This is a genomic window from Streptomyces sp. NPDC005423, from assembly GCF_040606415.1.
Taxonomy (GTDB): domain Bacteria; phylum Actinomycetota; class Actinomycetes; order Streptomycetales; family Streptomycetaceae; genus Streptomyces.
The window spans coordinates 1-57,671 of sequence record NZ_JBEXET010000016.1 but is presented as its reverse complement, the minus strand read 5'-3'; the positions used below and the strand labels follow the sequence as shown (position 1 = coordinate 57,671).

At 71.8% G+C, this 57,671-nt stretch carries 50 protein-coding genes (1 of these 50 running past the window's edge); 36 read left to right on the top strand and 14 right to left on the bottom strand.

Annotated elements, in window-relative coordinates; all coding sequences use genetic code 11:
- The 5 genes from ABZT12_RS18795 to ABZT12_RS18775 all read left to right on the top strand — a co-directional run.
- On the top strand, positions 1-123 hold the 3' portion of the coding sequence (locus ABZT12_RS18795) for a hypothetical protein (protein WP_356385194.1). The gene continues 1,392 nt to the left of window position 1, outside the view; the window shows 123 of its 1,515 coding nt (coding positions 1,393-1,515); its start codon lies off the left edge, out of view; its stop codon occupies positions 121-123.
- Positions 124-441: 318 nt separating this feature from the next.
- Positions 442-909 (top strand): cupin domain-containing protein, encoded by a 468-nt coding sequence (locus ABZT12_RS18790; protein WP_356385191.1) that lies wholly within the window; start codon positions 442-444, stop codon positions 907-909.
- A gap of 67 nt (positions 910-976) precedes the next feature.
- Complete coding sequence (locus tag ABZT12_RS18785) at positions 977-1,906, top strand: alpha/beta hydrolase (protein ID WP_356385188.1); 930 nt, start codon at positions 977-979, stop codon at positions 1,904-1,906.
- A 63-nt stretch (positions 1,907-1,969) separates the two neighbouring features.
- Positions 1,970-2,848: a helix-turn-helix transcriptional regulator gene (locus tag ABZT12_RS18780; RefSeq protein ID WP_356385185.1), complete on the top strand. Its 879-nt coding sequence runs from the start codon at positions 1,970-1,972 to the stop codon at positions 2,846-2,848.
- 206 nt (positions 2,849-3,054) lie between these two features.
- On the top strand, positions 3,055-4,452 hold the full coding sequence (locus ABZT12_RS18775) for a condensation domain-containing protein (RefSeq protein ID WP_356385182.1): 1,398 nt from the start codon (positions 3,055-3,057) through the stop codon (positions 4,450-4,452).
- A gap of 22 nt (positions 4,453-4,474) precedes the next feature.
- On the opposite strand, the gene ABZT12_RS18770 is transcribed toward ABZT12_RS18775, so the two are convergent.
- From ABZT12_RS18770 to ABZT12_RS18760, 3 genes are all read right to left on the bottom strand, one after another.
- Positions 4,475-6,082: a cation acetate symporter gene (locus tag ABZT12_RS18770; RefSeq protein WP_356385179.1), complete on the bottom strand. Its 1,608-nt coding sequence runs from the start codon at positions 6,080-6,082 to the stop codon at positions 4,475-4,477.
- Positions 6,079-6,564: a DUF485 domain-containing protein gene (locus ABZT12_RS18765; protein ID WP_356385176.1), complete on the bottom strand. Its 486-nt coding sequence runs from the start codon at positions 6,562-6,564 to the stop codon at positions 6,079-6,081. Before ABZT12_RS18765 ends, ABZT12_RS18770 begins: the two co-directional genes overlap by 4 nt.
- 345 nt (positions 6,565-6,909) lie before the next feature.
- The gene (locus ABZT12_RS18760; protein WP_356385173.1) at positions 6,910-8,130 is read right to left on the bottom strand and encodes a low temperature requirement protein A; all 1,221 of its coding nucleotides are present in this window, start codon (positions 8,128-8,130) and stop codon (positions 6,910-6,912) included.
- A 133-nt stretch (positions 8,131-8,263) separates the two neighbouring features.
- On the opposite strand from ABZT12_RS18760, the gene ABZT12_RS18755 reads away from it, so the two are divergent.
- The 3 genes from ABZT12_RS18755 (at position 8,264) to ABZT12_RS18745 (ending at position 11,982) form a co-directional block, all read left to right on the top strand.
- The gene (locus tag ABZT12_RS18755; RefSeq protein ID WP_356385170.1) at positions 8,264-8,974 is read left to right on the top strand and encodes a DinB family protein; all 711 of its coding nucleotides are present in this window, start codon (positions 8,264-8,266) and stop codon (positions 8,972-8,974) included.
- Positions 8,975-9,144: 170 nt separating this feature from the next.
- Positions 9,145-11,295, top strand: coding sequence for an RNA polymerase recycling motor ATPase HelR (gene helR / locus ABZT12_RS18750; protein ID WP_356385167.1), 2,151 nt, complete (start codon positions 9,145-9,147; stop codon positions 11,293-11,295).
- A 126-nt stretch (positions 11,296-11,421) separates the two neighbouring features.
- Positions 11,422-11,982, top strand: a complete 561-nt coding sequence (locus ABZT12_RS18745; RefSeq protein WP_356385164.1) for a hypothetical protein — start codon at positions 11,422-11,424, stop codon at positions 11,980-11,982.
- A 200-nt stretch (positions 11,983-12,182) separates the two neighbouring features.
- On the opposite strand, the gene ABZT12_RS18740 is transcribed toward ABZT12_RS18745, so the two are convergent.
- Entirely contained in the window at positions 12,183-13,229 is a 1,047-nt protein-coding gene (locus ABZT12_RS18740; protein ID WP_356385161.1) for a cyclase family protein, read from the bottom strand.
- Positions 13,230-13,479: 250 nt separating this feature from the next.
- Here ABZT12_RS18740 and ABZT12_RS18735 point away from each other — a divergent pair, with 250 nt between their 5' ends.
- The 5 genes from ABZT12_RS18735 to ABZT12_RS18715 all read left to right on the top strand — a co-directional run bounded on the left by ABZT12_RS18735 (position 13,480) and on the right by ABZT12_RS18715 (position 18,899).
- Entirely contained in the window at positions 13,480-14,421 is a 942-nt protein-coding gene (locus tag ABZT12_RS18735) for an SDR family NAD(P)-dependent oxidoreductase (RefSeq protein ID WP_356385157.1), read from the top strand.
- A gap of 597 nt (positions 14,422-15,018) precedes the next feature.
- Positions 15,019-17,448, top strand: coding sequence for a nitrate- and nitrite sensing domain-containing protein (locus ABZT12_RS18730; RefSeq protein WP_356385154.1), 2,430 nt, complete (start codon positions 15,019-15,021; stop codon positions 17,446-17,448).
- A gap of 44 nt (positions 17,449-17,492) precedes the next feature.
- Positions 17,493-17,930: a roadblock/LC7 domain-containing protein gene (locus ABZT12_RS18725; protein ID WP_356385151.1), complete on the top strand. Its 438-nt coding sequence runs from the start codon at positions 17,493-17,495 to the stop codon at positions 17,928-17,930.
- Positions 17,927-18,301 carry a DUF742 domain-containing protein gene (locus ABZT12_RS18720; RefSeq protein WP_356385148.1) on the top strand — a complete coding sequence of 125 codons (375 nt, stop codon included), beginning with the start codon at positions 17,927-17,929 and terminating at the stop codon, positions 18,299-18,301. The genes ABZT12_RS18725 and ABZT12_RS18720 overlap by 4 nt, the downstream gene beginning before the upstream one ends.
- Positions 18,282-18,899, top strand: coding sequence for an ATP/GTP-binding protein (locus ABZT12_RS18715; protein ID WP_356385145.1), 618 nt, complete (start codon positions 18,282-18,284; stop codon positions 18,897-18,899). The genes ABZT12_RS18720 and ABZT12_RS18715 overlap by 20 nt, the downstream gene beginning before the upstream one ends.
- Positions 18,900-19,012: 113 nt before the next feature.
- Here ABZT12_RS18715 and ABZT12_RS18710 read toward each other — a convergent pair whose 3' ends face one another.
- From ABZT12_RS18710 to ABZT12_RS18700, 3 genes are all read right to left on the bottom strand, one after another.
- The gene (locus ABZT12_RS18710; RefSeq protein ID WP_356385143.1) at positions 19,013-20,470 is read right to left on the bottom strand and encodes an MFS transporter; all 1,458 of its coding nucleotides are present in this window, start codon (positions 20,468-20,470) and stop codon (positions 19,013-19,015) included.
- 402 nt (positions 20,471-20,872) lie between these two features.
- Complete coding sequence (locus ABZT12_RS18705) at positions 20,873-21,643, bottom strand: SDR family oxidoreductase (protein ID WP_356385140.1); 771 nt, start codon at positions 21,641-21,643, stop codon at positions 20,873-20,875.
- Positions 21,640-23,178 carry a long-chain fatty acid--CoA ligase gene (locus ABZT12_RS18700; protein ID WP_356385137.1) on the bottom strand — a complete coding sequence of 513 codons (1,539 nt, stop codon included), beginning with the start codon at positions 23,176-23,178 and terminating at the stop codon, positions 21,640-21,642. The genes ABZT12_RS18705 and ABZT12_RS18700 overlap by 4 nt, the downstream gene beginning before the upstream one ends.
- A gap of 216 nt (positions 23,179-23,394) precedes the next feature.
- On the opposite strand from ABZT12_RS18700, the gene ABZT12_RS18695 reads away from it, so the two are divergent.
- The 5 genes from ABZT12_RS18695 (at position 23,395) to ABZT12_RS18675 (ending at position 29,308) form a co-directional block, all read left to right on the top strand.
- Complete coding sequence (locus tag ABZT12_RS18695) at positions 23,395-24,237, top strand: enoyl-CoA hydratase/isomerase family protein (RefSeq protein ID WP_356385134.1); 843 nt, start codon at positions 23,395-23,397, stop codon at positions 24,235-24,237.
- On the top strand, positions 24,234-25,292 hold the full coding sequence (locus ABZT12_RS18690) for an alcohol dehydrogenase catalytic domain-containing protein (RefSeq protein ID WP_356385131.1): 1,059 nt from the start codon (positions 24,234-24,236) through the stop codon (positions 25,290-25,292). The genes ABZT12_RS18695 and ABZT12_RS18690 overlap by 4 nt, the downstream gene beginning before the upstream one ends.
- A gap of 1 nt (position 25,293) precedes the next feature.
- Complete coding sequence (locus ABZT12_RS18685) at positions 25,294-26,448, top strand: acyl-CoA dehydrogenase family protein (RefSeq protein WP_356385128.1); 1,155 nt, start codon at positions 25,294-25,296, stop codon at positions 26,446-26,448.
- A 118-nt stretch (positions 26,449-26,566) separates the two neighbouring features.
- Entirely contained in the window at positions 26,567-28,537 is a 1,971-nt protein-coding gene (locus ABZT12_RS18680) for a dehydrogenase E1 component subunit alpha/beta (protein ID WP_356385125.1), read from the top strand.
- A gap of 87 nt (positions 28,538-28,624) precedes the next feature.
- Entirely contained in the window at positions 28,625-29,308 is a 684-nt protein-coding gene (locus tag ABZT12_RS18675) for a TetR/AcrR family transcriptional regulator (RefSeq protein WP_356385122.1), read from the top strand.
- 60 nt (positions 29,309-29,368) lie between these two features.
- Here the strand turns inward: ABZT12_RS18675 and ABZT12_RS18670 are convergent, their stop codons facing one another.
- Complete coding sequence (locus ABZT12_RS18670; protein WP_356385119.1) at positions 29,369-31,057, bottom strand: NAD(P)/FAD-dependent oxidoreductase; 1,689 nt, start codon at positions 31,055-31,057, stop codon at positions 29,369-29,371.
- 254 nt (positions 31,058-31,311) lie between these two features.
- Here ABZT12_RS18670 and ABZT12_RS18665 point away from each other — a divergent pair, with 254 nt between their 5' ends.
- The 9 genes from ABZT12_RS18665 to ABZT12_RS18625 all read left to right on the top strand — a co-directional run bounded on the left by ABZT12_RS18665 (position 31,312) and on the right by ABZT12_RS18625 (position 40,514).
- Positions 31,312-31,704 carry a carboxymuconolactone decarboxylase family protein gene (locus ABZT12_RS18665; protein ID WP_356385116.1) on the top strand — a complete coding sequence of 131 codons (393 nt, stop codon included), beginning with the start codon at positions 31,312-31,314 and terminating at the stop codon, positions 31,702-31,704.
- A 49-nt stretch (positions 31,705-31,753) separates the two neighbouring features.
- Positions 31,754-32,494, top strand: coding sequence for an SDR family NAD(P)-dependent oxidoreductase (locus ABZT12_RS18660; protein WP_356385113.1), 741 nt, complete (start codon positions 31,754-31,756; stop codon positions 32,492-32,494).
- Positions 32,495-32,592: 98 nt separating this feature from the next.
- Positions 32,593-33,798, top strand: a complete 1,206-nt coding sequence (locus ABZT12_RS18655; RefSeq protein WP_356385111.1) for an FAD-dependent oxidoreductase — start codon at positions 32,593-32,595, stop codon at positions 33,796-33,798.
- A gap of 62 nt (positions 33,799-33,860) precedes the next feature.
- Entirely contained in the window at positions 33,861-35,102 is a 1,242-nt protein-coding gene (locus tag ABZT12_RS18650) for a cytochrome P450 (RefSeq protein ID WP_356385108.1), read from the top strand.
- Between the two features lie 121 nt (positions 35,103-35,223).
- Positions 35,224-35,463 carry a hypothetical protein gene (locus ABZT12_RS18645; protein WP_356385105.1) on the top strand — a complete coding sequence of 80 codons (240 nt, stop codon included), beginning with the start codon at positions 35,224-35,226 and terminating at the stop codon, positions 35,461-35,463.
- Positions 35,463-35,840 (top strand): toxin Doc, encoded by a 378-nt coding sequence (locus ABZT12_RS18640; protein ID WP_356385102.1) that lies wholly within the window; start codon positions 35,463-35,465, stop codon positions 35,838-35,840. Before ABZT12_RS18645 ends, ABZT12_RS18640 begins: the two co-directional genes overlap by 1 nt.
- A gap of 196 nt (positions 35,841-36,036) precedes the next feature.
- Positions 36,037-37,980 (top strand): protein kinase, encoded by a 1,944-nt coding sequence (locus tag ABZT12_RS18635; protein ID WP_356385099.1) that lies wholly within the window; start codon positions 36,037-36,039, stop codon positions 37,978-37,980.
- 133 nt (positions 37,981-38,113) lie between these two features.
- On the top strand, positions 38,114-39,235 hold the full coding sequence (locus ABZT12_RS18630; protein ID WP_356385471.1) for a M20 family metallopeptidase: 1,122 nt from the start codon (positions 38,114-38,116) through the stop codon (positions 39,233-39,235).
- Positions 39,236-39,419: 184 nt separating this feature from the next.
- Positions 39,420-40,514 carry an acyltransferase gene (locus tag ABZT12_RS18625; RefSeq protein ID WP_356385096.1) on the top strand — a complete coding sequence of 365 codons (1,095 nt, stop codon included), beginning with the start codon at positions 39,420-39,422 and terminating at the stop codon, positions 40,512-40,514.
- Between the two features lie 78 nt (positions 40,515-40,592).
- Here ABZT12_RS18625 and ABZT12_RS18620 read toward each other — a convergent pair whose 3' ends face one another.
- On the bottom strand, positions 40,593-41,420 hold the full coding sequence (locus ABZT12_RS18620) for a DUF1684 domain-containing protein (RefSeq protein WP_356385093.1): 828 nt from the start codon (positions 41,418-41,420) through the stop codon (positions 40,593-40,595).
- A gap of 280 nt (positions 41,421-41,700) precedes the next feature.
- Between ABZT12_RS18620 and ABZT12_RS18615 the strand changes: the two genes are divergently transcribed.
- Positions 41,701-43,284 carry an FMN-binding glutamate synthase family protein gene (locus ABZT12_RS18615; protein ID WP_356385090.1) on the top strand — a complete coding sequence of 528 codons (1,584 nt, stop codon included), beginning with the start codon at positions 41,701-41,703 and terminating at the stop codon, positions 43,282-43,284.
- Positions 43,285-43,297: 13 nt separating this feature from the next.
- Positions 43,298-45,055: a thiamine pyrophosphate-dependent enzyme gene (locus tag ABZT12_RS18610; protein WP_356385087.1), complete on the top strand. Its 1,758-nt coding sequence runs from the start codon at positions 43,298-43,300 to the stop codon at positions 45,053-45,055.
- A 58-nt stretch (positions 45,056-45,113) separates the two neighbouring features.
- On the opposite strand, the gene ABZT12_RS18605 is transcribed toward ABZT12_RS18610, so the two are convergent.
- Together ABZT12_RS18605 and ABZT12_RS18600 are read right to left on the bottom strand one after the other, a co-directional pair.
- Complete coding sequence (locus ABZT12_RS18605; RefSeq protein ID WP_356385084.1) at positions 45,114-45,602, bottom strand: flavin reductase family protein; 489 nt, start codon at positions 45,600-45,602, stop codon at positions 45,114-45,116.
- Between the two features lie 141 nt (positions 45,603-45,743).
- Positions 45,744-46,991 (bottom strand): MFS transporter, encoded by a 1,248-nt coding sequence (locus ABZT12_RS18600; protein ID WP_356385081.1) that lies wholly within the window; start codon positions 46,989-46,991, stop codon positions 45,744-45,746.
- 129 nt (positions 46,992-47,120) lie between these two features.
- Here ABZT12_RS18600 and ABZT12_RS18595 point away from each other — a divergent pair, with 129 nt between their 5' ends.
- The 6 genes from ABZT12_RS18595 (at position 47,121) to ABZT12_RS18570 (ending at position 53,493) form a co-directional block, all read left to right on the top strand.
- On the top strand, positions 47,121-48,065 hold the full coding sequence (locus ABZT12_RS18595; protein WP_356385078.1) for a LysR family transcriptional regulator: 945 nt from the start codon (positions 47,121-47,123) through the stop codon (positions 48,063-48,065).
- Between the two features lie 297 nt (positions 48,066-48,362).
- Positions 48,363-49,589, top strand: coding sequence for a fused response regulator/phosphatase (locus ABZT12_RS18590; RefSeq protein ID WP_356385075.1), 1,227 nt, complete (start codon positions 48,363-48,365; stop codon positions 49,587-49,589).
- An 83-nt stretch (positions 49,590-49,672) separates the two neighbouring features.
- Positions 49,673-51,310: a CHASE3 domain-containing protein gene (locus ABZT12_RS18585; protein ID WP_356385072.1), complete on the top strand. Its 1,638-nt coding sequence runs from the start codon at positions 49,673-49,675 to the stop codon at positions 51,308-51,310.
- 1 nt (position 51,311) lies between these two features.
- Positions 51,312-51,761, top strand: coding sequence for a response regulator (locus tag ABZT12_RS18580; protein WP_356385069.1), 450 nt, complete (start codon positions 51,312-51,314; stop codon positions 51,759-51,761).
- Between the two features lie 166 nt (positions 51,762-51,927).
- Entirely contained in the window at positions 51,928-52,866 is a 939-nt protein-coding gene (locus ABZT12_RS18575; protein ID WP_356385066.1) for a YihY/virulence factor BrkB family protein, read from the top strand.
- A gap of 138 nt (positions 52,867-53,004) precedes the next feature.
- Positions 53,005-53,493, top strand: a complete 489-nt coding sequence (locus tag ABZT12_RS18570) for a MarR family transcriptional regulator (RefSeq protein ID WP_356385063.1) — start codon at positions 53,005-53,007, stop codon at positions 53,491-53,493.
- Between the two features lie 33 nt (positions 53,494-53,526).
- On the opposite strand, the gene ABZT12_RS18565 is transcribed toward ABZT12_RS18570, so the two are convergent.
- Entirely contained in the window at positions 53,527-54,705 is a 1,179-nt protein-coding gene (locus ABZT12_RS18565) for a PP2C family protein-serine/threonine phosphatase (protein WP_356385060.1), read from the bottom strand.
- Between the two features lie 108 nt (positions 54,706-54,813).
- Positions 54,814-55,965 carry a PP2C family protein-serine/threonine phosphatase gene (locus ABZT12_RS18560; RefSeq protein WP_356385468.1) on the bottom strand — a complete coding sequence of 384 codons (1,152 nt, stop codon included), beginning with the start codon at positions 55,963-55,965 and terminating at the stop codon, positions 54,814-54,816.
- A gap of 175 nt (positions 55,966-56,140) precedes the next feature.
- Here ABZT12_RS18560 and ABZT12_RS18555 point away from each other — a divergent pair, with 175 nt between their 5' ends.
- On the top strand, positions 56,141-56,626 hold the full coding sequence (locus tag ABZT12_RS18555) for a MarR family transcriptional regulator (RefSeq protein ID WP_356385057.1): 486 nt from the start codon (positions 56,141-56,143) through the stop codon (positions 56,624-56,626).
- Between the two features lie 240 nt (positions 56,627-56,866).
- On the opposite strand, the gene ABZT12_RS18550 is transcribed toward ABZT12_RS18555, so the two are convergent.
- Positions 56,867-57,439 (bottom strand): DNA starvation/stationary phase protection protein, encoded by a 573-nt coding sequence (locus ABZT12_RS18550; RefSeq protein WP_356385054.1) that lies wholly within the window; start codon positions 57,437-57,439, stop codon positions 56,867-56,869.
- Positions 57,440-57,671 lie beyond the last annotated feature (232 nt).

The following is a 57,671-nucleotide window of genomic DNA, read 5'->3' as shown; positions in this document are numbered from 1 at the left end:
TACTTCGTGCACCGGCCCGACAGCAGCACCGACACCCCGGCTTCGGACACGGCCAAGCTCAGACCCGGCTACATCTACACCGAGTGCGCCTACACGACCAGCGCACTCGGCACCGGCTACTGAGAACACCGCCGGGCGCCGGCCGGCCCCACCAGGCCGCCGGCCGCCCGTGCGATCACGACCCCCGTCGCTGGTCGGCCTGTTCACCCGGCCGGAGACGGCTCCGGCGCGGTCGGTCTCCCGGACCGCGCGGAGGAACAGCGCACAGGCGGCGAAGACAGCAGAGCATGCCGCAACTCCCCCGTGCCGCGCCTGCGTTGCCGGCCCGCCGGCCGGCCGGGGGAGTGGTACCGCTGTTCCTACCCAGATGACTGGCGACCTCCGGGGGGTCGCGGGGATCATCGACTCGTCGATGGGTTCCCCGGCCGAACGGACACCGCCATGACCATGGCCTATCTGGCCCAGCCAGAACAGCAGCAGAAACTCGAATGGCTGGACGGCGGCCGGTTCGCCGTGCTCCTGGACAGCGCGGCCACCGGCGGACAGCTGACCGTCGGACGGTTCACCGTCAGCAAGGGCGAGGCACCCCCGTACCACAAGCACACGCGTGAGGACGAGATCTTCATGCTGATCAAGGGCAGTGCCCTGCTGTGGTGCGACGACGAGGAGAGGGAACTGTCGGAGGGCGGGATCGTGTTCCTCCCGCGCGACGTCCCGCACGGCTACCGGATCACCTCCGACAACGCCGACCTGCTGATGATCGCCACGCCGGGAGGTATCGAGGGCATGTTCCGGCACGCCGGACGCGACCTGTCGACACCCCGCCCCGAAGGCTTCGAGATCTCGAAGGACCTCATGGCCGAGGCCGCCGACCTCTACGGCCAGGTCGTCGTCGGACCGCCGCGCTGACCGCTGTCCCACCGCCGGCCCCGTCCCACCCCGCCGCACCACCTCGGACCACGAAAGAGGCACAGCCATGTCCCGGCAACAGCGCCAGGCACTCGACGAACTGCTGCGGCACGGCCCGCTCGACCTCGGAGGCGACGTCGCCGAGGCACGCGCCGTCTTCCACGGCATGATGACCTCCCTTCCGCTGCCCCCCGATGTCACCACCGGCGAGAGCGAGTTGGGCGGTGTTCCGGTCGTCACCGTGGAGACCCCGGACACCGATCCCGAACGCGTCCTGCTGTACCTGCACGGCGGCGCCTACGCCATCGGTTCGGCCGCGGACGCGGCGGGCCTGGCCGGTGACGTCTCGCGCCGTACCGGTGCCCGTGCCGTCTGTGTCGACTACCGGCTCGCCCCCGAACACCCCTACCCGGCCGCCCTCGATGACGCGCTCGCCGTCTACCGCGCCCTGCTCGACGAGGGCGTACCCAGCTCCGCCGTCGCCTTCGTCGGCGAGTCGGCGGGCGGGGGTCTCGCCGTCGCGACGCTGGTCGCCGCCCGGGACGCGGGCCTGCCCCAGCCCGCTTCGACCGCGCTGTTCTCCCCCTGGACCGACCTGACGGTGTCCGGCGACAGCGCCGTCACGAAGGCCGCCGTCGACCCGGCGCTGACCCCGGCGGGACTGCGCGACCGCGCCCGTGACTACCTGCGTGACACGGACCCCACCACGCCGTACGCCAGCCCCGTCCACGCCGACCTCACCGGACTCGCGCCGCTGCTCGTCCAGGCCGGCTCGCACGAGATCCTCCTCGACGACGCCGTACGGCTGGCAGCGCGCGCCGCCGCCCACGACGTACGGGTGGAACTCCAGGTGTGGCCCGAAGTCCCGCACGTCTTCCAGGCGTTCGCGGCACTGCTCGACGAGGGCGACACCGCGCTGCGGGACGCCGCCGCCTTCATCCGCGGACACTGGGACGCTCCCGGCGAGAAGCCCGAGCGGAGCGAGTCGGCCGGGTAAAGACTCCGTAGTGCGCGAGGGCCGGGCCTTGTGATCCGCGAGAAGTGGACCACGATGATCTCCATGGCGACGACGAACCACTTCGGCAGCGCTCTGCGGGGGTGGCGTGAGCGTGTGTCACCCGGGGACTGCGGGGTGGAGACGGACGGGGACCGGCGCATCCCCGGTCTGCGCCGCGAGGAACTGGCCCGGCTCGCCGGCCTCTCGGTGGACTACGTGGTCAGGCTGGAGCAGGGCCGGGCCCGTAACCCCTCGGCGCAGGTCGTCACCGCCCTGGCCCGGGCGCTGCGCCTCGATCCGTCCGAACGCGACCATCTCTTCCGCTGCGCCCAGCTCGCACCGCCCGCCGCCGGGAACGTCTCGCTGCGCGTCCCCACGAGGGTGCGCCGCCTGGTGGACCAGTTGGGAGGAAGCCCGACCGCCGTCTTCGCCGCCGACTGGACCCTCGTGGCCTGGAACGAGATGTGGTGCGCCGCGGTCGGGCATCCCGGGACCTACGGCTGGGCCGGCGGGAACCTCGTGGCGGGGATGTTCCGCGCGGACGGTGACCGGCGGCTGGAGCCGATCGGCGCATGGCCCGTCCGGTCCTGCAAGGGCGACGCGGCCGAGGAGGAGGACCTCGTCGCCGACCTGCGGCTGACGGCGGCCGCCTACCCTCACGACACCCGCCTCGCCTCGTTCGTCGACCGTATGCTGAGCGCCAGTCCGCGCTTCGCCCGCCTCTGGCTGACCGGCGGCGCCCGCACCAATGTCGGCGACCGCAAGACCATCGAACATCCCCGGCTGGGTGGCATCGCCCTCGACCTCGATGTCGTGCTGGCGGCGGGCAGCGACCTCCGGATCGTCACGTACACGGCCGAGCCCGACTCCGTCGACGCGGAGAAACTCGACGTCCTGCGGGCCGGCTGCCGCTCGACCCGACAGCGGACGGGCCGGCCCTGACCGAGCTGTCCGGCTTCCGTCCGGGCGTCCCGCGGCCAAGGGCGCGAAGGGGAACAGAGGGGCGATCACCGGCCGCCGCGTTGCTTTCGGAATATCCGATCGTTGTTCTCCCCGTGCAGTGAGCGGTGCCCGAGAGGCATGGAGGCGTGGATCGACATGGTGCCCGGCGGCCTCCCGTGGGCAGGTGAACGGAGAGCGCTGTGCGCATGACCGACCTTCAGCGGTGCGAGATCCGGCCCGGACGGCTGGTGGAGTGGACGTTGCACCCGGCGGCGGTGAGCGCGGCACGGCGGTTGCCGGACGACGGCCGGCCGCCCGCGTACGTCCAGGAGTCGCACATCCGCACCGCACGGACCGTGCGCCAGGACGGACTCTTCGTACCGACCTGGCTCGGTACCGCCTTCGACATCCCCGGCCGGGTCGAACTCGACGTGCTACAAGGCGCGTTGCGTACCTGGATGCTGCGGCACGAGACGCTGCGCAGCGGGTTCCGGTGGGAGGGCGAGGAGATGCGCCGGTTCACCCTCGACACCGGCGCCGTGGTCCTGCACCGCGAGGACGTGGGGGAGTTCACCGACGCGGTCACCCTGACCCGGTACATGCAGGACCGGTTCGACGTCGCCGCGGACGCGCTCGCCTGGCCCAACTTCCTTTTCACGGCGGTCGTCCGGGACGACGGCACGAGCGTCTACCTGGCGTTCGACCACAGCAACGTGGACGCCTACTCCATCCATCGCATCGCCGGGGAGATCCACGAGCTCTACGCGGCGGGCCTGGCCGGCCGGACCGTGGAGACGGCGTCCGTCGCCAGCTACATCGACTTCTGCGCCGGCGAACGCACCGACGCCGACCTGATGGACGACACACACGCCGTCGTGGCCCGCTGGCGGGAGTTCATCGCCCGGTGCGACGGCAGGCTGCCGAATTTCCCCGTCGACCTCGGCCTCGACCCCCAAGGACCGCTGCCCGAACAGAAGTTCCTCCAGGAGATGCTCGTCGACGAGAGGGACGCGGCGGCCTTCGAGGCGTACTGCCGCCCCTACGGCGGCAGTCTCGTCGGCGTCCTCGCCGCCGTCGCCCTCGCCGTCCGCGAGATCAGCGGCCTCGGCGTGTACCGCACCGTCGTACCGTTCCACACCCGGGTGAAGTCCCGGTGGGCCGACTCGGTCGGCTGGTACGTGGGCGGCGCGCCGATCGAGATCCCGGTGCAGGACGCGCGGGACTTCGACGACGCCCTGCGCATGGTCCGCGCCACACTCCGCGAGAACAAGCACCTCTCCCGCATGCCCATCGCCCGCGTCCTGCGCCTCCTGGGCACCGACTTCCGCCCCACCTCCCCCGACCTCTACTCGATCGTCTCCTACGTCGACTCGCGCGCCCTGCCCGGCTCCGAACGCTGGCATGAACTCAAGGCGTACGGCCTGATCCGGGTCTCCTACGGCGACCAGGTGTGCGCGTGGATCACCAGGGTCCACGAGGGGCTGCAGTTCGCCGCCCGGCTGCCCGACACCGACATCGCGGACAAGAACATGCGGCTGTGCTTGGAGTTGATGCGGGAGCGCGTGCTGTCGGTGGCGCGGCAGCCACTGGCCGCACGCCTGTAGGGGCCGTGCGGCAGGCGGCCCGTCATCCGTTCTTGGGGCGGGACGGTCCGGCGAGCAGGACGGGTTCGATGGCCTCGTAGCGGTTGCGTTCGCGCCTTTTGGCCTTTCTGCCGGACAGGACGGTGCCGAGCAGCCCGGACAGGAAACCGGCCGGCACCGAGACCAGGGCGGTGGTCGTGAACGGGAACCAGTTGAAGTCGGCCTCGGGGAAGGCCGATTGGGGAGTGCCGGAGACCAGGGTGGTGCCCGTCATGAGGACGAGGACGCTGACGGTGCCGCCGATGAGCGTGCACAGCAGGCCGGCCCGGGTGTAGCGCCGCCAGAACAGGCTGTAGACCAGTGCCGGCGCGATCGCCGAGGCGCCCAGGCAGAAGGAGAGGATGGCGAGGGGCTGGAGGCTGCGGTGCTGGGCGATCACGGCGAGCAGGATCACCGGGATCCCCACGGCCAGGGCGGCGAGGCGGGCCAGGGCCATCTCGCGCAGGGGCGGGGTGTCGGAGCGGGCGGCGATGTCGTGGGCGAGGGAGTTGGCGCAGGCCAGCGTCATGCTGGCCACGGAGGCCAGCAGGGTCAGGAAGATGGCGGTGGTGACGGTGGTGAACAGCAGGCTCTCCGCGCGGGAGAGGTCCGGCCCGAACGCGGCGCGCGCCCCGAGGAGATAGGCGGTGCTGCCGCGCGGGTCCGCCGCGGCGATCGTCTTCCCGCCGATGAGGGCGGTGGCGCCGACGGCGACGATGGTCATCACCGCCACGAACAGGGCGACCGCCGAGACCGCCCAGGACATCGCCCGCCGCACCTGACGGGCGTTGCCCGCGGTGTACATCCGCATCGTGACGTGCGGCAGACAGGCGCCCCCCAGCACGATGGCGCACTGGGTGCTCACCATGTCGAGGGCGCGGTACTTCCCGTCGCGGAACTGCAGGCCGTAGCGGAGGTACTTCTCGCCCGCCCCGCTGTTCCGTGCGGCGGACTGGAACAGGGTCCGGGGACTCCAGCCGAAGGTGTGCAGGATGAGGGCGGCGACAATCAGTCCGGAACCGAGCAGGATCACCGTCTTGAGGATCTGGATCAGGGCGGTGCCGCGCATTCCCCCGATGGCCGCGTACGTGATCATCAGCGTGCCGGCCCCGACGATGCACCCGGTGCGCATCGAGCTGTCGGTGAAGCCGAGCACATACGCCAACAGCTGTCCCACTCCGGCGAGTTGGACCACCATCATGGGCAGCAGCGAGGCGAGGGTGACCGCGCAGGCGGTGATGCGTACCGCCCGGCCGGGCATACGGCGGCCCAGCGCGTCGCCCATCGTGAACCGGCCGGTGTGGTGCAGCGGTTCGGCCAGCAGGAACATGAGCAGCAGCAAGGAGAGCAGGGTGCTCAGGGCGAGCACCACACCGTCGTAGCCGCAGAGCGCGATGATGCCGCCGACGGTCAGGACGGTGGCCGCGGAGATGTAGTCACCGGCGATGGCCAGACCGTTGCGCAGGGGGGACAGGAAGCGGTAGCCGGTGTAGAACTCGTCGAGGTCGTCACGGTCGGGACCGGTGACCACGCAGAGCAGGAGGGTGAGGGTCACGACGCTGCAGAACGCCACCAGCGACCAGGACTGCGCGGCGCCCCCGAAGTCCGTCACGGCCGCCGCTCCCCGTCGCGGGGACGGTGCGGCTGACGGCGTACGCGGTTGGCGAGGGGATCGACGTAACGGCGTGCGGTGAACTCGTAGAGGAGGACGGCCAGCCAGGTGACGGGGAGTTGCGCCAGGGCCAGCAGCAGTCCGGTGGGGAGGCCGCCCGGTGCGGTGCGGGTCATGATCGAGGGGACTTCGACGGTGAGCGCGAGGAAGAAGGCGAAGTAGCCGAGCGCGGTGAACGCCGCGACCCGCCGCTGCCAGCGGGCGGCCCGGCGCAGGAGGCGGAGGTCGCGGTGGCGTCCGGTCCACGGATGGGACGTCCAGGCCGGCAGATACCTGCCGTCGTAGGGGGCGGACTCCTGCTCGAACGTCCCCGAGGACGACGACGAGGGCAGGGGCGCGGGGGTCGTCGCGATGGGGGTGGTGGGGGCGGGGAGGCCGGGCCGATGCTGGGCGGGGTGTAACTCGGAGCTGTCGGAGGACATCCCAGGGTCTCCTAGCGGGTTGTGGGCCCCAAGCGCGTGGACCGCGGGTAACGGTCCGGCCCACCGCACGTTATGCGGGCGGTGGACCGCGCGGCTAGCCTTCCGACGAACTCGCTGGTGAGGAGTGTCGCACCGCTCTGACCTCGGGTGTTGGCGGTGCGACGGGTGGGACGAGGGGCTACGGCAGTGGCATATGGGACGCATGGGATCGCGACCCGGCGAGCGGGTTCCCGGGGCGCCGCATAGGCATCCGGTGCGCCCGGTCGCCGCGCCTTCGCACCCGGTTCGCCCGGTTCGTTCCGTCAACAACCGCCGCACCGGCGGAGGGAGTTCGGGCCGCGGCGGTCACTCCGGCGGCTTGCCCTGATGCGTCCACGCCGCGAACCAGGCCACCGCGAGGACCAGTACCCACGCCAGGGCCGTCGGGCGGCGGTGCAGACCGTCGGTGACGGCGGCGACGGCGCAGAGCGCGAGGGCGGGCACCGCCGCGACGAGGAGACGGGGCAGCCGGCCGGGGTCGGCCCGATGAGTGAGCACGGTCGCCACGAGGAGGTAGACGCCCAGCGCGGTGGCCATGAGATAGCCGGTCTGTTCGGGGAGCCGGCCGTGCGCGCGTTCCACCACCACGCCCAGGCCGGCGGCGAGGGCCGCCAGCGCACCGGTGACGAGACAGTGCAGGCCCAGCAGAACGCGCGGCGGCACCAGGGCGTTGCCCAGACAGGGGATGCCGCCCCGGCCCCGGCGCAGGGACAGCGACCAGACCAGCACCAGCATCACGAACCCGCCGATGCCCGTGGAGTAGAGACGGTGGTCCCACTCGGCGTCCGAGGCCGCCTCGACGAGCTGGTACACACCCTCGCCGAGCACGATGATCGTGAACAGGCCGAGCCGTTCGGAGAGATGCTCGCTGTCGGTACGGGCGACGGTCACCTCGCCCGAGCCGGCCGGCTCGGGCGCGCCCAGGGCCGGGGACGCGGGCCGTCCGCGGCGGTCCGCGCGCTCGCGGTGCTGCTGCAACGCGCGCAGCAGATAATTCTTGGTGAAGAAGAAGGTCACGTACAGATCGATGACGACACCGGCTGCCCACAGCCAGGGCCGCGCCGGACCGTGCACCCAGATGGACACCGTCCACGGAACGGCCCCCGCCTTGAAGGAGACCGTCGGCCAGTCGAGCAGGATCTCGCGCCGGTCCCCGAAGACGCTGCCGCCCAGGAGCCGCGTGCAGACATAGCCGATCGCGAACGCCGCGCCCAACTCGCCGTCCTGCACGCCGTGTACGGCCGCCGCCATCACCGTCAGCCCGAACATGCCCAGCAGCAGGGTGCGGGTCCTGGTGCGGTCGCCCGCCACGTTGCCGTAGAGAGTGAGGGAGAGCCAGTTGGTCCAGAACGCCAGGTAGAGCACCACGTACAGGCCCACGTCCCGCCATCCGGGCTCGTCTCCCAGCAGTTGCGCGAGCTGGGAGACGCCGACCACGGCGACGAGATCGAAGAAGAGTTCCAGCCAGGAGGCATGACGCTCTCCGCCGCCGCTCGCGACGGCGCTGCTCAGTTGGGTATCGGCCACGCGCAGCACCCTACTTCGAACACCGGACCGGCCCCGCCACGGTCGGAAATGAGTCGCACCCCGGGCGGCGAGGCGCTAACTTCCGCTGGTCCGCCGTGAGTTCACGGTGACGCGACCGTCGAGGGAGTGGGCCATGGAGTCCGTAAGCGTACGCACCGACCGGCTGGGGCTGCTGCTGGAGCAGTTCGACCAGGCGAGGGAGATGGCCCGGGTGCGGCTGGAAGGGCTCGGTGACGAGGAGTACCTGTGGGAGCCGGTCCCCGGCTGCTGGTCGGTCCGGCGGCGGGCGGAGGCGGTGACGCCCAGGGCGTTCGGGCCCGGCGAGTGGGTGCTCGACCTGGGCGCCGCGGACATCCCCGCGAGCGAGTACACCGAGGTCGCCCGGCAGGCCGCCGACGGCATGAGCGTCGACCGGATCGCCGACGACTGGAGTGTGAGCGTCGAGCGGGTCGAGGAGGTCCTCGCCCACACCGGTCCGCCCACGCCCGACGAGACGCCGGTCACGACGATCGCGTGGCGGCTCGGACACGTGCACTTCCACTTCGCGGGCGCCTGGGAATGGACCTTCGGCGAACACCGCCGCGAACCGAAACTGCTGGTCGACTTCAGCCCCTCCGCCGGCGTGGCCGTCGGACGTTTCTGGGAGCTGATCGACCGCTGGCGGGACAGCGTCGCCGCTGTCACCGAGGAACAGCTCGACACGGTCGGCTTCTCCCGGTACCCGTACAGCAACGACGCGGACTACCCGTACGTCAACGTACTGGCGGGCGCCAACCTCGAATTCATCCATCACATGGCCGAGATCGCGCTCCTCCGCGACCTGTGGCGGAAGCGGGGTGAGTGAGGGCGAGCCGGACCGGCGATACTGGAACAGCCGGCCGGGCGTCCGGCCCACGGCACGGCGCATGACGGAACCCGCCCACCCCGGTCGTTCCCGTCACGCCGTCGGCCGCCCGGACACCCCGCCTCGCCGCACATGACGGTCGTACGCGACCACAGATCGGAGCTGTTGCCGTGAGCCCCCTGACCGCCAGGGCGTTTGACCTGCCCGACCGTCTCTCCGCCAAGGCGGACCCGGCGCTGATCGCCCGGGACGAGCGGCACTTCGCGGCGATCGCGGAGTGTCTGGAGCAGTCGATCGCCGAGCTGGCCGGCCGGCTGGAAGCCGAGCGCCGGGCGCCCGGCGGGGTGGGCCGGCACGTGATGGACCGGGACGCGGAGATCCACCGGCTGACCGGCCGGCTGCGCGCCCTGCGCCGGTTCGGGCTGGACTTGTGTCTGGGGCACATGGTCGGCGCCGACGACGCCGAACCCGTATACATCGGACGGCTCGGTCTCACGGACAGTGAGGGGCGTCGGCTGCTGCTCGACTGGCGCGCACCGGCGGCCGAGCCCTTCTTCGGAGCCACCCACGCCAACCCGATGGGGCTGGCGAGCCGCCGCAGGTACCGGTGGACGGGCGGCCGGATCAGCGACTACTGGGACGAGGTGTTCACCCCGGACGGGTTCGTCGGTCATGCCGCGCTCGACGACCAGTCCGCCTTCATCGCCAGCCTGGGCGGCAACCGGACGTCACGGATGCGCGACGTGCTCGGCACGATCCAGGCCGACCAGGACGCCATCATCCGCGCCGGGTCGGCCGGCGCGCTCGTCGTCGATGGCGGTCCGGGCACCGGAAAGACCGTCGTGGCGCTGCACCGCTCCGCGTACCTCCTCTACTCCGACCCGCGGCTCGGACACCGCCGGGGCGGCGTGCTGTTCGTCGGTCCGCACCAGCCCTACCTGGGTTACGTCGCCGACGTGCTGCCCAGTCTCGGCGAGGAGGGCGTACAGACCTGCACGCTGCGGGACCTCGTCGCCGAAGGCGCGACGGCGACCGAGGAGGCCGACCCGGACGTGGCCCGGCTGAAGTCGTCCGCGCGGCTGGTGCGCGCCGTCGAGGCGGCCGTCCGGTTCTACGAGGAGCCGCCCACCCAGGGGATGACGGTCTCGACCCACTGGAACGACATCCCGCTCAGCGCCGACGACTGGGCCGTGGCGTTCGACGCGGCGGAGCCCGGTACCCCGCACAACGAGGCGCGTGAGCAGGTCTGGGAGGAACTGCTCACGATGCTGGTGGACAAGCACGACGGCGACGCCCCGGAACATCTGCTGCGCAAGTCGCTGGGGCAGAACAGGGAGCTGCTCGCGGCGTTCAACCGGGGGTGGCCGCTGCTCGAAGCGTCGGATCTCGTCGGTGACCTGTGGTCGGTGCCCGCCTACCTGCGGCTCTGCGCCCCGTGGCTCGGCCCCGACGACGTCCGGCGGTTGCAGCGCGCGGAGGCACGGGCCTGGACCGTCTCCGACCTGCCGTTCCTCGACGCGGCACGGCAGCGGCTCGGTGACCCGGAGGCCGCGCGTCGCGGGCGCCGGAAGAAGGCCACGCTCGCCGCCGAACGCGAGCACATGGCCAAGGTCGTCGACTCCCTCCTCCAGGCCGACGACGACGGCGAGGGCGCGGTGACGATGCTGCACGGACAGGACATGCAGGACGCGCTCGTCGACGAGGCCGCGCAGCCCACCGCCGATCCCGACCTGCTCGCCGGCCCGTTCGCGCACATCGTCGTGGACGAAGCCCAGGAACTCACCGACGCGCAGTGGCAGATGCTGTTGCTCCGGTGTCCGTCCCGCAGCTTCACCATCGTCGGGGACCGTGCGCAGGCCCGGCACGGGTTCACCGAGTCGTGGCAGGAACGGCTCGCGCGGGTCGGCCTCGACCGCATCAAGCTGGCCTCCCTGACCGTCAACTACCGTACGCCGACCGGGATCATGGCGGAGGCCGAGCCGGTCATCCGGGCCGTGCTGCCGGACGCCAACGTGCCGGTGTCGATCCGCGTCGGTGACCATCCCGTGCTCCACGGGTCCGTCTCCGAGCTGCGTTCCGTGCTGGACAGCTGGCTCGACGGCCACGCCGACGGCATCGCCTGTGTCATCGGCGACCCCACGTTCCGGGCGACGCCCCGCGTCCGCTCGCTGACCCCGGAGCTGTCGAAGGGGCTGGAGTTCGACCTGGTGGTCCTCGTCGACCCGGAGGCGTTCGGCAGCGGCATCGAGGGCGCCGTCGACCGCTATGTCGCGATGACCAGGGCCACCCAGCAACTCGTCGTGCTGACCAGCACCGCCTGAGCCGGTCGGCGCCGGTCGTCCGCCGCCGCCGGTCAAGGCTCCGCCATGTGTCGGCGGTGGCTGAGCGCGCCGGGCCCCGCTCACGTACTGAGGGGGGAAGCAGAACGTCCGGCGAAGGGAAGCTCCGTGATCCAGCAGCGCATCGTCCTCCTCTCGGTCGCGGGGCTCACCTCGGCCTTCTTCCTGGCGGCGTGCGGCAGCTCGATGGACTACACCGCCTCCGGTACGAGTCCGGGCAGCGTCGCTCCGGTCAGCACCGCCGTCTCCCGGCCCGCGACCTCCGCACCGGCCGCCACCGGTGACTCCGGCGGCGCGCGGCCGGGTACGACCACCGGTGTGCGGGCCGTGGCGGTGACGGGCCTGGGGAACGTGGTGACCGACGACAGGGGAATGACCCTCTACCGCTACGACAAGGACGAGGCGTCCCCGTCCAAGTGGACCTGTTCCGGGGCCTGTACGAAGACCTGGGTGCCGGTCGTCATCGGGGACTCCGTGCGGACCACGGGGGTCGACGAGGGCCTCCTCGGCACCGTCCACCGCGACGGACGGAAGCAACTCACCCTGGGCGGCTGGCCGTTGTACCGGTACGTGGGAGACACGGCGGCCGGACAGGTCAACGGCCAGGCCAAGGAGAGTCTCTGGTACGCCGTCTCGCCCACCGGCGCGAAGTCCACCGCGACGAGCTGAGCGGGCACGAGTCGGGCGGAACGAGCCGAGCCGGAGCGAGTGGAGCGGGCACGAGCTGAGCCGGGATCCGGGGACACCCTGGGGCCCATCGCCCGTCGCTCGCACGGGAGTTGGGGCGGCGGCCGGGTGCGGGGGGAGGCGGACGGGGGGTGCTCCGGAATGCCGCTCCGGAGCACCCCCCGTTCCGGTGTGCCGCTCCGTCAGACGGTGGCGACCGGTGTCAGCGGACTGCCCTGGGTACCGGGAAGGTTCAGCGGGGGAGCCGTGAGCAGGAAGCGGCTGCGGTCGTGCTCGCGCAGCCAGGCCGCGAGCTCCTTCAGGTACCACAGCTCGCCGAGCGGAACGCCCAGCTTGAACAGGCAGAGGTGGTGGATGGGCAGCAGGGTGTGCGGACCTTGCGCCTGGGTGACACCGACGCCCTCGACGGCGTAGTTGTCGGCGATCAGCGCGGAGATCTGCGACTCGGCGATCCAGTCGAGCAGGTCCGGGTCGTCGGCGTCGAGATAGGCGGCCGTCTGGTGGATCGCCACCGGGTCGGGGTTCTTCCCCCAGGCGAGGATCTGTTCGGCGAAGCCCGTGCGCAGCAGGAGCATGTCGCCCGGCTCCACGACGACCTTGTCGGCCGCCATGATCTCCTTGAGCGTCTTCAGGTTCACCGACCGGTAACCCGTGCCCAGGTGGTGGGCGATGTCGATCAGGACACCGCGCCCCTGCACACCGTGCTCCGCCATGTGCTCGAGACCGAGGTGGCCGGCGTGGCTGAGGCTGCCGCTGCCGTCGCCCTTGACGCCTTCGCGGGGGCCGATGATGTCGGTGTCGGGACGGTAACCGTTGTAGTAGACGGGCTCGGCGACCCCGTCCCCGTCGGCGTCGAACTCCGCGCCCTGGTGGGCGAGGGCGTCCCACTGCGTCGAGTACTGGAGCCAGAGGGTCACCACGTCGTCGGACCACACGTCGATCAGCGACGGGTCGATCTGCTTGCTGGCGACGACGTTGTAGAAGACGTCCTGCTTGTGCTCCAGGTCCTCCGTCGGCCGCAGAATGGGCGGGTAGCGGCGCTGGTTGAGGGCCGAACCGCCGGGATAGTCCAGCGGCAGGCTGAGGCTGAACGTGACCCCGTGTTCGACCTCGCGCACTCCCTGGAGAACCTTCTCCGCGGTGAGCAGGTTGATGCGCCCCAGCTCGTCGTCCTCACCCCAGTCGCCCCACGTCGAACCCGGCGGCCGCTGCTTCCATCGCTTCGTCACGGCAAACTCCTTACTCGGCTGACGGTCCCCGTCGACCGCCGTACGCATGCTAGGGAGAATGTACCGAGCGGTCAACAAAATGATTCGCTAAAACATCGCCGATCTATCCGCGGCAGGCGTCGCGGGTAACCTCCAACGGCTCCGCCGACCCACTCCGTCATTCCCATTCCATTGCCACTATGGACCGACCGTTCTAATGTTCTCCCCGCCAGTGGCCACGCAGGACAGTGCAGTACGACAGGAGTCACCCATGAGCGAGCTGAGCTTCGAAGGACGCGTCGCCGTCGTCACCGGTGCGGGACGGGGCATCGGGCGGGCCCACGCCCGACTGCTGGCCGAGCGGGGGGCGAAGGTCGTCGTCAACGACCTGGGCGGATCGATGGAGGGCGAGGGTGTCGACGCCGGTCCGGCGCGCAAGGTCGTCGACGAGATCGTCGCGGCCGGCGGTCAGGCCGTGGCCGACGGCAACGACGTCTCCACGGAGGCGGGCGGCGCGGCCGTCGTCGACACGGCGCTGAACGCCTTCGGCCGTATCGACATCCTCGTCAACAACGCCGGAATCATCAGGTACGCAGGTCTGCCCGAGATCGACCTCGACAACCTCGAGCGGCACCTCGCCGTACATCTGCTCGGCTCGTTCAACACGACCCGGGCCGCCTGGCCGCATTTCGTGGAACAGGGTTACGGGCGCGTGGTGTTGACCACGTCCGCCGGTCTGTTCGGCCTGGACAACAACCTGTCGTACGCGGCGGCCAAGGGCGGGGTGATCGGCCTGGCCCGCAGCGCGAAACTCTCCGGCGAACCCCACGGGATCAAGGTCAACGTCATCGCCCCGGCCGCGCTGACCCGGATGGGCGGCATCGAGGACGAGGCCGCAGCGGAGGCCGCCGCCCAGCAGGCGGGGATGCCGTCCGAGGCGGTCTCCCCGATCGTGGCCTACCTGGCGCACGAGGAGTGCCCGGTGAACGGCGAGATCTACGCGGCCGGCGCGGGCGGCTTCGCCCGCTTCTTCATCGCCTCCACGCCGGGCTATGTGCACCAGGGCGGCCCGGCCACCGTCGAGGACGTCGTGCGCAACTGGGACGCCATCAACGACGAGAAGGGGTACTACGTCCCCGCGGACCTCATGTCGTGGACGGGTGCCTTCCTCGGGCACCAGTTCCAGGAGAAGCCCGGTTCCGCGGCGGAGTGACCGGCGGTCGAGGGGCGGTGGGCAGCCGCCGTCGCCCGGCCGCGGGACGAAGGCCCTCGCCGCGACACCGACACCGTGGCGGGGGCCTCGCCGCACGTCACCTGGCTTCCGGTATTGGACAGGTCGATCTAAACACGCGTGGCGTGTCCAGCCGACGGAGTCTCATTCTCCGTTTGTGTGCTTCCACTCTCCGTGTTCACGTGATCTAGGTCACAGTACGCTGAGCGCCATGAGGGCTTGCCGCCAGGTACGCCGGGCGCGTCCCCGGGGTGTTCACTACCCCTCCACACGCCTTCACGCTGCGCAAACGGCACCAGCGTGATCGAGGCGGGGAAGGCGCCATCCCCCGGGTCGGCGATTATCTACGCGCGTAATGTACCGACCTGCCTAAACGGCCCCGTCCGCGATCTTGAAGACGCGCTTGACCCTGATCCGCGTGCTGGGTTTCATGCATACCCGTCAACTCCCAGTTGGCCCATGCATGTTCAGTGACGCCCCGCTGTCTCGATGCGTCACACCGGAAAGGAAAGTCCTGGTGCCCCAGCCCCATGCCCCAGTCCTCCGCTCCCGCCACGCCAGCACCCGCCGGCGGGTGAAGTGAGCAGACACCGGGGCAAGACCGTACGCGTCCGGCCGAGCGGCGGCCGGGGCCGCACCATCCGGGCCGCGCTCATCGCGCTCGCGCTGGTTCCGACGGTGGCGATGGTGCTGCTCTGGGTCAGTGGCTCCGCCGTCCTGTTCAACCAGTGGCGCGCCGCCGACCATGTCGGGCAGGCGGCGAAGACCACCTACGCCCTGGTCCCCGGCGTCGGCGAGTTCCAGAAGGAACGGCAGTTGACGCTCATGCTGCTCTCGTCGCACGGCAGCCGCACCGCACTCGACGCGGAACGCGCCAGGACCGACGGCATCCTCGCCGCCTTCCACAAGGCCGACTCGGTCTCCGCGAGCGACGGAACGCCGCAGTACCAGGCCGAGTTGGAGACCGTACGGAAGCGGCTGACCGAGCTGACGGCGGAGCGGACCAAGGTCGACTCGGGCAAGGGCGCCCGCCAGCACGTGTACGACGTCTACGCCGGCGCGATCGCCTCCGTGCTCAACCTCTTCGGCACGCTGAGCACCGACAACGGCAGCGGGGCCACGGCCGCCGAGGCAGCCCACGCCCTGTCGTTCCTGCGCGCCACCGAGGCGCTCGCGGAGGAGCGGGCGATCCTCGACGCCGCGGTCGCCTCCGGCCGGCTGAGCCTCACCGAACGGCGGAGTCTCACCGCCACCGCCGCTGTCCGCGACTCGGTCATGACCAACGAAGTGGCGCCCTATCTGCCGACCGCCCAGCGCGCCGCGCTGGAGAAGGTCATGGGCAGCGGCGACTGGGCGAGCCTCGAAGCGCTGGAGACCGCCATCCCCATGGCGCCCGCGAACGGCGGCGACAGCATCCCGGTCTCCCATGTGCCGGCCGCCCGGTCCGCCGCTCCCGGCCGGGTCTTCACCGACGTACAGAACGTCGAGAACCAGTACCTGGGCGAGGTCACCCAGAACAGCGCGGACAGGAGCCACGCGCTGCTGATGAGGGTCCTGCTGGGCAGTGCCCTCGCGCTGGTCGCGGTCTTCGCGGTCGCCGTCATGTCCTGGCGCATCACCCGGTCCTTGATCGGCCGGATGTCCGGCCTGCGCGAGGCGACGCTCGACCTGGCACAGAACCGGCTGCCCGAGCTGATCACCCGGCTGCGCGCCGAGGGTAAGCGCGCCGACCTCGACGAGCTGCCCGAACTCGACTACGGCAGCGACGAGTTGGGCAGGGTCGCGGAGGCCTTCAACATCGCCCAGCGGACCGCGGTCAGTGTCGCGCTGGAGCAGGCCGGGCTGCGTGAGGGGGCGCGGCTGGTGTTCCTCAACATGTCCCGGCGTACCCAGATCCTGGTGCACCGTCAGCTCACGGTCATCGACGGCATGGAACGCAAGGAACAGGATCCCCAACTCCTCGCCGACCTCTACCGCGTCGACCACCTCGCGACCCGCATGCGGCGCAACGCGGAGAGCCTGACGGTCCTTTCGGGTTCCACGCCGCGCCGTCGCTGGAAGCACGCGGTGCCGCTGGCCGACCTCCTGCGCAGCGCGGTGTCGGAGATCGAGGGCTACACCCGGGTGGTGGTCGAACCGATGCCGGCGATCGCGGTGACCGGCCCGGCGGTCGGCGACACCATCCACCTCATGGCCGAGCTGATCGAGAACGGCGTGACCTTCTCGCCTCCCCACACCGAGGTGCGGGTGCGCGCGCTGCCGGTGGCACAGGGGTACGCCATCGAGGTGGAGGACCGCGGCCTGGGGCTCTCGGCGGACGAGTACGAGGCGGCCAACGGACTGCTGCACAACCCGCAGGAGTTCAGCCTCACCTCGCTGGGCGACGACCCGCGCCTGGGCCTGTTCACCATCGGCCACCTCGCACAGCGCCACGGAATCATGGCCAGCCTGCAAGCCTCGTCCTACGGCGGCTCGCTGGCCGTCGTCGTCCTGCCGTACGCCCTGACGGAGCCGGTCACCGACACCGAGCCGATGGAGCTGGACGCGCAGGCGGACCGTCATCTCGCCTCGGTCAGCAGCGCGCCGCCCGAGCGGGCGACGTCCGGCGGGATGCCGATGCGCGCGCGGTCGACGCCCCGCCCCGCGCCCCGTTCCGCGCCCGCTCCCGCGCCCGTACCGGCACCCGCACCCGCACCCGCATCCGTGAAGCACGACACTGCCGGCACCGGAGGCGGTGACGGGTTCCGCCGCGCGCCCGTGCCGGCCGCGGGACCGCGTACCGGAGGATCGGGCAGCAGGCTGCCACGCCGGGTGCGGCAGGCCAACCTCGCTCCCCAACTCCTGAACCGGCACGCGGAGTCGGACGACGACCGCGGTCCCGGCCGGGAGGCCGAGGAGCGCAGGCCGGAGCAGGCGCGTTCGATGCTCGCCGCCCTGCGGGACGGTACGCGCCGGGCCCGTGCCCAGGAGCAGGTCCCTCCACCCGCCTGGCCCACGAACCGGCCTTAGCGGTGTCCGTTGCCCACTCGATCTCCTCCGACAAGGAACACTTCATGACAGCAGCAAACGCCACGCGCGACGGACTGGCCTGGCTCCTGGACAACCTGATCGAGCGGATTCCGGAGACCCGGCACGCGATCGTCCTGTCGGAGGACGGGCTGCTCGTCGGCGCCTCCGAGGGGCTCGCGCGGGCCGACGCCGAACAGCTCGCGGCCATCGCCTCCGGGGTCCATTCGCTGGCGCAGGGCACCAGCCGGCACTTCGGCGGCGGCCGGGTGCAGCAGACGGTCATCGAGATGGACGACCTCTTCCTCTTCGTGACCACCGCGGGCGGCGGTGCCCGGCTCGCGGTGCTGGCCACCTCCGCGGTGGACGTGGGCAACGTGGGGTACGAGATGACGATGCTCGTACGGCAGGTGGGGCAGTTCCTCAGCGCGGCCCCGCGGTTCCCGGAGTACACCGGAGGGTCACTCGGGGGTGAGCATGAATGAGACATTGGTCCGAGGAAGACCCGTGGGAGGGCGACGATCCCGGTCGGCTGATCCGTCCGTACACCGTGACCGGAGGCCGTACCCAGGCCGTCCGGGCCGATATCGAGCTGATCTCCCTGGTGAGCACCGTCCGGCCGCCGACCCGCGCCCAGCGGCTGCAGCCGGAACAGCACCGACTGCTCTCGCTGTGCCGCAGGCCGACGGCGCTGGTGGAGATCGCCGCCTACCTCGACCTTCCGGTCGCGGCGGTACGGGTGCTCCTCGGTGACCTGCTGGACAACGACCTCATCTCCGTCACCTCACCCTCCGCGGCCGGTAGCCCCGACGCCCGTTTCCTCCAGGCAGTGATCGATGGCATTCGCAGACTCTGACCCCGACCTCACAGCGGTCTCGCCCGACGCGGCGACGGCCAAGATCCTCATCGCCGGCGGCTTCGGTGTCGGCAAGACCACCCTGGTCGGCACCATCAGCGAGACGGTGCCGTTGCGCACCGAGGAGCTGATCACCGAGGCCAGTGTCGGCGTCGACGACCTGGCGGGCGTCGAGCGGAAGACCACGACCACGGTCGCCATGGACTTCGGCCGCATCACGCTCAGTTCGGCCCTCGTGGTCTATCTCTTCGGCGCACCCGGACAGGACCGTTTCTGGTTCATGTGGGACGACCTGTCCCGGGGCGCGCTCGGCGCCGTGGTGCTGGCCGACACCCGCCGGCTGGAGAGCTGCTTCCCGTCCGTCGACTTCTTCGAGCACCGCGGCATCCCCTTCGCCATGGGGGTCAACTGCTTCGACGGCGAGTGCGAGGAGGATCCCGAGGAGATCCGGGCCGCCCTCGACCTCTCGCCCGACGTGCCGCTCGTGCTGTGCGACGCCCGGGACAAGGACTCGGTGAAGGGCGTACTGCTCGCCCTGCTCGAACATGTCATGCGGGGGCTGGCGGCCGAGGCGTTGGGGGACCGGCAGCCGGTCTAGCCGCACCTTGCGGCATGGCCAACCAAGGTGCTGTGAAGCCGAGTTGGCGTGCCGTCGGCCGCATGCGCGGGTGCCCGGTCCGGCCAGGGCCGGACCGGGCACCGGGGATCGCGTCAGGCCGCCTGTCCGACCTCGACCTGGTCCAGCCGCTCGCTCTTCGGGATCAGCGCGACCAGCAGGGCGCCGACGGTGCAGCAACCGACCACCAGCCAGAGCCCGTTGGAGAAGCCCTTGTCCAGGTAGAACTGGGTGCCCTTCAGGACCGCCCCGTGCTGGGACATCACCACGAAGGCCACCTGGGAGACGACGATCTGCGCCACGCCCTGAGCCAGGCTCTGCGCGCCGTTGGCCAGCGCCTGTTCCTCGGGAGTGACCACCTCGATGATCATGATGGGGACGACCGCGGCGACGACGCCGGTACCGAACCCGGCGATCACGCCCATCCCGATGATCTGCGCCGCGGTGTGGTGCAGATGGGTGCCCAGGCCGTAGCCGAGCACCGTGAGCGCGGCACCGCCGGCGAGCAGGTACCGGGCGTCCACACGGCGGGCGAGCACGCCGGTGCCGACCGCACCCACGATGATCATGGCGCTGATCGGGCTGGTGACAATGGCGTTGTGCTCACCGGACCAGCCCAGGCCGTCGGAGATGTGCGGGATCTTCGGCATCAGCACCAGGAGCTGGATCACCACACCGACCGCGCTGAGCGAGCCGGCCGCCACGGAGGTGGCCAGCAGCACGGACCACACCTGGCGGCGCCTGGTCATGGTCAGCGGGAACAGCGGCTCGGCGACCCGGCGTTCGACCAGCACGAAGACGACCAGCGTGACGAGCGCGCCGACGACGTAGGCGATGAACTGACCGCTGGTCCAGCCCCAGTCGGAGCCCTGGCCGACGGCGTAGATGAGGAGGGTGACGCCTCCTCCGAGGAGGAGTCCGCCGATCCAGTCCATCCGGCCGTCCGCCTCCCGGACGGGACTCGTGGGGACGAAGACGGCCACCAGGACGAAACTCAGCGCCGTGGAGGCCACCATGAACCACAGCACGCCGCGGAAGCCGTAGCTGTCGAGCAGCCAGCCGGAGAGGAACGGCCCGCCGAAGGCGACCAGCCCCACGCCGCCGGCGAGGATGCCGCTGGCCAGTCCGACCCAGTGGCGAGGGAACACGTCGCGGGTGATCGCGTAGGCGAGCGGGGTGGCGGCGGCGTACACGCCCGCCAGGCCGCGCCCGATCAGTAGGACGTGGTAGTCCGTGGCGACGGCGGCGACCAGGTCTCCGAGGAGTCCCAGGCCGGTCGCCACGAGCAGGGCCCGCTTCTTGCCGTACAGGGCGGCCCCCTTGACCACGAAGGGCAGGAAGAAGGTCCCCGCCAGCAGGGTCATCAGGGTGAACCAGGCGATCTGCGTCGTCCGGAAGTGGATCGCGACCGACGCCTGTGCGATGCCGGACAGTGCCGCGACGAGCGAGACGAGCTGTACCGCCCACACCAGCGCGACGACGATGAACGCGTTGCGTGCCGTGGAGCGGGATCTCTCGGGTGTCTGCGGAGAAGTGGTCTGTGGGTGAGACATGAGTACGGGCCTTCCGTGGAGGTGCGGAGGTCCAGGGAACGGCTCTGGTCCAGGCGGCCTGGGCGGACGTCCGACACAGGATCGGTCCCTGCCGGGCGCGCCGCGCTGATCGGTCGCCGGCCCGGGGAACGGACGGAACTCGGCCACGGGATTCATGTCGTGCCGTGGGGGACGCACGGCTCCCGTGACGAAGGCCGCGGTGCGGCTCAGCGGTAAAGTAGACCTATCGGTCGGTACAATCAATGGATCGTTCAAGAATGGCGGCGGAAAGAACGCGAGGGGCGCGGCCGGTGCCTCCGGGCTCAGCGGGCGGCGGTCTTCCGGGGCCGGGCATGCCGAGCGGGGGCGGCCAAGTGCCGCCCCCGCGGGGGGAGTTCGACGGAAGGGCGGGTGGTCCCGCCGTCACCAGGCGGTCCAGCCCCCGTCCACGGTCAGCGTGGTCCCCGTGACGAAACGGGAGGCGTCCGAGGCGAGGAACACCGCGGCGCCGCCGAGTTCGTCGGCCTCCCCCACCCGGCCCAGGGGGGTGCCCCGGACGATCCGCTCGCCCCACTTGCTGTCGAGGAGCCCCGAGCTGAGATCCGTACGGAAGTAGCCGGGCGCCAGCGTGTTGACGCGCACCCCGCGGTCGGCCCACTCGACGGCGAGGGACTTGCCGAGCGCCTCGACCCCGCCCTTGCTGGCCGCGTAGGCGGCGATCCGCTCGAAGCCGGTGCTCGCGTGCACCGACGAGACGTTGATGATCGAGCCGGCCCCCTGGGCCAGCATCACCTTGCCGGCCTCGCGGCAGCAGTAGAAGGTGCCTTGCAGGTTGATGTCGAGAACCTGCCGCCAGTCCTCGTCGGTGACCCGCTCGCTGCGGGTGAAGTGGGGGCTGACCCCGGCGCAGTTGACCACGGCGTCGAGCCGGCCGGTCCACTCGGTGATCCGGCCGACCGCCGCCCGTACGGCGTCCGAGTCGGCCACCGAGGCGGGTACCACCAGCACTTCGCCGCCGTGGCCCGCGAGTTCGGCCGCGAGCCGCTCCAGGTCGTCCGTGGTGCGTGCCGTCACGGCGAGGGACGCCCCGGCCCGGGAGAGGGCGGTGGCCATGGCGCGGCCGAGCCCCTTGCCCGCGCCCGTCACCCACACCGTCCGTCCGGCCAGGGGCAGTTGACTGTCGGCGTGGGTCATGCGAGGCGCTCCGTCGGCAGGTCACGAAGGTTCCGCTTGAGGACCTTCCCGGAGGGTGTGCGGGGGAGTTCGGCGATGATGTCGAAGTGGCCGGGCACCTTGAACTTGGCCAGCCGGGCCCGGCAGAACTCCCGCAGCTCCTGCGCGTCCGCGCTCGCTCCCGGCCTGAACACCACGAAGGCGCGCGGGACTTCGCCCCAGCGCGGATGGGCGAGACCGACCACGGCGGCCTCCAGTACGGCGGGGTGTTCGTACAGGACGCGTTCCACCTCGGGGGTGGCGATGTTCTCGCCGCCGGAGACGATCATGTCCTTCTTGCGGTCGTCGATGTAGAGGAACCCTTCCTCGTCGACGTGTCCGATGTCGCCGGTGTGGAACCAGCCGTCCCGCAGGGCCGCCGCGGTGGCCTTCTCGTCGCGCCAGTAGCCGGCGAAGACCTTCGGGCCGCGCAGGGTGATCTCGCCCAGCTCGCCCGCGGGGACCTCCCGGCCGCCGTCGTCGACGATCCGCACCAGAGTGTCCGGGACGGGCCGCCCGACCGAGCCGAGCTTCGACAGGGAGTGCTCGCGGTCGAGGAAGGTGTCCCCCGAGACGGTCTCGGTCAGGCCGTAGGCGTCGGCGAACCAGGCGTTGGGGAAGGCGGTCATCACGCGCCGCAGCACCGGCTCCGGGGTCTTCTCGCCGCCGCCCAGCACGAACCGCACCGACGTGGTGTCGTACGACTCCCGGCCGGGCACCTCCAGCACCGCGTTCACCATCGCGGGGGCGAGCCAGAGGTTGGTCACCCGGTGCTCCTGGATCGCGTCGAGCGTGCGCACGGGGTCGAACTTGCGTTGCAGCACGACCTTCCCGCCCGCGTGCAGCACCCCGAGCGCCGGCATGTCCAGGCCGCCGACGTGGTAGAGCGGGCCGCAGACGAGCGTGGTGTCGGCCGCCGAGAGACCGAAGTGGACGATGTGGGCGAGGTTCTTGGCCTGGAGGTTGGCGTAGGTGATGCAGACGCCCTTGGGACGTGAGGTGGTCCCGGAGGTGTACATAAGCCGCTGGAGGTCGTCGGGGACGACGTCGACGGGCGCCACCCGGGCGTCCGGATGCCGGGCCAGCAGCTCCTCGTAGCCGGTCCAGGCCGCACCGGGCGCGTCGCCGTCGACCTGGATCCGGTGGTCCAGAGCGGTCAGCCCCACCGCGATCCGGTCGGTGGACGCCACGAAGTCGGGTTCGGTGACGAGGACCTTGGCGCGGGAGTGGTCGAGGATGTACTGCCATTCGTCCTCGGAGAGCCGGTAGTTCAGCGGCAGGAAGACCGCGCCGATCCGGTTGACGGCGTACACCAGCTCCAGGAACTCGGGCCGGTTGTAGAGCAGCAGTCCGACGATGTCCCCTCGGCCCACGCCGAGTCCGGACAGGCCGGCCGCCAGCCGGTTGACCCTTTCGTGCAGCTCGCGCACGGTCAGCTGCCGTTCGTCCTGTACTACGGCGACGGCGTCGGGCCGTTGTGTCGAGTGATAGTCGAGGATGCTCGCGAAATTGTGCACGGCGACTCTCTCGTTCGGCGACCGGGAATGTTCCGACCGGTCGGTTGCCCGCCTCAAAGTTTTAGTGTACCCATTGGTCTATAAAACCTGCTCGCACTTTACGACGCCCCGGTGTCCGCGACAACCGTCGTGCGGCGGGCGATTCCCGGGAGACCGGGAACACGGAAACCCGGGAACCCGGGAACCCGGAGAACGGGAAGAGGGGAGAGAGCCTCCGTGTCAGCCATCCGTCTCGAATCCGACGGCCCGGTCGTCACACTCCGCCTGGACCGTCCGCCGCTCAACGCGTTCGACTCCGCGCTGCGTGCCGAACTGGCCGCCGCCGCACGCGAGCTGGCGGACGCCCGCGAAGTACGGGCCGTGGTGCTCTACGGCGGTGAGCGGCTCTTCGCGGCCGGCGCCGACATCAAGGCACTGGCCGCGATGGGACCGGAGGAGGTCCGGGGCTGGAACCGGGCCTTGCAGCGGACGTTCGACGAGATCGCCCGGCTGCCGATGCCCGTCGTGGCCGCGGTGACGGGCCACGCGCTCGGCGGCGGCCTGGAGCTGGCGCTCTGCGCCGACTACCGGGTGGCAGCCGACGACGCCGTCCTCGGCCAGCCGGAAGTCCGGCTCGGCATCGTCCCCGGCTCCGGCGGCACCCAGCGCCTGACCCGGCTGCTCGGCCCGGCGCGGGCGAAGAACCTGCTGATGACCGGCCGGGGCGTACGGGCCGAGGAGGCGCTGCGGATCGGGCTGGTCGACGAGGTGGTACCGGCCGGCACGGTGCACACCGCCGCGCTCGACTACGCCGCACGGCTCGCCGCGGGCCCGGCCGCCGCCCTGGAAGCGATCAAGGAAGCGGTGGATCACGGCGGCGACGCCGCGCTCTCCACCGGCCTCGCGCTCGAACGGGCCCTGTTCACCGGGGTGTTCGGCACCGCGGACGCGGCCACCGGACTCCGTTCCTTCCTCGCGGAAGGGCCCGGCAAGGCACGGTTCGGCGGTCCGCCACCGGACGGCCACGAGGAAGACGGCGACGAGGAAGACGGCGACGACACAAAGGGGCGTACGACGTGAAGGCGCTGCGCTGGCACGGTGCTCGGGACCTGCGGCTGGAGGAGGTGCCCGACCCGCCGGAGCCCCGGCCGCACGAGGCGGTCGTCGAGGTCTCCTGGTGCGGGGTGTGCGGCACCGATCTGCACGAGTTCCTCGAAGGCCCGCACATGATCCGCGGCGGCCCCCATCCGCTCACCGGTGCCGAACCGCCCCTCGCGCTGGGACACGAGTTCAGCGGCACCGTCCTCGCCCTGGGCGCCGAGGTCCCCGGCATCGCCGTCGGCGACCGGGTGACCGCGGACCCGGTCTGGCGCTGCGGGGTCTGCTACTGGTGTGTGCGGGGCGAATACCACATCTGCCCGAAGAGCGGCTCGGTGGGACTGGCGTCCGCGGGCGCCTTCGCCGACCGCGTCACCGTGCCCCTCGCCGGCCTGACGCGCCTGCCCGACAACGTCAGCGACGAGATGGCGGCGCTAGCCGAACCCCTGGCCGTCGGCCTCCACGCGGTGACCCGCGCGGGCGTGCGGCCCGGTGACAACGTACTCGTCGTCGGCGGCGGACCGATCGGCGTCGCCGTGGTCCTGGCCGCCCGCGTCGCCGGGGCCGCCGGACTCTACGTCAGCGAACCCCTCGCCGGGCGACGGGAGTTGCTCTCGGGCCTCGGCGTCACCGAGACGTTCGACCCGCGCACGACGGACGTACGCCGCGAGGTGTTCCTGCGCACCGGCCGCGTCGGACCGGACGCCGTCATCGACGCGACCGGCATCGCCGCCCTCGCCGCCGGGGCCGTCGCCGCCGTACGGCGCGGCGGGCGGGTCGTCCTCGCCGGCGTCGGCCACGGGAAGGTCGAGATCGACCTGGGCCAACTCGTCTTCTACGAACGCACCGTGCTCGGCACGCTCGGCTACAACTTCGACATACCGCGCGTCATCGACCTGATGAGCACCGGACGCCTGGACGCCGGCCCGCTGCTCACCGGCCGGTTCTCGCTCGCGGACGGCGTCGGGGTCTTCGCGGACCTGGCCGCCGACCGGGCCCGCCACCTCAAGGTTCTGCTGACCCCGAAGGGACTGTGACATGGATTTCGACCTGCCCGAGGAGACCAGGGCCCTGCAGGACATGGTCCGCGAGTTCGCGGCCAGGGAGATCACCCCGCACGCCGCGGCATGGTCGGAGAACGAGGAGTTCCCGACCCACATCTTCACCAAACTGGGAGAGCTGGGCCTGATGGGCATGCTGGTGCCCGAGGAGTACGACGGCGCCGGTTCCGACATGGTCTCTTACGTCGCCGTGATGGAGGAACTGGGCGCCGCCGACCAGTCGGTGGCCTCCTCCTGGAACGCCCACTCCACCATCGCCACCCTCCCGCTGCTGGCCTACGGCACCGAGGCGCAGAAGCGGCGCTGGCTCGCCCCGCTCGCCCGCGGCGAGGCCATCGGCGCCTTCGGCCTCACCGAACCGGAGGCGGGTTCCGACGCGAGCGGCATCACCACCAGCGCCCGCCGCGCGGACGGCGGCTGGCTCATCAACGGCACCAAGATGTTCATCACCAACGCCGGCACCGAGATCAGCCAGGGCGTCACCATCCTCGCCGTGACCGGCAAGGACGACGAGGGACGCAAACAGTTCGCCACCTTCTACGTGCCGACGGACACCCCCGGTTACACGTGTGGCCGCAAGCTGAAGAAGCTGGGCTGGCACGCGATGGACACCCGCGAACTGGTCTTCGAGGACTGCTGGATTCCGGACGGGCAGCTGATCGGCGAGGAGGGCGGCGGCCTGCGGCAGTTCCTCTCCGTGCTGGACAAGGGCCGGATCAGCGTCGCCGCGCTCGGCCTCTCCCTGACCAAGGCGGCGCTGGCGCTCGCCGTCCAACACGCCAAGGAGCGCAGCCAGTTCGGCCGCCCGCTGTCCGCTTTCCAGGCCGTCGCGCACAAGATCGCCGACATCGGCACCGAGTACCAGGCCGCCCGGTGGATGGTCTACCGCGCCGCGTCACTCGCCGACCAGGGCCGCCCGCACGCCATGGAAGCCGCCATGGCCAAGCTCTACACCTCCGAGGTCGCCAACCGCGCCGCCTCCCAGGCGGTCCAGATCCACGGCGGCTACGGATACATCCGGGAGTCGGAGATCTCCCGCTTCTACGCCGACGCCAAGATCCTGGAGATCGGCGAGGGCACCAACGAGATCCAGCGCAACGTCATCGCCAGGGCACTGGTCGGACAGGGCTGACACCCGGGCTCCGCGCCCGGGCCACACATCGAGAAGAGAAGACCGTGGCGGTGCCTCCTGCGCATCGCCCGCGCGAGCGTAGCGAGGACGCATGACTGTGGCACCGCGGAGTACCGGTGTGGGTTACACGCACGCGGAACAACTCCTGGAGATGTACCGGCGGATGAGCCGAATCCGCCGGTTCGAACAACGGGCCTCGGAGCTGTACAAGGCGACCGAGATCCCCGGCTTCCTCCATCTGTCCATCGGCCAGGAGGCGAGCGCCGTCGGCGCGTGCTGGCCCCTCACCGAACGCGACGGCATCACCTCCACCCACCGCGGCCACGGCCACGTCCTCGCCAAGGGCCTCGACTCCGCCTCGATGATGGCCGAGTTGATGGGCAAGGACGCCGGCACCTGTCACGGCCGCGGCGGCTCGATGCACATCGCCGACCCCGGTCTCGGGATCTACGGCGCCAACGGCATCGTCGGCGCCGGCCTGCCCATCGCCGGCGGAGTGGCGACGGCGGCCAAGATGCGCGCGCGGGGTGACGTGGTCGTGGCGTTCTTCGGCGACGGCGCGGTGGCCCAGGGCATGTTCCACGAGGCCGTGAACCTCGCCGCCGTCTGGGACCTGCCGGTCGTCTTCCTCTGCGAGAACAACCACTACTCCGAGTTCTCGCCCGCCGCCGAGCAGCACCGCGCCCCGCTCTCCGCCCGCGCCGCCGGATACGGCATCGACTACGCGCAGGTCGACGGCAACGACATCCTCGCCATGGTCGGCATCATGACGGGCGTGGTCGAGCGGCTGCGTCAGGGCGGGGGACCGGTACTGGTGGAGGCCGAGACCTACCGCTGGCACGGCCACTACGAGGGTGACCCCGAGCGCTACCGTCCGGCGGAGGAGGTCGCCGCCGCCAAGGAGCGCGATCCCCTGCTCGTGGCGCGCGGGCACCTCGCCGCGGCCGGCGTGGCCGAGGCCCTCGTCGACGCCGTGGACGATGAGGTGGCGAAGGAGATCGAGGCGGCGGTGGAGTGGGCGAGAAGCCTGCCCGAGCCGGACCCCGCCACCCTGTACGACCACGTCTCCGCGCCGCGCCGGGCCCTGCCCGAGCCGGCCCCGCTGCCGGCCGACGCCGAGATCTTCCGCTCCATGGACGCCGTACGACTCGCCCTGGAGCACGAACTCGCCGCCGATCCATCGGTGTTCGTGGCCGGGATCGACGTAGGCGCGGGCGGCAACGTCTTCGGTCTCACCCGGGGGCTCGCCGAGGCGTACCCGGGCCGTGTCCGTGACACTCCGATCAGTGAGAGCGCGATCCTGGGCACGGCGGTCGGCGCGGCCATGGCGGGCATGAAGCCGGTCGTGGAGATCATGTACATGGACTTCATCGGCGTCTGTCTGGACATGCTGCTCAACCAGGCCGCCAAGTTGCGCTTCATGACCGGCGGGCGTGCCTCCATGCCCCTGGTCGTCCGCACCCAGTTCGGCGCCGGCCGCTCCTCGGGCAGCCAGCACTCGCAGAGCCTGGAGGCGATCCTCGCGCACATCCCCGGGCTGACCGTGGTGATGCCGTCCAACCCGGCCGACACCTACGGCCTGTTGCGCGCCGCCATCCAGGACCCCAACCCGGTGGTCTTCGTGGAGAACCGGCTCCAGTACGGACTCAAGGGCCCCCGCCCGCCGGCCGATCACCTGGTCCCGCTGGGCAAGGCCAAGGTCGTCCGCGAGGGCACGGACATCACCCTCGTCTCCTGGTCCCGGATGGTGCAGGACGCCCTGGCCGCCGCCGAGTCGCTGGCCGCCGAGGGCATCAGCGTCGAGGTCGTCGACCTGCGGACGATCGCCCCGCTCGACCGTGAGACCGTCCTCGCCTCGCTCGCCAAGACCAACCGCCTCGTCATCGCCCACGAGGCCGTACGGGACTTCGGTGTCGGCGCCGAACTCTCCGCACTCGCCGTGGACGAGGGTTTCTGGCACCTCGACGCACCGGTCACCCGGGTGGCACCGCCCCCGGTACCCGCGCCGTACGCGCCCTCGCTGGAGCGGGTGTGGCTGCCCTCGCGGGACACGATCGCGGACACCGTGCGCCGTATCGCCGCGGTCTGAACCGGGCGGCCCCGGGCCGCGGGGGCGCGGCGGGTCCAAGATCCCCGGCACGCCCGTTGATCCCCGCAGGCCCTAAAATGTCGAACTATGCCAAGACCACCAGGGCACGGGCCGAGTTACGAGATCAAGCGTCAGGAGATCATCGACAAGGCAGCCGCGCTGTTCGCCAAGAAGGGCTACGCCGCCACGGGCATCGCCGAGGTCGGAGAAGTCGCCGGGCTGGCCAGAGGGGCGCTGTACTACTACATCGGGTCCAAGGAGAATCTCCTCGTCGAGATCCAGGACCGGGTGATGCGCCCGATGCTCGAATCGGTGCACCGGATCGCCGCCCTGGAAGTGGCGCCCGTGCTGCGGCTGCGCATGCTGTCGCAGCTGCTGCTGGAGAACATCCTGGCCCGGCTCGACCACGTCTGGGTCTACGAGCACGACTACCGCAACCTGCACGGGGAGAACCGGGCCCGGCTGATGACGCAGCGGCACGAGTTCGAGAACATCGTGCAGGAGCTGCTCGTCGCGGCGATGGAGGACGGTTCGTTCCGCACGCTGGACCCGCGGCTGGCCACGCTCCAGTTCCTCAACCTGCACAACCACACGTACCAGTGGGTGAAGCCCGACGGTGAGTGGGACGCGGAGTACCTCTCGCGCGCGTACTGCGCGACCTTCTTCCGGGGGATGGGCAGCCCGGGGCGCGAGTTCGAGGACATCGAGGACCGGATGCGGGAGTTCCTCGCCCGCCGGGAGACCGCCACTCCCGAACCGCTGCCGCACTGACGCGCGGAAGCCCCGCCCGGCCGGGCCGGCTCGTGGCCGGCCGGGCCGGGCGGGGGCCGATCAGCCTTGTGCGGAACGGGACTTGGCGAAGTCGAAGGTCGCGTAGTCGTTCTGGTGCAGCTCGTTGATGAGCTCCTGGAGCTTCCAGCGGCCGGTGGGGTTGAGGAGCTGGCTCACGGCCTTGCCGGGGATGTTGGCGCCGTAGAAGTAGCTGCTGCGCTGGAAGAGGGAGAGGGAGTCGCTGGAGTTCATGAGGTCGGTCCACTCGGCCTCGGCGGACTCCTTCACCTCGATGACGTCGTGGCCGTGGTCGCGCGCGTGGACGATGGCGTCGTGGACGAGGTCCGCCTGGTCCCCGGCGTAACGGGGGTTGTTGCCGAGGGCGCCGTGCGGACCGCCGGGGAAGAAGAAGTTGGGGAAACCGGCGGTGGCCACACCGAGGTAGGTGCGCGGGCCGTCGGACCAGTACTCCTTCAGCGGCCGGCCGTCGCGGCCCTGGACGCCGAGGCGGTTGAGGGCGCCCGTACCGAAGTCGTATCCGGTGCCCCAGACGATGATGTCGGTCGCGCGCGAACCCCCGCTCGTCTCGATGGCGTCGGCCGTGATGCGCACGATCGGCTCCTCGGGCAGCGAGACGAGGTGCACGGTGGGCTTGTTGTACGCCTCGAAGTAGCCGGTGCCGAACGGGGGCCGGCGGGCGCCGTAGCCGCCGTCCTTGGGGACGAGCTTCTCGGCGGTGTCGGGGTCCTTCACGAGGGAGCGGATCTTCGCGGCCATGAAGTCGCACCACTCGGCGTTGAGTTCGGGATCGCTGGTCATGTCCCGGTAGTGCTCGGTCAGTTTGGTGAAACCGGGGCTGTTCCAGATTTTTTCGTAGAACTCCTGGCGCTCCTCGGGGGTCACGTCGTTGCCGCTGACCATGTTGAGCTTGTGCAGGAAGCCGCTGGGCGAGGTGTTGAGCGTGTCCCGGATACGCTCGAAGTCGGCCTTGAGCGCGACCTGTTCCTCCGGTGTGATGGGCCGGTTGTTGAGCGGGGTGACCCAGTCGGCCTTCATCTGGTAGACGGTCAGTGAGGCGACCTCGTCGGCGATGGCCGGGACGATCTGGACGCCGCTGGAGCCGGTGCCGATGAGGGCGACGTGCTTGCCGGCGAAGTCGATGGGCGTCTTGGGCCAGCGGCTGGTGTGGTGCTGCTCGCCACGGAAGTCGTCGCGGCCCTCGATGGGCGGGATGAACGGTACCGAGAGGTTGCCGGTCGCGGCGACCAGGTACCGGGCGCGCAGGGTGCTGCCGTCCTCGGCGGTGACGGTCCAGGTGCCGGTCTCCTCGTCGAAGACGGCGGACGTCACCCGCGTGTTGAAGGTGATGGCGTCGCGCAGGCCGAAGCGGTCGACGACGTGGTTGAAGTAGCGCTCGATCTCCGGCTGGCCGGCGTACTGCTCGCTCCACTCCCACTCCTCCCACAGCTCCTTGGAGAAGAGGTAGCCGTAGGAGTAGCTCTCGGAGTCGAAGCGGGCCTCCGGGTAGCGGTTCCAGTACCAGACACCGCCGACACCGCTGCCGGCTTCCAGCAGCTTGGCCGAGAAGCCGGCCTCCCGGGCTCGGTAGAGCTGGTAGATGCCCGTGACACCCGCTCCCACGACGACGACGTCCAGCAGACCGTCGCGGTCCGCCTCTCGTCCTGCCGTCGTGACCGCCGTGACCGCCGTTTCGGCGGGGGTGGCCGGGGTGTTCGTCGATTCGTTCATCTGCCCTCCAGATGACAGGGGGCCGCTTCGCCCGATGAGCCCGATTATTAAATCGACCGATCGGTCGAATGAAGTCGAGCGTAGAGGAGAGGATTGGCCCGATCAATGGCTGCGTCGTGACGGAAACGCGGCTCCGCGGCGGCTCCGGCGGATGTGATGACCGGCGTTCCGGCGCTCAGGGATTGATTGTACCGACCGATTGATCTAACTTTCGATCTGCGGGGGACACGGAGTCGTGCCAACAGGAGTCACATATGACGGCCGAGGAAGCGCAGCAGCCGACCGACCTGCGAAGTGCCGGGGTGGCGGCGATGCGGGCGGCACTGCCCGGGGTCTTTCCCGAGGGCGATCTCGATCTGCGGGACGGACGTCTCGGGGAGGACCTGGTGGAGATCGGCCTCACCAGCGTCTGGGGCGCGCTGTGGGCCCGTACCGGGCTAGCCCCGCGTGACCGGAGCCTGGTGACGCTCGGCATCCTCATCGCGCTCGGCGCCGAGACCGAGCTGAGCACCCATGTCCGTATCGCCCTCACCAACGGGGTGACCGAGGACGAGATCGCCGAGGTCATCTACCACGCGGCGGGATACGCGGGCTTTCCCCGCGCGACCGCCGCCCGCGGCGTCGCCCGCGAAGTCCTCTCCCGCTGACGCCCCACCCGGCCGTCGTGCCGGGTGCCACGCACAACTAGGAGCCGTTATGTCACTACAGGGAAAGGTCGCCGTCGTCACCGGCGGCGGCCGCGGTATCGGGGAAGCCATCGCCCACGTCCTCGCGGCGCGGGGCGCCGCGGTCGCGGTGTGGGACCTGGACGCCGCGGGCGCCGAGAAGACCGCCGCCGCCGTCCGGGAGGCGGGCGGTACGGCGATCGCGGTGCCCGGCGACGCGGCCGAAGCGTCCGCCGTCGCGGCGGCGGCCACCCGGACCCGGGCCGAACTGGGCCCCGTCGGGATCCTCGTCAACAACGCGGGCACGACGGCCTACCAGCCGTTCGCGGACATCTCCGAGGACGCCTGGGACCGCATGATCGGCATCAACCTCAAGGGTCCGTTCCTGGTCACCAAGGAGCTGGTGCCCGACATGCTCGCCGCGGGCTGGGGCCGGATCGTCAACATCTCCTCCTCGTCCGCCCAGACCGGAGCCCCCGCCATGGCGCACTACGTGGCGTCCAAGGGTGGTGTCATCGGCCTGACCCGGGCGCTGGCGGTCGAGTACATCGACAAGGGCATCACCGTCAACCACGTGCCGCCGGGCTTCATCGACACCCCCCTCGTCCGCCAGGGACCGGTCGACGTGGACGCGGTCGCGGCCACGATGCCGATGAAGCGCGCCGGCCTCCCCGACGACGTCGCCTACGCGGTGGCCTACCTCGCTTCCGAGGAGGCGAGCTACGTCACCGGGCAGACGGTCAGCGTCAACGGCGGCCGTCACCTGGTCTGACCGGTCCGGAACGGACCCCAACCGCCCCTGGCGAAACGGGACTTGACCACCCGCTCTCCGCCGTGTGCACCCGTACCGACGCGCAACCGGAGTCATGAATGAGCATCGAGGACGACACGACGCCCCCGGGCCACGTGCTGGTGGTGGGCGCGTCGGCGTCCGGCCTCGGCACGGCGGAAGCCCTGCGGCGCAAGGGATATCCGGGCCGGATCACCGTGCTGGGCGACGAGCCGCACGCCCCCTACGACCGGCCGCCGCTCTCCAAGCAGGTGCTCTCCGGAGCCTGGGAGCCGGACCGGACCGCGCTGCGGACAGCGGACGTACTCTCCGCGCTGGACGCCGAGTTCGTCCTCGGGGACGCGGCCGTCGCCCTGGACGTGCCGACCCGGACCGTGCGGACGGAGTCCGGACGGGAGTTGACCGCCGACGCGGTGGTCATCGCCACCGGCGTACGGCCCCGCATGCTGCCCGGCGGCGCGGAGTTGACGGGCGTGCACGTGCTGCGCGGCCTCGACGACGCCCTCGCCCTGCGCGGCGCGCTGGTGCCGGGCGCGCGGCTGGTCGTGGTGGGGGAGGGGGTCCTCGGCTCGGAGATCGCGGCGACGGCCCGCACCCTCGGGCTCGACGTCACCCTCACCGGCCCGCTCCAGGCACCGATGGCCCTTCAGGTGGGGCCCCTGGTGTCGCGGGCGCTGGCCGAACTGCACCTGGAGCGGGGGGTGAGGCTCCGGCTGGGCAACGGTGTGGCGGGGTTCACCGGTGAGCACGGCCGGGTCACCGGCGTACGGCTGACCGGCGGCGAGACGCTGCCGGCCGACGTGGTCGTGGTGGCGATCGGCGCGGTACCCGCGACGGAGTGGCTCGCGGACAGCGGGCTGGCCCTGGACAACGGGGTGGTGTGCGACTCCCGGTGCCGGGCGGCGGACGGGGTGTACGCGGTCGGGGACGTGGCCCGGTTCCAGCACGAACGCCTCGGCCGGCTGGTGCGGTTGGAGAACCGGACCAACGCCACGGAGCAGGCCGTCGCCGTGGCCGGCGCGCTCCTCGGCGAGAACCTGCCGTACGTGCCCGTGCCCTACTTCTGGACCGACCAGTTCGACGCGAAGCTCCAGGTGCACGGAGTGATCCCGGCCGGGGCGGAGGCCGAGATCGTCGAGGGCGATCTCGGCGCCCGCCGGTTCGTCGCCCGCTACAGCAGCGGCGGAGCGGTCACCGCGGTACTCGGCTGGAACATGCCGAAACAGACGCGGCTGCGCCGCCAGGACGTGGTGGACGCCCTTGCTCCCGCCCCCGTCCACGGCTGAATGTACCAATCGGTCTACTCACTGTTCTGTAAATGGCACGTCGAAGTGAAGGAGTGCGGGTCGTGACTGAGCTGGTCGTTGGTTCCGAAGCGTCGGAAGGTCTGCCGGAGTTTCCGTCGCCACGGGACGCGGGATGTCCGTTCGCGCCGCCGCCCGGACTCCTGGCGTTGCGGGACACGGGCGCCTCGGTCGTGCGGGTGGAGACCTGGGACGGCAGTACCCCCTGGGTCGCCACCACGCACGCGGCCCAGCGTCAGCTCCTCTCCGACCCGCGGCTGAGCGCCGACATCGGCGCGCCGGGGTATCCGCACACCACGGAGGCGATGAAGGAACACGCGGCGCACATACAGCCGTCGATCAACAACACCGACGGGGCGGAGCACTCGCGCTGGCGGCGGATGCTCACCAGTTCCTTCACCCGCCCCCGGATGCAGCGGCTGCGGCCGGCGATCCAGAAGATCACCGACGACCTGATCGACCGGATGCTGGCCGGGCCGAACCCGGTGGACCTCAACGAGGCGCTGTCCCTGCCGCTTCCGTCGCTGATGATCTGTGAGCTGCTCGGGGTGCCCTACGAGGACCATGAGTTCTTCCAGGAGCACGCCGGGGCGACCAACGCGCGGTTCAAGACCGCCGAGGAGTCCGCGGAGACGACGCGCGTGCTGCGGCAGTACATCGCCGGTCTGATCGAGGCGAAGGCGGACGCGCCGGGCGAGGACGTCCTGACGGACCTGGCCGAGCGGGTCCGGGCCGGGGACCTCTCCATGGAGGAGGCGGCGCCGCTCGGCCACATCCTGCTGGTCGCGGGGCACGACACCAGCGCGAACATGATCACCCTCGGCACGGCTCTCCTGCTGGACAATCCCGGCCAGTTGGAGCTGCTGCGCGAGAACAGCGGCGACGAACGGCTCGTCGCGGGAGCCGTCGAGGAACTCCTGCGCTATCTGACCATCCCGCATCTGCTGGCGCGCCGGGCCGTGGTCGAGGACATCGAGATCGACGGGGAGACCATTCGTGCGGGCGAGGGCGTCATCGCGTCGCTGCCGGCCGGGAACTGGGACCCGGAGGCGTTCCCGGACCCCGCGAAGGTGGATCTGACCCGGAAGGCCTCCCACCACATGGCGTTCGGCTGGGGCCCGCACCAGTGTGTGGGCCAGCAGTTGGCGCGGGTCGAGCTCCAGGTCGTGTTCGGCACCCTGTTCCGCCGCATCCCGACGCTCCGACTGGCCGCCCCCCTCTCGGAGTTGAAGTTCAAGGAGGACTCGCAGGCCTACGGCATCTACGAGCTTCCCGTCACCTGGTGATCACCGGCTCGGTACCGGGCGCACGGTGAGGATCTGCGGGGCGTGTCCCCCTGGGCCTGTTCCCGTTCCGGTGGTGCGGCCCGGCCTGGCACGGCGGGCACCAACTAGGTACCATCCCGGTATGCCATCACTGAACGTGCCCTTCACCGACGACGAGCTGGAAGGCGTGCGGGCGGCCGCCGCGGCCGAGGGCAAGAGCCTCAAGGCGTATCTGCACGACCTCGGCGTCCGCGAGATGCACCGCAAGCAGTTCGTCGCGGGCGCCGCCGCGTGGGCCGACCGGCTGCGCGAGGAGTTCGACACCGCGTTCCCCGGCGAGGTGCCGCCCGCCGGGCACCGCGACGGTGCCGAGGCCGCCTGATGCCCCTGTACGTCGATGTCTCCTGGCTGCTCGACGTCCAGGAGGCGGCCCTCGGCGACGAGGACATGACGGTCACGGACTACTCCGCGCTCGTCGCCGCCGTCGCCCGGCAGAAGACCAGGCTTCCCACCCTCGCCACCGCCGACCCGGACGCCGCCTGGCGCGCGGCGGCGCTGATGCACACCATCGTGCGCCTGGAACCGCTGCCGTACCGCAACAGCCTCTACGCCGCGTTCGTCGCCGCCCAGTACATGGACCAGTCCGGGGAGGGCATCGACCCGCCCTACGGGGCCCTGTCCGACCTCGTACGGAAGATCCATGAGAGCCGGCTCGGAGTCCTGGCCGTCGCCGACCAACTGCGCTCCTGGAAGGTCTGACCCGCGCCGGTGGCACTCGGCGCGCCCCCGCGCCACCACCGCTCGACAGCCTCAAGTCGTCCTAGGGCGGCGGGCCTTGACCGGACACGCCGCTCCCCGCGACTCCCCGCGCCGAAACCGCCCCAACCCCTCTGTCATACCCGCGCGCTGCGCTAATCTCACGGTCACACGTGCCACGCGAGACACCAGGATTCCCATGCCAGCCGAGCAGCGCAGCCGGTCCGAGACGATGGCCTACGCGGTGGCGGGCATGGAGCCGCCGCCCGTGGTCCCGCTGCGGAAGAGCGATCCGACCCAGGCCGGTCCGTACCGGCTGCTGTCGGTGCTCGGCAGCGGCGGTATGGGCCGGGTCTACCTGGGCCGGAGCACCACCGGCGGACCGGGCCCGGCCGCGGTCAAGGTGATCCGGCCCGAGTACGCGGAGGACCCGCTCTTCCGCAAGCGCTTCGACCGGGAGGTCGGCGCCCTGGGCCGCGTCCAGGGCGCGCACATCGTCCGGCTGATGGGCAGCGGCTGTGACGAGGATCTGGTCTGGGTCGCCACCGAGTACGTACCCGGTCCCACCCTGGAGGACGTCGTCGCCGCGCGGGGCCCGGTCGGCGCGGCGGCGGCCTGGCGGCTGCTGGCCGACGTGGGGCGCGCGATCGAGGCGATCTGGGAGGCGGGGATGGTCCACCGCGACCTCAAGCCGTCCAACGTGATCCTGGGAGCGGACGGCGCCCGCGTCATCGACTTCGGTGTGGTCCAGGGCGCCGGCACCACCTCGATCACCGTCACGGGCCAGAACGTCGGAACCCCCGCCTTCATGTCGCCGGAACAGGTCAGGGGCCAGGAGGTGACCGCCGCCTCCGACGTCTTCTCACTCGCCTCCACCCTCACCTACGCCGTCGCCGGGGAACCACCGTTCGGCGAGGGCACGGGCGTCGACGTCCTGCACCGGGTGGCCTTCGACCCGCCGAGCGAGGAGGCCCTCGACAGGGTGGCCGCCGTCGACGCCGAACTGGCCTCCTTCATCCGCCGGTGTCTCGACAAGGACCCCGACCGGCGCCCGTTACCCGAGGTGCTCTTCCGGACCGCGATCGGCCACCAGCTGTCGGTTCCGGCCCCGGCTCCCGCCCCCGCTTCCGTTCCGGGCCCGGCGGGGGGACCGCCAAGGCCCGGGGCCACCCCCGCACCCGTACTCCCCTCCGACCCCGCTCCTCACGCACCGGCGCCCGCGCCCGCCCGACGCCGTAGAGCGGTGGTGGCCGCCGTGGCGACCGTGGCCGTCCTCGCCGCCGGGGGAGTGACCGTGGCGCTGCGGTCTCTGGACGGGACTCCGACGCCGTCCGGCGCGCCCGTACCGAAGATGTCCCGCGCGGAGGTGGGGGAGCCGACCTCCATGCCCAACACCCTGCGGCCCACCCTCCCGTCCGCGACGACGGCGCCGAAGCCCTCCGGGGCGCTCGACGGACGGAATCCCGCGACCCTGGACCTCAGGTCGGCCGCGTGCGCCGGCAGGGTCACGGCCGGCGCCCGGGGCGACTGCGTCAAAGCCCTCCAACTCCTGCTCGACGGCTACGGGTTGAACGTCACCGCGGACGGCCGGTTCGGCGCGGACACGCTCGCCGCGGTGCGGGTCTTCCAGGCGGAGGCCGGAACCGTCGCGGACGGCAAGGTCGACACCGAGACCGAGAGGCTGCTGTACGGCACGGCGCGCGGACCGGTCAGGTCCGGCTCGCTGACCGTGACCGAGAGCGTCGGCGCCACCTCCGGGGCCAGGTGCCTGGACAGCCGCGCGGGCACCGTGCAGGTATGGGGGTGCAACGGCACGGCCGCCCAGAAATGGGCCCTGTACCGCGTACCCGGGCGGAGTTCCCAGTACGTCGTCGTGAACCAGGAGAGCCACGCCTGCCTGGACGCCGACGCGGCCACCGTCGACCGCAACGGCCAGAAGATCCGCACCGCCGACTGCGCCGGCGTCGACGCCCAGCGCTGGCGCCTCGGCACTTCAACCTCTTCGGGCGGTCGAACAGTGGTCAGCGCGCCGGACGGTCTCTGCCTGGACGCGGACGCGTCGACCTCCGGCAGGGACGGGCAGGGTGTCCAGGGATGGGGCTGCTCGGGCAGCGTCAACCAGCTGTGGAATTGGGGTTCGTGACGGTCCGTCAACCACAGCTCAGACGGTCCGTCGACGTTCCGCAGGGCGGGGTCCGGCGCGCGTCCACGTTGATCGTCCGCGGCGGCGTGCCGCGTACCCTGGCCCGGTGACCCAGCCTGTGAGCGTCGACGCCATGATCGAGGACCTCGGGAGACTCGTCGAGACCGAGTCCCCCTCGCGCGACGTCCAGGCGCTGAGCGCGTCGGCCCGCGCTGTCGCCGCGCTCGTCGAGAGCCGGCTCGGCGGCCGGGCGGTACTCGTCGAGAACGGGGCCGGCCCGCACGTCCACTGGTCGGGCGGCGGCGACCCGCGGGTGCTGATCCTCGGCCACCACGACACGGTCTTCCCGCTCGGCACCCTCGCGCGCCGGCCGTTCACGGTACGGGACGGGCACGCGACCGGCCCCGGGGTCTTCGACATGCTCGGCGGACTGGTGCAGGCCGTGCACGGGCTGGCCTCGCTCGACGACCGGACCGGCGTCGAGATCCTGGTCACCGCCGACGAGGAGGTCGGCTCCGGCTCCTCCCGTGCGCTCATCGAGGAACGGGCCCTGGCCTGCGGTGCCGTGCTCGTCTGCGAGGGCGCCGCCGACGGGGGCGCCCTGAAGACCGGGCGCAAGGGCTGCGGCACGTTCCAGGTGCTGGTCACCGGCCGGGCCTCGCACGCGGGACTGGAACCCGAGGCCGGCGTCAACGCCCTGGTGGAAGCGGCCCACTTGGTGCTCGACATCGCGGCGCTCGGACGCCCCGAGCTCGGCACCACCGTCACTCCGACCGTCGCGTCCGCCGGCACCCTGGACAACGTCGTGCCCGCCGGGGCGACCGTCGTCGTCGACGTCAGGGTCGGGTCGGCCGAGGAGCAGGAGCGTGTCGAATCCGCTTTCGCGGCGCTCGCTCCGCATCTCGACGAGGCGCGGATCGAGGTACGGGGAGGCGTCGGCCGGCCTCCGATGCCCGAGTCGGCGTCGGCCGAACTCCTGGCGCTGGCACAGCGGTTGCACCCCGGCATCATCGGCACAGCCGTCGGCGGCGGCAGCGACGGCAACTTCACGGCCGCGCTCGGGGTACCCACTCTCGACGGCCTCGGCGCGGTGGGGGGAGGCGCCCACGCCGACCACGAGTACCTGGTGGTCGACGCCATGACCGAGCGGGCCGAGCTGATCGCCGGCCTGGTCCGGGCCCTGTGCGGGAGGGCCGGCGGCTACGGCGGTACCGGGCCGGGCGCACGCAACCGACAGGCCCACGGCCGTCGTTGAACATCGGCCGCGAACGGCACGTGAGAGGGGTATGGAACCCCGCCTCACCCTGTCGCCGCCGCCGGAGCGACTCGAAGCGCGCGACAGCCGCGACAGTCTCGACAGCCGAGACCGCCCAGATGACCGGGACCACGGGGGCAAGCAGGACGGCGGACAGCCTGGGGCTCGTGGAGCCCAGGGCCACGTGCGCGGCCTCGACGGTCTGCGCGGGCTGGCCGCGCTCTACGTGCTCCTCTTCCACTCCTGGCTGCTCACCTTCTCCGGTTTCCCCCGCAACTCGGGCCCCGCGGGCCTGGGTTGGCTGATGTACGGCCGTCTCGCGGTCGTCTTCTTCCTGGTGCTGTCGGGCTTCTCCCTCGCCATCTCCCCGGCGCGCCACGACTGGCACCTGGGAGGGGTCGTGCCCTTCCTCCGCCGACGCGCCCGGCGCATCCTGCCGCCGTACTGGGCGGCCCTCGTCCTGAGCCTGGCGGTCGCCCGGTGGGTGGTGCCGGCCTCCCACCTGGGACCACCCACCGGGAGAACGGTGGCGGTGTACGGGTTCGTGCTCCAGGACATGGTCACGGCACCGACACCCAACGGGGCGTTCTGGTCGATCGCCGTGGAGGCGCAGCTGTACCTCCTCTTCCCGCTCCTCCTCTTGCTACGGCGGAAGTCGGGGGCACTGGCGCTGGTCGCGGCCGTGACCCTGCCGGTGGTGGCGCGTGGCCTCTCGGCGCCGCACGCGACCCCGGTGGAGGGGGTGAACTGGCTCACCCCGAACCTCGCCCCCGTCTTCGTCGCCGGGATCGTGGGCGCCGGGATCATCGTCGCGTCCGACCGGATCCGCGGGCTGCCATGGCACTGGCTCGCCGCGCTGACCGCGCTGCCGGTCGTCTCGCTCATCGTCGCCAAGGGCTCGGTGTGGACGGTGGGCCACTACTTCTGGATGGACCTCGCCGTGGTCCCCGCGATGACGGCACTCCTCCTTGCCGTGGCCACGGGCCGCCCCGTCGCACTGACGCGGCTCCTGGCCACCTGGCCCGTCCGTCGCCTCGGCGACTTCTCCTACAGCCTCTACCTCGTCCATCTGCCGATCGTCATGGTCGTCAGCCGGAAGATCGCGCCCCACTTCGTCGCGCACGGCGCGCACACCTTCGCCTTCACCCTGCTGGTGGGAGCACCCGCCTCGGTGCTGTGCGCGTGGCTGTTCTCGGAGGTGTTCGAGATGCCGTTCAAGCGGAAGCGGACGGCGGCGGCGGCCGACGCTCCGGGCCCCGGAGCGTGCGCGGAGCGGTGACGGCCGCTTTCGCGACCGCCCGCGTCCGGGGGGTGTTCCGCGCCGAGTGCGGCCCCCGGGGCGGGCTCACGCGTCGGGTCACGCGCCGCCCCGCTCACGGGGGGTCTTCTGGCCGGCCTCGACCGCCACCGGCAGCCGGTTCTCCGCCGGGGGCAGCGGGCAGGTCGCGAGGTCGGTGTAGGCGCACGGCAGGTTGGCGGCGCGGTTGAAGTCCAGGACGACGGTGCCGTCGGCGGCCGGCGGGTCGAGCGCGAGGCTGCGGTTGGCCGCGTAGGTGGTCACCCCGGAGGTGGCGTCCGTGAAGAGCACCAGCAGCCGGCCCGCGCCGTGGCCCGGGAACGCGGTCAGGGACAGCGCGTGTCCGTCCAGCTCGAACTCGATCCGGCCCGGAGCGTCGTACACGTGCTCCAGCCCCTCGACGGCGGCGCCCACGGTCGTCGGACGCGGCTCGTCGAAGGCGCGGTAGCGACCGGTCACCACCCAGCGGGGGTCCGGGGCGTAGGCGGGTGTGCCGGCGAAGGCGGTGCGCAGCGGGGCGTCCGGATGCCGGGGCCGCACGATGTCGTGTCCGCCGCGCCGCGCCACCTCGATCACGGCATCGCCCCAGACCGCCTCGACGCCCCCGCGCTCGGGCAGCACGCCGAATCGGTGCTCGCCCCGCACGGTTTCGCCGTCCACGACGAGTTCCTCCTCCTCGTCGAGGGTCACGGCCACCCCGTCGGTGTCGGTCCACCAGGCGCCCGGCGCGTCCGGGAACCGCTGCGGACGGTCGTCGAGCCAGTGCAGACCGGTGACGGCCAGGAATCCGTGCGGGGAAGCGAGCCGTTCCTCCTGCGCGCGGTACCAGTCGAGCCAGTCCTGCGTGAAGGTCCGGAGCTCCGTGGGGGCGGACTGGACGGTGGTCATGGGGATCTCCTTCGGGGGGCGGTCACCGCGTCATGCCAGTGAGAACCCCGGAGCTGTGACGGGGCATTCCGTCCCCGTGTGACAGCTTCCTGGCAGGTTTGTGAACGGCGGAGAGCTCCGGCGCACCCCGCAACGGGTGGACAGGGAAAGGGCGTTGAGGTCCGCCGGGATCGGCCCCGTCGGCCGAGCTCGCGTATCCGCCGTGCGACCTGGCCGGATCTTGGGGATTTCTTGAAGAGCCGCAGGACATGACCACCGGCTCACGGGCTACCCGACTGGCGTGACACGTATCGGTCTGGTTGTCCTGGTTCTCGTCGGCGGGCTCGCGGCGGCTGTCGCCGCGGTCGGAGTCTCGCCGTGGTGGTGGTCGGCCGCGGGGCCCTTGCTGCTGGTGGCGGCGGTGGGTGTGTGGGATCTCGTGCAGCGCCGGCACTCGGTGCTGCGGAACTACCCCGTGCTGGGGCACGCCCGGTTCCTCCTGGAGAAGATCCGCCCGGAGCTCCAGCAGTACTTCATCGAGCGCAACTTCGACGGCCGCCCCTTCGACCGGGACACCCGCAACATCGTCTACGAGCGGGCCAAGGGCACGGACGCCGAGCAGCCGTACGGCACCGAGTGCGATGTGTACGAGCCCGGCTACGAGTTCCTGGTGCCGTCGATGGCACCCCGCCCGGTGCCCAAGGAGGTGCCCCGGGTCCGGATCGGCGGACCCGACTGCGCACGGCCGTACGACATGGCGCTGCTCAACGTGTCGGCGATGAGCTTCGGCTCGCTGTCCTCCAACGCCATCCTCGCCCTCAACGGCGGCGCGGCGGCGGGCGGCTTCGCCCATGACACCGGGGAGGGCGGGCTCTCCGAGTACCACCTGCGGCCCGGCGGGGACATCGTCTGGGAGATCGGCACCGGGTACTTCGGCTGCCGGACCCAGGACGGCGACTTCGACCCGAAGGAGTTCGCCGACAAGGTGGCCCACGACCACGTCAAGTGCGTCTCCCTGAAGCTCTCCCAGGGCGCGAAGCCCGGCATCGGCGGCGTCCTCCCCGGCGCCAAGGTCAACGCCGAGATCGCCCGGGTGCGGGACGTGCCCCAGGGCAAGACGGTGATCTCACCGCCGTACCACCGGGTCTTCTCGACGCCCCGCGAACTCGTCCAGTTCGTCGCCAGGATGCGGGAGTTGTCCGACGGGAAACCGACCGGGTTCAAGCTCTGCGTGGGCTCGCGCCAACAGTTCCTCGCCGTGTGCAAGGCGATGGTCGCCGAGAACGTGACCCCGGACTTCATCATCGTGGACGGGGCCGAGGGCGGTACCGGAGCGGCACCCCTGGAGTTCGCCGACCATGTCGGCACCCCGCTCACCGAGGGACTGCTCACCGTGCACAACGCCCTGGTCGGCGCCGGTCTGCGCGACCGCGTCCGGATCGGGGCCAGCGGCAAGATCGCCACCGGGTCCGACCTGGTCAAGCGCTTGGTGCAGGGCGCCGACTACGGCAACGCCGCCCGCGCCATGATGTTCGCCGTCGGCTGCATCCAGGCACAGCGCTGCCACACCAACACCTGCCCGACCGGCGTCACCACCCAGGACCCCAGGCGGGCCCGCGCCCTCGACGTCGGCGACAAGACGCTCCGCGTCCAGCGGCTCCAGGAGGCCACGGTCGCCAGCGCGCTGCAGATCATGGCGTCCATGGGCGTCAGCGATCCCGCACAGCTCCGCCCCCACATGCTGCACCGGCGTATCGACCCCTACACCGAGCGCTCCTACCAGGAGCTCTACGAGTGGCTGGAGCCCGGACAGCTGCTCGCCGAGGCGCCCGAATCCTGGGCGGCCGACTGGAAGTCCGCCGACCCCGACCGTTTCACCGTGTGACCTGGAGGAACCAGTGGCCCGAACCGTCGCGCGCGTCATCGTGGACGCCCTGAAGGAACTGGGCGTGCACCAGGTCTTCGGGGTCGTCGGCGACGCGCTGAACCCGCTGACCGACGCCATCCGCACCACCGAGGGACTGGAGTGGATCGGCTGCCGACACGAGGAGGCCGCCGCCTTCGCCGCGAGCGCCCAGTCCCAGCTCGGCGACAGCCTGGGCGTCTGCATGGGCACCGTCGGCCCCGGCTCGGTGCACCTGCTCAACGGCCTCTACGACGCGGCCAAGAGCCATACGCCCGTACTGGCGATCGCCGGACAGGTACCGCTCGCCGAGATCGGCAGCGACTACTTCCAGGAGGTCGACAACGACGCGCTCTTCAGCGACGTGGCCGTCTTCCGCGCCACGATCACCTCCCCCGACCAGCTGCCGCAGATGCTGGAGACGGCGGTCCGCAACGCGCTCGGCCGCAAGGGCGTCGCGGTCCTGACCGTCCCCGGCGACCTGGGGGAGCAGGAGCTGAGCGCCGACCGGCCCGCCCGGTTCTCGCTGAGCCCGCGGATCAGCCGGCCGGACGAGGCGGCGGTCCGGCACGCCGCCGACCTGCTCGGCCGGGCGCGGCGGGTCACCCTGCTCGTCGGACGCGGCGCCCGCGCCGCCCGCGAGGACGTACTGACCCTGGCCGACCGGCTGGCGGCGCCGATGGTGCTCACCCTGAAGGCCAAGGAGGGCTTCGAGGGCGACGCCAATCCCTTCCAGGTCGGCCAGACCGGGCTGATCGGCAACCCCGCCGCCGCCTCCGCCCTCCAGGACGCGGACACGCTCCTGATGCTCGGCACCGACTTCCCCTACCGGGACTGGTATCCGGAGGGCCGGACCGTCATCCAGGTGGACAGCGAGGCAGCGCACATCGGGCGCCGGGTGCCCGTGGAGGTGGGTCTCGTCGGCGACACCGGCGCGACCGTCCGGGACCTCCTGGCGCTGCTGCCCGCCGAGCCCGCGGGGAGCGACACCGCGCGGGACCGCTCGCACCTGGAGGACGCGCGCAAGCGCTTCGAGCAGTGGCGCGAGGGCCAGGCGCGGCTGGCCGACCCCCAGCACGACAAGGGCGTGGTGGGCCGGATCCGTTCCGCGCTGGACAACCGAGAGGGAGACATCCGTCCGGAGGCGCTGGCCGCCGTGGTGGACCGGCTCGCCGCCGACGACGCGGTCTTCACCTCCGACACCGGCATGGCCACCGTCTGGCTCTCGCGGTTCGTCGAGATGCGCGGCGGACGACGGCTGATCGGTTCCTACAACCTCGGCTCCATGGCCAACGCCATGCCGCAGGCCCTCGGCGCCCAGTGCCTGGACCGGGAACGGCAGATCGTGGCCTTCTGCGGCGACGGCGGACTGAGCATGCTCATCGGCGATCTCATGACCTTGAAGACCCACCAACTCCCCGTCAAACTCGTGGTGTTCGACAACCGCAGGCTCGGCATGGTCAAGCTCGAACAGGAACAGGCGGGGCTGCCGGAGTTCGGTACCGTCCTGGACAATCCCGACTTCGCGGCCGTCGCCACCGCCATGGGCATCACCGGTATCCGGGTGACCGACCCCGGTGACCTCGAAGAGTCCGTACGCCGGGCCTTCGCGACCCCGGGCCCGGTCCTGCTGGACGTACTCACCAACCCGGACGAGATCGCCGTACCGGCCAAGCCGACCGTCGAACAGGGCTGGGGCTACGCGGTGGCGAAGGTGAAGGAGGTCGTCCGCAGCCACGGGGACACGGACTGACCGGCCGGCCGCCGCCGCGAGGCGGCCGGTCCCGGCTCCGCGTACGGGGCGGCGCCGGTCAGTCCACCGGATGCCCGGCGTCCATACCGGCCGCGTCGGCGAGCGACAGCAGGGCGGTCCGGCCGTCCGCGCGGTTCTCCGCCGCCTCGGGGGCGAGCAGGAAACCGACGTGGTCGCCGCCGTCGGTCCTGCTCACCACCCGGCCGACGAACCAGGCGGCCGAGTCGTCGAGCAGCACCGCCCCGCCCGGCCCCCGGTGCCACGGCACGGCGGCGAACTTGTCGACACGGTCGCCGGTCTCGCCGCCGAAGAGCCGCGCGAGTCGGTCCTGGTCGCGGCGGAGGAGGTGCACCGTCAGCCGCTCGGCGCCCTCGGCGACCCGGAAGGTGTGGTTGGCCTTGGAGAGCCACACCATGAAGCGGGCGGGCCGGATCGAACACTGCGAGCCGAAGCCCACCAGACAGCCGGCCCGCTCACCGGCGGCCTCGGCGGTGACGACGTACAGCGGAGGGTCGAGCAGATCGGTGAAGGGATCGAGATCGGTCACGGTGGCGGGCTCCCGGCTCAGGTGATCGGACACGGCGCCTGCCGCGACTGGCCGCGCGGCACGCCCGGTTCACGGTGCCACGGCCGGTCCGCGCCCCGACACCGGCCCTCTCCCGCGGGCCGCCCCGTCCCCCTCGGCCCGTCAGGTGAGGCTCACGGCCGGCCGCTCCGCCGCGTCCGGCCGGACGCCCCGCCGGCGGGGGAGCAGCAGCGGACTGGCCAGGAGCAGCGCCCCGGCGACCGCGATGGCGGTGCGCGGGCTGGTGACGGCGGCGAGCAGGCCCCAGAGCGCGGTCAGCGCCGCGATGGCGGTGCTCGTACTGATCGACCAGGCCGTCAGGGTGCGGGCGACCCGTTCGGGGGCGGTGTGGTCGAGGCGCACGGTGGCCAGCACCGGGTTGAAGACCCCGCAGCAGGTCACCAGGCCGAACTGGACCGCCATGATCAGCGCCATCCCGGGGAGGCCCGGCTGTGCGAACGCCAGCCCCAGGGACCAGCACGCGCGCAGCACCCCGGAGACGAGCAGCACCTTGTGCTGTCCCACCCGCGCCGCGAGCGGCCGGGCGAGCCGTGAGCCGACGAGCCCGCCGACGCAGGGGGCGGCGAAGACGAGGCCGTACTGCCAGGGCGCGAATCCGAGGTGGTCCAGCAGGAGGACGGCGAGCAGTGGTTCGGTGGCCATGATGAGGCCGTTGACCATGAGGACGTTGAAGAAGAGGGGACGCAGCACGGGGTGGGCCAGGATGTGGCGCCACCCTTCGAGCAGGCCGGCCGCCCGCATCCGGGGCGGCCCGGTGTGCGCGGGGCGCGGCTCCGTCCCGCCGATCGCGCGGATGCCGAGCGCCGACAGCAGGTAGCTGACCGCGTCGGTCAGTACGGTCGTCACCGGGCCGAACAGTCCGATCGCGGCACCGCCGAGCGGCGGCCCGACCATGGTCGCGCTCCACGTCGTCGACTCGAAGCGCCCGTTGGCGACGAGCAGATCCTCCGGTGGCACCAGCGCCTTGAGGTACGAGCCGCTCGCCGCGTTGAAGGCGATGGTGGCGGCGGCGACCACGACGGAGACGAGGAGGAGCTGGGCGAAGGTCAGCCGGCCGAGCGCGAACGCGACGGGGACGGTCGTCAGCGCCGCGAACCGGGTCAGATCCATCGCCACCATGACCGGCCGCTTGCGCCGGAACTCCACCCAGGGACCGAGCGGGACCGCGACCACGGCCCCCACCGCCCGCCCGGCCGCCGTCAGCGCGGCGACCTGGGTGGGTCCGGAGTGCAGCACCAGGATCGCGATCAGGGGAAGCGCCCCGAACCCGAACCCCGTCCCGTACGAGCTGACCGCGAACGCCGCCCACAACCACCCGAACCGCCGCCCCAGCGACCGCCTGCCCGCCATCCCCGCCCCGTCTCTCCCGTACCGGACCCACGCCGACCACCGGCATCAAAGCGAGGAGCGGACGGCGAGATCAAACAACCGACCAGCCAGCAAAGCACAACCGACGGTTGTGCGGATAGCGTGGCCGGCATGGATCTCGACGCGGTGCGTACCTTCGTGGCGGCGGCGGACGCGGGACGGTTCCAGGACGCCGCCGCGGAGCTGTCGATCACCCAGCAGGCCGTCTCCAAACGCGTCGCCGCGCTGGAACGCGCCCTCGGCGTACGGCTGTTCAACCGCACCGCGCGCGGAGCCAAGCCCACCGTCGACGGACAGGCGTTCCTCCCGCACGCCCGCGACCTGCTGCGCGCCGAGGAGCGGGCGCTGGCCGCCGTACGTCCCGGCCGCCGCCCGCTGCGCGTGGACGTCATCGGCCGGCGGCTCGCCCCGGCGACCTTGCTGCGCGACTTCCGCCGGGCGCACCCCGGGGTCGGACTGGACGTCGTGACCCTCCTGGACATCGACGCGGCCGTCGACGCCCTCCGCTCCGGCGCGATCGACGCGTCCTTCCGGGCCGTCACGCTGCCCGGCCGCCGGCTCCCCGACGACATCGAGACGGTCCGCGCCTACGACGAGCCGGTGCAGTTCCTCACCGGTCCGGCGCACGCCCTCGCCGCCGCCCGCGAGGTCACCCCCGCCGGCCTCGCCGGACACCGGATCTGGATGCCCGGCCTGGTCCCCGGCACCGAGTCCGCGGCCTACTACGACGCCCTGGCCGCCGAGTTCGGGCTCACCATCGAGATCACCGGGCCGGACTTCGGCACCGAACCCCTCCTGGACACCCTCGCCGGGTCCCCGTCCCTGGCGACCCTCGTCGGCGAGCGGTCGCATCTCGTCTGGCCCGCCGAGCACGACCTGCGGCGCATCGCCGTACGGCACCCCGTACCGGTCTACCCGCACTCCCTGGTCTGGCACCGCGACAACCCGCACCCGGCCCTCGCCGCCCTCCGCGACCACCTCCGCGCCGAGCGCTCCGGACCTTCGGGACGGCCGGCCCGCCCTCGCGCGTGGACCTGGACGCCGGGCCGGCCGTAGCGACCGGGACCGCCGCGCTCGTCGCGGGACGGCGCCGCGCACAGCCGGTGCGCTCCGGTCCAGGGAAAGGTGAAGTGCCCTATTCGGCAGGCGAGTTGGTCCGTACCGGACCCCGAGCAGGAGAACCGTCCGTCACAGCTTCATCACCGGACGTCCGGCAGGCCCGCCCATGTGAGATACCTGCTTCCGACCGCCCCCGCGGTGAGCGATAGCGTCCTGCCGGACGGGTATGCTCTCGACTGTTGTCTACCGGCAACTATGGTGACGGGGGAAAGGCGCGGTGGGGAGGGCAGTGCCATGGTGACGTCGCGAGCGCAGGCCGTCGACCTGCTGGCGGCGGGGGCCGGAGGACTCGGCCCGACGGCGTGGGAACCCTCGGAACCCGTCGTCCTGCTCGTCGAGGACGACGCCGGTGACGCCATGCTGGTCGAGGAACTGGTCGCCGACAGCGCGCTGAAGATCCGCCTGCGCTGGGTCCGGTCCATGGCCGAGGCCGCCGCGGTCCTCGCGACCGACATACCCGACTGTGTCGTACTCGATCTCCATCTGCCCGACGCCCAGGGCCTGGAGGCGGTCTCCCGCATCCGTGCGAGCGCCGAACAGGCGGCGGTCGTGGTCCTCACCGGCCTCGCCGAGGAGGAGACCGGACTGGCCGCCGTCGCCGCCGGCGCGCAGGACTACCTCATCAAGGGCCGGGTCGAACCCGAACTGTTCGGACGGGCGGTCCGCTACGCGATCCAGCGCAAGCAGGCCGAACGGGGCGCCGTCGCCCTCCAGGCCAGCCAGATGCGCGCCCAGGAGAACGCCCGCCTGGAACGGGGGCTGCTGCCCAGGCCGTTGCTGCGCGGCGAGGGCGTGGAAGCGGTCTCCCGCTACCGTCCCGGCCGGGCGCAGACACTGCTGGGCGGTGACTTCTACGACATCGTGCAGAGCGCCGACGGCACCGTGCACGCGGTGGTGGGCGACGTGTCCGGGCACGGGCCCGACGAGGCGGCCCTGGGTGTGGCGCTGCGGATCGCCTGGCGCACCCTGGTGCTCAGCGGAGTCACCGGCTCCGAACAGGTGGCACGGCTGGAGGAACTCCTCCTGGCGGAGCGGATAAGGAACGAGGTCTTCGCCACCCTCGTCACCCTCACCGCCGCACCCGGGGAGCGCACCGCGCGCCTCGTCAGGGCCGGCCACCACGGGCTGCTCACCCGGACCGGCACCGAAGTGGAGTGGGTGGAGACCCCGGGCGGTCCGGCGCTGGGCGTCATCCCCGGCCTCGCGCGGTGGCCGGTCACCGAACTGGCCGTGCCCGCGGGCGCCGCCGTCGTGCTGTTCACCGACGGACTCTTCGAGGGACACGTCGGACGCGGCACCGAGCGCCTGGGCGAGGAAGGGCTGCTGCGGCTGGCGCGGGAGCGGGCCGCGCTCGCCCCCGAACCCTTCGTCGACGCACTGATCGAGGCGGCCGAGGGCCTCGCCGAGGCGCAGGGCGGCCTGGCGGACGACGTCGCCGTGACCCACCTGCGCTGGAGCTGAGGAAGGCGGAGAGGCACGGGAGCGAGAGAAGCCGGGCAGTGCGGGAGCGGAACCAGAGGGTGTCGAGGCGAACGGTGCGTGACATGGCGGACGGACGACGGACAGGGAGCCTGCTGACCGTGCAGGGGTGGTTCTTCCTGGCGCTGTCGCTCATGGCCCTGCTGGTGGTGGTCGGCTCCGTGATCGGCGCCGGGCTGCTGGGACAGACGGCCGCGGTCAGCGACCACCTGCTCCAGCGGGTCCAGCCGGCCCAGACCGAGGCGTACCGGCTCCAGGCCACCCTGGTCGACCAGGAGACCGGCATCCGCGGCTACGCGATCGCCGCCGACCGGCAGTTCCTCGCGCCGTACACCACCGGCAAGCAGGACGAGGCCCGCTCGGCCGCACGCCTGCGGGAACTCCTCGGCGACCGGCCCGGACTGCTCGCCGACCTGAACGCGGTGGAACGCGGCGCGACCCGCTGGCGCACGGCGTACGCCGAACCGCTCGCCGCCGCCGTCACCCCCGGCCGGCCGCGCACCGTCGACCGCGTCACGGCCGAGCGCGGCAAGAAGGAGTTCGACCAGTTGCGCGTCCTGTGGGCGAAGCAGAACGCCGACCTCGCCAAGACCGTCAAGGACGACCGGAACCACCTCGCCCACGAACGGACGGTGCGCAACTCCGTCCTGAGCGGCATGGTCGTCACCTTCCTGCTCACCGGCCTCGCCCTGGCCGTCTTCGTACGCGTGCTGGTGACCCGCCCCCTGGAGGCGCTGCGCACGGCGTCGCAGCAGGTCGCGGGCGGCGACTTCGGACACCACATCGACGGAGGCGGCCCGGCCGACCTGATCATGGTGGCCGACGCCGTCGAAGGCATGCGCAGACGGGTCGTGGCCGAACTCGACGCCTCCCGCGACCAGCAGCGGATCCTGTCCCGGCAGACGGCCGAACTCGACGCGCAGGCCGTGGAGTTGCGCCGATCCAACGCCGAACTCGAACAGTTCGCCTACGTCGCCTCGCACGATCTCCAGGAGCCGCTGCGCAAGGTCGCCTCGTTCTGCCAGCTGCTGGAGAAGCGCTACGGCGACAAACTGGACGAGCGCGGCGTGCAGTACATCGACTTCGCCGTCGACGGCGCCAAACGCATGCAGGTCCTCATCAACGACCTGCTCACCTTCTCCCGCGTGGGGCGCCTGGACGACACCCGCGAGCCGGTCGACCTCGGCCAGACGCTGACCAAGGGGATCCGGAACCTGGCCGCGGCCGTCGAGGAGTCGCAGGCCCGGATCGACCGGCCCGAGACCCTGCCCGAGGTCGTCGGCGCCCCGACCCTGCTGACCATGCTCTGGCAGAACCTCGTGGGCAACGCCCTGAAGTTCCGCCGCCCGGACCGCACCCCGCACGTCACCGTCACCTGCGAGCCCGACCCCGAGACCCCTGACACCTGGCGGATCTGCGTCGCCGACAACGGCATCGGCATCCCCGGTGAGTTCGCGGAGAAGGTCTTCGTCATCTTCCAGCGCCTGCACAGCCGCGACGCCTACGGCGGCACCGGCATCGGTCTGGCCCTGTGCAAAAAGATCGTGGAACACCACGGCGGCAGGATCTGGATCGACACCGGGGTCACCGAGGGCGCCCGTATCTGCTTCACCCTCCCGTCCGCGCCCGAAGCCGAGGGCGAAGCCGGAACCGACGCCGGTGCCACCGAGGGCACCGGTACCTCCACCCACGACGAGGCCTGACATGACGACCCCTCCCGCGACTCCGATCAACGTGCTGCTCGTCGAGGACGACCCGGGCGACGAGCTGATGACCCGGGAGGCGTTCGAGGACAACAAGATCGGCAACAACCTCCATGTGGTCCGGGACGGCGAGGAGGCCCTCGACTTCCTGTACCGGCGCGGCGACCACCCGGACGCCCCGCGGCCCGACCTCATCCTGCTCGACCTCAACCTGCCGAAGTACGACGGCCGCCAGGTCCTGGAGCAGATCAAGTCCGACCCGGATCTGGTCCACATCCCCGTCGTGGTCCTGACCACCTCGGCCGCCGAGGAGGACATCCTGCGCAGCTACAAACTGCACGCCAACGCCTACGTCACCAAGCCGGTCGACCTGGACCAGTTCATCGCCGCCGTCCGCCAGATCGACGACTTCTTCGTCCAGGTGGTCCGTCTGCCCCGCAACGCCACCTGACGGCCGACGTCCGCCGCGCCCGCCGCGACACGGTCCACCCTTTTGCCTCACATCCGGACGTGACCTGCCTCTCCCGGGGCAGGCGTATCGGGACGAGGACCCCAGGAGAGGTGGCGCGGTGAGCGTTTGGGAAGACCCACCGGGTCGGGTACGACCGTTGGGCGGCATGGGCCGCTCCCCGGCCGCGGCCGTGAGCGACGCCTCGGCGGCGGCCGTGAGCGACCCCCCGGTCGCGGGCCCGCAGGCCGTCCATGCGGCGCCCCCGTCCCGTGCCGCCGTCTGGACCGGCGCCCTGCGCCGCATCCCGCGCACGATGTGGGACGAGAACGACTCGGACTGGGCCGCCGCCCTCACCTACTACGCCGTCCTCGCCCTGGTGCCCGCCTTCGTGGTCACCGTGACGGTCGTCGGCCTGGTCCGCCCCGACCTCAACGACCGGCTCATCGCGGACGTGACCGCCTGGGCACCCGCCCAGTCCGGCGCCGAGCTCCACCAGGCGCTGCGGCACATGGCCGACGAGCGCTCCGCCGCGCTCACCGTGGCCTTCGCCGGCGGGGCAGCCGCCCTGTGGTCGGCCACCGGATACCTGGCCGTCTTCCGGCGCGCCCTGCACTCCATGCACGGCATCCCCGACCAGCGGCCCCTGTGGCACCGGGTGCACCGGATCGTGCTGACGGCGCTCAGCCTGCTGGCGCTCCTCGTGGCCAGCGCGTTGGCCCTGCTGCTCACCGGACCGCTCGCCCAGGCACTGGGAAGGCGCGCGGGGCTCGGCGCGCCGGCCACCGCGGCCTGGACGCTGCTGCGCTGGCCGGCGCTGGTCTTCCTGATCGCCCTCCTCGTCCTGGTGGTCTTCCACACCGGCCCGGCCGCCGCCCGGGTCCCCCGCCACGCGATCCCCGGGGGCGCCCTGGCGGCCCTGCTGTGGCTGCTCTCCTCCGCGGGCTTCTCGCTCTACGCCTCGACCGTCGGCACCTACGGCCGGGTCTACGGCTCGCTCGCCGGGCCGGTCGTGTTCCTGGTGTGGCTGTGGCTCTCCCACCTCGCGCTGCTCGCCGGGGCCAGGTTCACGGCCGAGCTGAGCCGGGCGGCCGGCGCCTCCGACTGAGACGGGGACCGCCCGGTGCCCCGGAGTCCTCCTGGTGCGGCGAGCGAGCGGTGTTGCTTGGGTGCCGGAAACGTGGGTAGAGCGACCTCATGAGCGGGGTGCAAGCACACTTTCGGTTTCTCTGACGGCGTCGCCCAGGTGGCTGCGGAGGAGGAGACCGGGCAGGGACCGGCGACGGCGGACACCGTCGCGGGCCGGATCGCCGATGCCGTGGACGGCCTCGCGGACCTGTGGGCCCGGGCCGCCGCCGAGGCGTCCGTACGGCTCTCGCCGCACCAGCTGAGAGCGCTACGGGCCCTGGAGGCGCTGCCGGACGCCAATCTGACCACGCTGGCCGTCCGCTTCGACGCCGGCCTGCCGACGGTGAGCAGGCTCTGCGACCGCCTGGAGGCGGCCGGGCTGCTGCTCAGGGAGGCCGCCCCGCACAACCGCCGGGAGGTGCGGCTGCGGCTCACCGCGCACGGCCGGGACGTTCTCGCCGAGGTGGCCGCGCTCCGGCGCCGGGCGCTGGCGGAGGTCCTCTATGCGATGGCACCCGAGGAGCGGGCCGCTGCGGACCGGGGGCTGCGGGCGTTCGAGGCGGCGCACGCCACGACCCGCGCCTCCCCACCGGAAGACGGCGGCTGACGGAGGACCGGTAGGTGACGCCGTACGCCACGGTCAGACGGGATCCCGGCCGTTCCAGTCCAGGCACACCACGGCGGCGTCGGCGCTCAGGTCCGTGCTGTCGAAGTGGTCGCTGAGGGACGCCACCACCGAACGCACCATCTCCTGCGGCGCCTGACTCCGGGTCGCCTCAAGGGTCTCGAACAGGGCCCGCTCCCCGAACGCGTCCCCCCGCGGCGACCGGGCCGTGTGCACGCCGCTGCTCACCACGAGGAGCCGGTCCCCGGGCCGTACGGCGAAGATCTGCTCCCCGTACGCGGTCTCCTCGAACATGCCGAGCGGCAGCTGCGCCTCAAGATTGATCAGCTCCACGGAGTCGCCCCGCAGCCGGTACAGGCGCGGCGAACCGGCGTCCACGGCGTGCACGGTGCCGGTCGCGAGATCGAACCGGAGCAGCAGCGTCGAGGCGTAGACCTTGCCGCCGTACTGCGCGTAGACGGCCTGGTCGGCCAGGCGGGCCTGCCCGGCGAGCCCGATCCCGGCCCGGCGCGCGTTGCGCAGGGCGTTCACCGTGAGGCTGGTGAGCAGGGAGGCGTCGATGCCGCGGCCCATGCCGTCGGTGATCGTCAGGGTGAGGTGGTCGGCGTCGGTCGACCAGTCGAAGTTGTCCCCGCCGACGGCGTACGCCGGTTCCAGATGGGCGCCGACCGAGAACTCCGGGCGCGCGCAGCCCCGGCCCGGCAGCAGCTGCCACTGCATCTCGGCGGCGAGGGTGAGACGCCGGGTACGCCGGGCGAGCAGGTACACGTCGGTGTCGCGGTCGGCGGTGACGACCGCGTGCCCCAGCGCGGTGGCGAACTCGGCGAGCCACCCCAGCCCCGCCGGGTCCGCGTCCGGAGCGGGCAGCAGGGCCGTGAGCACACCGAGCCGGTCGCCGCGCACGGTGACGGGCAGGTACACGGTGGCCGTGTGCTCGTCCACCGGCTCGACCACGGGCGTCTGCGCCGTGAACGCCCGTCCGGCGGGCCCGTCCTGGGCGGACAGCGGTTCGCCGGGGTCCGGCGGGAGGGGGGCCGGCCGCAGCACCCGCAGGCCGTAGTCGGCGAGCAGCAGGGTGACCTCCCGCGCCCCGGCACGGTCACCGAGCAGGCGCTGCGCCGTCGCCACCAGAGCGTGGGACGGTGCCGCCCTCAACGCGTGCTCCAGGGACGGGAGTTGATCAGAGGCGCTCACGGCATCCTCCCTCTTGGCTCATGCCTCACACTAACGCGGCGACGCGCGGCGCACGGGCCGGCTCCGACGGGTCACGGATCGAGGCGGTACGTGCGCGATGGTCGTCCTTCAGCTCCGCCCGCGCCAGTCCAGGCACACCACCAGCGCGTCGTCCTCGGGAGTCGGCGACCCGCGGTGGCCGGTCAGCTCCCGCAGGAGGGCCCCGGGCACCTCGGCGGCGGGCAGCAGCCGGGTGGACTGGATCGCCCGCGCCAGCGCCGCGTCCCCGTACGCCTCGCCCTTGGGTGAGGCGACGTCGTACACGCCGTCACTGACGAAGAACAGCCGGTCCCCGGGCTCGACCCGCAACTCCTGCGTGACGTAGTCGGTCTCCTCGAACATGCCGAGCGGCAGTTGCGCCTCGAAGGGGATCCGTTCCACCGTCCCCTCCCGCAGCCGCAGCAGCTGCGGCGAGCCCGCGTCCACCACGTAGGTGAGGCCGGTGGTGAGGTCGAAGTCGAACATGAGCACCGACAGGTGGCGGCGGCCCTGGTAGTGCGCGTAGACCGCCTGGTCGGCGAGGGCGGCCTGGTCGGCGAGGGGGAGGCCGGCCCGGCGCGCGTTGCGCAGGGCGTTGACCGCGAGGCTGGTCAGCAGCGCGGCCTCTATGCCCTCGCCCATGCCGTTGGAGACGTACAGCGTGAGCCGGTCGGCCGTGGCGGACCAGTCGAAGTTGTCGCCGTGTATGGCGTAGGCGGGCTCAAGACCCGCGCCCAGGTCGAACTCGGCGCGGGAGCAGGAGCGGCCGGGCAGCAGCTGCCACTGCATCTCCGCCGCGAGTGTGAGCCGCTCCTTGCGCCGGGCCTGGAGGTACTGGTCGGTGTCCCGCTCGGCGACCAGCACCTCGTGCGCGAGCACCTCGGCGAGGTCCGCCAGCTCGCGCAGGCACTCCCGCGCCGGCTCGCCGCCGGGCATCGTCACCGAGAGCACGCCCAGCCGGTCGCCGTGCACGCTGACCGGGAGGTGGACGCGGACCCGGTTGTCCGGGAGGGTCTCCACGAACGGCTCCTGGGCGCCGAAGGCACGGCCCGCGGGGGTGTTGTGGACGGAGACCGGCGGCCGGGAGTGCGGCACGTCGGTGACGGGCTGGAGCACAGTGAGGCTGTAGTCGGCCATGAGCACGTCGACCGAGTCCGCCCCGTACTGCCGGTCCAGCTCCCGGCGGACGACCTCGGCCAGCTCATGGGGGGCCGCTGTCCGCAGCGCCCGCTCCACAGCCATGAATCTGTTCACGTTGGTAGGTATGCCAATCTCTTGCCCGAAAAACGCGTGCGCGATGTTCCGCGGTGGGTGGCGCGGCCCCGATGGCGGGTCCGGTCCGGCTCCGTCCGTCTGTCCGTCTCTGTCTGTCGTCGCGGGCTAGTAGGGTGTGGGCTGTCCCCGTGCCTGCGAGAGTGTGACCGTGACGTCCTTCCATCCCGGCCCTGAGCCCCAGGAGGTCGCGCGCGTGACCTCGACGGCCGCGGAACTGCTGGAAGTCCTGTGGGGACGCGCCTCCACAGCCCCCGCGTCCGCGTCCCAGTTGCGCGTGCTGCTCGTCCTGGAGCACCACGAGGGCATCAACCTGCGCACGCTCGCCGACCACCTGGGCTCCACGCCGCCGTCGGCGAGCCGGCTCTGCGACCGGCTGGGGGCGGCGGGCTTCGTCGACCGCGAGGTGAGCCCGGCCGACCGGCGCGAGGTACGGCTGTATCTCAGCGGCCGGGGCAGGGTCTTCCTGGCCGATCTGCGCGCCCGGCGCGAGCAGGCGCTGCGAGCGGTGCTGGAACGGATGCCGGCCGCCGGGCGCTCCGCGCTGCTGGACGGGCTGGAGGCGTTCTGCGCGGTGGCGGCGGAGCGGATACACGAGGAGGACGTCCCCTCCGACAGCCGGACCGCCTGACCGGACCGCGCCGCTGCCGTCCGCGCGGCCGGGCGCCGGGACGGGCGGTCGGCGAACGGAGTGGTCTCCGCCCACTGAGGCATCCCGGTTCCTTCCGCTGCTGCGACGACAGCGCTACTTTCTTGCCTGACGGCCATAGTTGTCAAACGGCAAGTGTCCGGTCCGTAGGCGGAGGTCATACGAAACGGGCCCGGCCCGCCGTGAACGGCGGGCCGGGCCCGGTCGGGGCACCAGGGGTTCTCAGCTGAGTGCGGCCCCCTTGGCAGCCGCCTCCGTCTCGGTGCGCGAGTCACTCGTGGCGAGCGTGCCGCGCGTGCTCTCCAGGTGTGCCCGCACGAACCACTGGAACTGCTCCAGATCCCGCAACTGGCCGATCAGCAGGTCCTCGGTGGCCGGGTCGATGTCGCCCGCCTCCTTGACCGCGATCCGCACGTCCTCGATCAGCCCCTTGTAGACGATGTCGAGGGCGGCGAGGTGCGCGATGGCGTCGGCCCGGCCGAGCGAGTAGTCGTCCCAGGTGCGCTCGGCCACGAGCGTGCCCGGCGTACCCGGCGCCACCCCGCCCAGCGCGGCGATGCGCTCCGCCACGTCGTCGGCCATCGCCCGCACGGCGTCGACCTGCGGGTCGATCATCTCGTGTACGGCGATGAAGTGCGGCCCTACGACGTTCCAGTGCACGTGCTTCAACGTGAGGTGGAGGTCGTTGAGCGCGTGGAGGCGGAGCCGCATCATGCCGATCAGCCGGCCGGCCGCTTCCCGCTCGATGCCGGGAACGGTGTAGTTGGGGGTCAGGTCCTTGGTCTCCTGGGTCATGAGTCACCTCGGTCGCTCGATAGTGGCTGCGCTCCTTGCCCGAGCACAGGTGCCCCGGACTGAAGCTGTCAGGCATGTCTTCCGTCGTCCGTCGCCTGCGCGGTTCTCCGGCCGGGTCGCGTCCGGATGAAGAGGGATGGACTCGGTCCCGTGAACACCGGGTCCGAGGCCGCTTGCCTCTTGTCTTAGTGGCCTTGGCGGATCGGACGGGGGTGCCCCTTCTCCGTTTGGT

Excerpts from the sequence above, each read along its gene's own strand:
- ABZT12_RS18715 (WP_356385145.1), top strand. The coding sequence starts at position 18,282 with ATGGCATTCGCAGACTCTGACCCCGACCTCACAGCGGTCTCGCCCGAC.
- ABZT12_RS18575 (WP_356385066.1), top strand. The coding sequence starts at position 51,928 with ATGGGCCGCTCCCCGGCCGCGGCCGTGAGCGACGCCTCGGCGGCGGCC.
- ABZT12_RS18550 (WP_356385054.1), bottom strand. The coding sequence starts at position 57,439 with ATGACCCAGGAGACCAAGGACCTGACCCCCAACTACACCGTTCCCGGC.
- ABZT12_RS18640 (WP_356385102.1), top strand. The coding sequence starts at position 35,463 with ATGCCCCTGTACGTCGATGTCTCCTGGCTGCTCGACGTCCAGGAGGCG.
- ABZT12_RS18780 (WP_356385185.1), top strand. The coding sequence starts at position 1,970 with ATGGCGACGACGAACCACTTCGGCAGCGCTCTGCGGGGGTGGCGTGAG.
- ABZT12_RS18685 (WP_356385128.1), top strand. The coding sequence starts at position 25,294 with ATGGATTTCGACCTGCCCGAGGAGACCAGGGCCCTGCAGGACATGGTC.
- ABZT12_RS18600 (WP_356385081.1), bottom strand. The coding sequence starts at position 46,991 with ATGGCGGGCAGGCGGTCGCTGGGGCGGCGGTTCGGGTGGTTGTGGGCG.
- ABZT12_RS18675 (WP_356385122.1), top strand. The coding sequence starts at position 28,625 with ATGCCAAGACCACCAGGGCACGGGCCGAGTTACGAGATCAAGCGTCAG.
- ABZT12_RS18755 (WP_356385170.1), top strand. The coding sequence starts at position 8,264 with ATGGAGTCCGTAAGCGTACGCACCGACCGGCTGGGGCTGCTGCTGGAG.
- ABZT12_RS18660 (WP_356385113.1), top strand. The coding sequence starts at position 31,754 with ATGTCACTACAGGGAAAGGTCGCCGTCGTCACCGGCGGCGGCCGCGGT.
- ABZT12_RS18635 (WP_356385099.1), top strand. The coding sequence starts at position 36,037 with ATGCCAGCCGAGCAGCGCAGCCGGTCCGAGACGATGGCCTACGCGGTG.
- ABZT12_RS18735 (WP_356385157.1), top strand. The coding sequence starts at position 13,480 with ATGAGCGAGCTGAGCTTCGAAGGACGCGTCGCCGTCGTCACCGGTGCG.
- ABZT12_RS18620 (WP_356385093.1), bottom strand. The coding sequence starts at position 41,420 with ATGACCACCGTCCAGTCCGCCCCCACGGAGCTCCGGACCTTCACGCAG.
- ABZT12_RS18645 (WP_356385105.1), top strand. The coding sequence starts at position 35,224 with ATGCCATCACTGAACGTGCCCTTCACCGACGACGAGCTGGAAGGCGTG.
- ABZT12_RS18585 (WP_356385072.1), top strand. The coding sequence starts at position 49,673 with ATGGCGGACGGACGACGGACAGGGAGCCTGCTGACCGTGCAGGGGTGG.
- ABZT12_RS18720 (WP_356385148.1), top strand. The coding sequence starts at position 17,927 with ATGAGACATTGGTCCGAGGAAGACCCGTGGGAGGGCGACGATCCCGGT.
- ABZT12_RS18655 (WP_356385111.1), top strand. The coding sequence starts at position 32,593 with ATGAGCATCGAGGACGACACGACGCCCCCGGGCCACGTGCTGGTGGTG.
- ABZT12_RS18595 (WP_356385078.1), top strand. The coding sequence starts at position 47,121 with ATGGATCTCGACGCGGTGCGTACCTTCGTGGCGGCGGCGGACGCGGGA.
- ABZT12_RS18665 (WP_356385116.1), top strand. The coding sequence starts at position 31,312 with ATGACGGCCGAGGAAGCGCAGCAGCCGACCGACCTGCGAAGTGCCGGG.
- ABZT12_RS18725 (WP_356385151.1), top strand. The coding sequence starts at position 17,493 with ATGACAGCAGCAAACGCCACGCGCGACGGACTGGCCTGGCTCCTGGAC.
- ABZT12_RS18765 (WP_356385176.1), bottom strand. The coding sequence starts at position 6,564 with ATGTCCTCCGACAGCTCCGAGTTACACCCCGCCCAGCATCGGCCCGGC.
- ABZT12_RS18705 (WP_356385140.1), bottom strand. The coding sequence starts at position 21,643 with ATGACCCACGCCGACAGTCAACTGCCCCTGGCCGGACGGACGGTGTGG.
- ABZT12_RS18785 (WP_356385188.1), top strand. The coding sequence starts at position 977 with ATGTCCCGGCAACAGCGCCAGGCACTCGACGAACTGCTGCGGCACGGC.
- ABZT12_RS18560 (WP_356385468.1), bottom strand. The coding sequence starts at position 55,965 with ATGGCTGTGGAGCGGGCGCTGCGGACAGCGGCCCCCCATGAGCTGGCC.
- ABZT12_RS18775 (WP_356385182.1), top strand. The coding sequence starts at position 3,055 with ATGACCGACCTTCAGCGGTGCGAGATCCGGCCCGGACGGCTGGTGGAG.
- ABZT12_RS18630 (WP_356385471.1), top strand. The coding sequence starts at position 38,114 with ATGATCGAGGACCTCGGGAGACTCGTCGAGACCGAGTCCCCCTCGCGC.
- ABZT12_RS18670 (WP_356385119.1), bottom strand. The coding sequence starts at position 31,057 with ATGAACGAATCGACGAACACCCCGGCCACCCCCGCCGAAACGGCGGTC.
- ABZT12_RS18580 (WP_356385069.1), top strand. The coding sequence starts at position 51,312 with ATGACGACCCCTCCCGCGACTCCGATCAACGTGCTGCTCGTCGAGGAC.
- ABZT12_RS18790 (WP_356385191.1), top strand. The coding sequence starts at position 442 with ATGACCATGGCCTATCTGGCCCAGCCAGAACAGCAGCAGAAACTCGAA.
- ABZT12_RS18590 (WP_356385075.1), top strand. The coding sequence starts at position 48,363 with ATGGTGACGTCGCGAGCGCAGGCCGTCGACCTGCTGGCGGCGGGGGCC.
- ABZT12_RS18710 (WP_356385143.1), bottom strand. The coding sequence starts at position 20,470 with ATGTCTCACCCACAGACCACTTCTCCGCAGACACCCGAGAGATCCCGC.